Source organism: Sinorhizobium fredii USDA 205, from assembly GCF_001461695.1.
In the GTDB taxonomy this organism is placed as follows: Bacteria; Pseudomonadota; Alphaproteobacteria; order Rhizobiales; family Rhizobiaceae; genus Sinorhizobium; species Sinorhizobium fredii.
Map to the genome: position 1 here is coordinate 1 of NZ_AUTC01000130.1, position 55,075 is coordinate 55,075.

Here is a 55,075-nt window from a genome sequence, read left to right on the forward strand (position 1 = left end):
CCGCTTGAGCCAACAGAATGGTTCAATTTAACCAGGAAAGGCTCTAATGCAACCGGCAGATCACGCCCGCCGGCTGCAGGTTGCGATCAATCCTGCGTTTCGCCCGTCAGCGGTGTAGCGACCATCGAGGGACGCTGCTCGAAGCTGTCGAACCAGCGCGTCAGGCGCGGCCGGTCGCGAAATGACCGAAGAGCGCGAAAAGCCATCCACGAAAGTGTCGTGGCCAGGGCGATCTGGCCGATATCGATGTCTTCCTCAGGAAAAAACGTCGTCTCGAGCCAGTCGTAGGTCGCCTCGATCTTCTCTTCATAGCCTTTGGCGAGCGCCGGGTAGCGCAAGTGTTCCGGCCGGCGGTCCCACTCCCAGCGAAGCCCTATCCCGGTCTGGGCAAGGACCTGTGCCACCGATTGCAGCCGCAATGCCCGCCAACGCGGCTCACCGCTTTCGGGGATGAGCTTGCGCCGCTCATGCAACGTATCGAAATAGGCACAGATGACATCGGAATCGAAGATAGGCTCGGCGTCACTGCGCAGCAGGACCGGAACCTTGCCGAGCGGATTCTCGGCATAGACTTCGTCATTGCGCCGTGTCGGGCTCGTCTCGTGGTGGATGACCTCCAGCCGATCGGCGAGACCGATCTCATGGGCGAACACGAGCGCCTTGCGGGCGAAGGGGGAATGGGTCTGGTAGTAGAGGATCATTTATGCCTCGGGCGCGTTGGCTGTTGACGCTGCGCGAAGAATAGTAAATCGGCCGCAAGAAAAGCGCTCTGTTTCGCCGCCCGCCGCGCAAGTTTGTTTCACGCGCGGCGGCAGCGCATGCCCGCCGGTTGGCTCAGTTGCTCTTCTTCACCGGCGCGACAATGCCCCAGGTGATGCCGAACGGATCGCGGAGCTGGCCGTAATAGTCGCCCCAGAAGGCGATCTCCAGCGGCATTATCACTTCCGCACCGGCCGTCACGGCGCGCTCCCACCAGGACTGGGCGTCGTCGACGATGAGATGCAGCACGAAACCCTCCGGCGGCTTCCACGGAAAGCCGAACTCCGGGAAGGGATCGTTCAGCATCAGCGCGCCGCCATTGATCGTCAGGTGGCAATGGATGAGGCGCTTGCCGTCCTCGGCATATTTGCGGTCCTCCTCCTTGGCGCCGAAGGCACGGCCGTAGAATTTGGCGGTTGCATCCGCATCCTCGACGTTGAGATAGGCGATGACGCCGGCCATCGGCGGATGCGAAGGCGTGTCCCAGTCGACCTTGGACGTCGGGTCGAGATCGATCGCTGCCTTGAAGCTTCCGTCCATGTAGAAGGGGACCGACTCATGCTGGTGGGCGATCTTCCATCCCTTGTCGGTGCGTTCGAGGCCAAGGGTCTGCCGATACCAGAGCGATACTTTCGCGCCATCCTGCTTTTCGCCGGAGAGATGCGCGAGCGCCGTGGCGAAGGCGACGTCCCCGCCGGATGAGATCTCGAGGTCCTGATGCTGGTAGCCGAGCGGTCCCTTCCAGGTGGAAAACCACTGTTCGAGTCCCTCGGCATCGGCGTCCGAGGCCTTCAGCGGCGGCGCCAGCGAAAAGACGAGGCAATCCTGCGTGCCATGCGAAAGGACGCGGCCAGCATCCTTCTGCCGCAGGGCCTCCGCCCAATCCTCGATCGCCGCCCGAATCTCGGCGACATTTGCGGTCCGCTCGGTGGTGGACATGATCTATCCTCCTCTCAGAGTTTCGCGACGAGGGCGGCGAGCTGGTCGGCGCATTGGCCCCAGCCCTCGTGGAAGCCCATCTTCTCGTGCGCCTCGCGGTCCGCGACGCTCCAGTGGCGGGCGCGGGCCGTGTAGCGGGTCTTGCCGCCCTCCTCCTCGAAGGTCAGGATCGCCGTCATGAAGGGCTTTTCGGAAGGCTTCCAGGCTTCCGTGTAGGCGTCGGTCATCACCAGTTTCTCGTTCGGCACGACCTCCAGATAGACGCCCTGGTTGGGGTAAAGCTCGCCCTCCGGCGACCGCATGATGAAGCGGTTGGTACCGCCCGGCCTGACGTCGAGCGCCGCTTCGGTGATCGTCCACGGCAGGGGCGCGAACCATTGCTTCAGGAGCTCGGGATCCGTGAAGGCGCGAAAGACCTTCTCGCGCGGTGCATCGATCAGGCGGATCAGAACCAGTTCGCGTTCGGTGACGGGGTCGATTTCGGTTGCTGCGGTCATTTGCCATTCCTCCTTGGTGGGTTCCAACCTAGGACGACCGGCAAGAGCGGATGCCGACAGCGGCGGAAGATTTTTTATTGCTGGTCTTCGTGAAGGTCGGCGGCGCCCGCCTCCCCCGCAAGGTGGTCGAGCTGCTTGCGGATATAGGCCGCCTCCGCCGCATTGGTGGCGAGCGCGATCGCCCGGTCGAAGGCGACGCGCGCCTCGCGGACCCGGCCCATTTGCTTGAGCAGACCGCCGCGCAGGCCGTGAAAATAGAAATAGCCGGAAAGCCGGTCGGCCAGCGGCTCGACCAGCGACAGCGCCGCCTCCGGCCCGTTGCGCTTCGAGACGGCCACGGCCCGATTGAGCGTGACGACGGGCGACGGCTGCAGGCGCTCGAGCGCCTGGTAGAGCAGGTCGATTTCCTCCCAATCCGTCAATTCCGGCCGATCGGCGCGCGCATGCAGCGCCGCGATCGCGGCCTGGATCTGGTAGGGACCGGGGCGGCGGTGGCGCATAGCCTTGTCGATCATCGCCAGCGCCTCGGTGATCATCGGTCGGCGCCACAGCTGCCGGTCCTGGTCCTCGAGCAGGACGATGGCGCCATGGGAGTCGAAGCGGGCACGGGCACGCGAATGCTGTAGGAGCAGAAGCGCCGTCAGCCCCATGATCTCCGGCTCCGCCGGAAACAGCCGCAGCAGCAGCCGCACCAAACGGATCGCCTCATCACAGAGATCGGCGGAGACCCCTTCCGGGCCGTTCATGGCCGAATAGCCCTCGTTGAAGACGAGGTAGATCATCGTGGCGACCGCCGCGAGCCGCTCGGCCCGGTCGGAGGCGTCCGGCGTTTCGAACGGGATGCCGGCGGCGGCGACACGTCCCTTGGCACGGGTGATGCGCTGCTCCATCGCCGCCTCGCTGACGAGGAAGGCGCGGGCGATCTGCTTGACGGAAAGACCGGACACGATCCGGAGCGCCAGGGCGATCTGCTGGGTCGCCGGCAGGACCGGATTGCTGCAGACGAAGAGCAGCCTCAGGATATCGTCGCGGTAATGCGCCCCGTCGAGGCGGTCCGCAAGCTCGCTTTCCCGGTCATCGAGATCGGAGAGCAGCTCTTCCGGCGGCAGCGCCGTCTCGCGCGATTGCCGCCGCACCTTGTCGATACCGCTGTTCCGGCCGACGAAGATCAGCCAGGCAGCCGCGTCGCGCGGCGGCCCGTTCTTCGGCCAGGTCTTCAAGGCCCGGATGCAAGCCTCCTGGAACGCCTCCTCCGCCAGATCGAGATTGCGGAAATAGCGCAGCAGCGCGCCCATTGCCTGCGGCCGCGCCGAAACGAGGGCAAGGTCGATCCAGGCGGTGTCGGTCATGGGGCAAGCTCACCTGGCTTGTAGAGGGAAAGGGGGCGGATTTCGTAGGAACCTGCAGCCGGATTGGCGGCACTCAGCTCGCGGGCAAAATCGAGCGCCTCGTCGAGCGATGTGCAATCGATCAGGTAGAAGCCGAGCAGCTGCTCCTTGGTTTCGGCGAAAGGGCCATCGATGACAACGGTCTCGCCTGGGCTGTGGCGCAATGTCGTCGCCGCCGTCGTCGGCAGTAGCCGTGCGACGGGGCCGAGCTTGCCGGCCTCGACATATCTGCGCTGGACGGCGGTCAGGTCACGCATGACCTTGTCGTCCTCCTCCTTGGTCCAGGCGCTGGTCACATCTTCCGAATTGTAGCAAAGCACCGCGTAAAGCATCGAGACCTCTCCCGCTTCGATTGAAAAGACGAATGACGAAAGAGATAACCGACAAGCGGGACGACAAAAAGTGCTCGTCGGCGCTGCGCACGAAGAAGAGCCGAGACGGAGCGGCCGCGGTGCGAAAACTGATGGCCGCGACGAGTTGCGTCTCCTAACACGGCAGCCTGTTCCATAACGAAAAAGGCCCGGAAAACCGGGCCAATTCGTAAGTCCTTGCCTACCTATTCGTTTATCAGGCGCTTCAGCAGCTCGATCTCGTGGCTGAGTTTCGTGTCGCCAGAGATCAGTTCCTCGATCTTGCGCACCGCGTGCAGCACCGTGGTGTGGTCGCGACCGCCGAAGCGGCGACCGATTTCCGGGAAGGAGCGCGGCGTCAGAGTCTTCGACAGGTACATGGCGATCTGGCGCGGCTTGACGATGACGCGGGTTCGGCGGTTCGAGACCAGTTCCTGGCGCGACACATTGTAGTGCTTGGCGACTATGCGCTGGATGTCCTCGATACGGACGCGGCGCGGCTCGCCGGCATTGACGAGGTGGCCGAGCAACTCGTCGACGCGCTCGATCGACAGCTGCGGCTCGAAGGAGCGGCGGAACAGGAGTTGGTTGAAGGCTCCTTCCAACTCGCGGCCGCTTGCCGTGACGTTTCGCGCCACATGGGAGAGGATCTCCTGCGGAATGTCGAGCGAAGTATCGTCCTGACGGGCGACATCCAGGCGGCGCTTCAGCATTTCGAGGCGCATATCGTAGTCTGGGCCCTCCATCTCGATCGCCACGCCGCCCTGCAGGCGGGAGCGAACGCGACTGTCGAGCGATTCCAGTTCCCACGGTGCCCGGTCCGCCGCCACGACCACCTGCTTGGCCGAGTCGAGCAGCATGTTCAGGAGATGGCAGAATTCATGCTGGATCGACTTTCCCTGCAGGAACTGCATGTCGTCTATGACGAGAAGATCGATGTTGCGCAGCGACTCCTTCAGCGACAGTGCGTCGTTGTCACGGATCGCCGTGGCGAAACGCCACATGAAATATTCGGCCGTCAGGTAGACGACGCGTGGCGCCCGGGCGCTTTGCAGCGCAGCAAGCGCGATCGCCTGCAGCAGATGCGTCTTGCCGAGCCCGACGCTCGAATGAATGAAGAGCGGATTGAAGCGCACTGCACCGGCGCCGGCCTCGGCGATCGTGCGTGCGGCGGCGAGCGCCACCCGGTTGGACGAGCCCTCGACGAAGCTCTCGAAATTATAGCGCTGGTCAAGCGGCGAGCCGAAAAGCGGCGCCTGTACCGGCCTTGCCGCAGCTGCGACCGTGGCAGCGGCAGCGGCGACGGGCTGGGCCGAGGCTGCGCGGCGGACCGGGGCAGCCGGCGCCGGTTCGGCTGTCGCTGGAACTGCCTCTTCGTGAACCGCCGGGCGCTGGCCGCGGGTCGCGGTGCGCACGAGAATCTCCACCTTGAGGATCTCACCGTCTTCCTGCCGGAAAAGATTGGTGATCAGCTCGAGATAGCGATTGTTGATCCATGACTTCAAGAACGTCGTCGGCACCGACAGGCGTACGACGCTTTTCGATACCGAATGGAGCTTGAGACGTCCGAACCAGCTGGCGAAGACATCCGGACCGACCTGGGCTTTTAGACGCGCACTTACCCGCTCGAAAAGTGCGTCATGCCGCATGTCGTGTTTTTCCCCCGCCGCCTGAGACTGCTTGCTTCCGGCCTGAATTCCTTCAGACGCCGTCGCCAAATTCATCTGCATGTTGCCGCCTTCCAATATCATTTTCCGATGCCGTCATTCCTGCCGGCCTCATCTTTAATGTCCATCGGACACGGCTGCCTTCAAAGCCATGCCGCGCCCGATAGACGCCCTGTCGCTGCGAAACCAGGCTCCTCATATCCCGTCCCGCTGCGCGCTGCGCTCATCCGCTCGCCTCAATCAAGCGAATGTCCCCTCGCGCCTAGTCCTATCGATTCCGTGTGGCCGTTTTCAAGCCATCCGGTCTTACCCTTTGTGACTACGCCGCGCCCTCGTACGAAGCGGGTAGCCGAGGTCTCCTTCGATCTTGAGCACACACCGACACAGTACCGATGGGAACCACATACGCCACAACCATAAGACGAAATGTCCTCGTTCCGCGACGACGGCTCGTCCGGCTTAACCATCTCGACTTGTCTGATTGAACGACGTGGACTTACCCCGCCACAGGGAACAGAAAGCCTCAAGCCATCTCGTTGAAATGACTCCAAACCTCCTTGATGCAGATGTGTTCCGTGTCCCCTGTGAAAGCCATTTAGGCAGGATCGAGGGGCAAGATCAATGGCGATTTTTACCGCTTATTAAACGCTGCCAGTTGACTCTCGTGCCACGTTTTGCATGCGTGTTTGCGAGTCCCGCAAGAATCGCTTTTGAATCAAGGGTTTTGATTTTTGCCGCCGTGTTTAGCTGGCGAAAAAGAAAAAAAATAAAAATCTTCTTGACTCACTTTGCGTCGAAGATGTCGACGCGCCGGGACGACGCGCCTATGACAACCTCGCGCATCTCTTTGAAATTATTGGAACATTTATGTCACGCCACTGACACAACCGCCGTTCGTGCAGACTAGTCATGACCATGGCGAAATTATGAATCCGAAAAGCCCGACGCAAGCGCCGGGCTTTTCAACATTTGCTTATTATTTAGCCGGGTTAGGCCGAAAGGGCCTTCACGCGCTGCGCCAGACGGGACACTTTGCGCGATGCCGTGTTGGCATGCACGACGCCCTTGGTGGCGGCACGCATCAGTTCCGGCTGGGCTGCTTTCAGGGCAGCGGCGGCGAGCGCCTGATCGCCGGAAGCGATCGCCTCTTCAACCTTGCGGACGAAGCTGCGGACGCGCGAACGACGAGCCTTGTTCACTGCGGTACGGCGTGCGATCTTGCGGGTCGCTTTTTTCGCCGAAGTTGTATTGGCCATTGATGCCTCTCTTCGAAAACTGACATGAACTCCGCCTTCGCCGTGCCGGGTCACTGCGACCTGTCATCCAAGCAATTCGGGAGCAGTATCGGAAAAGCCATGCGAGATGGCGTTTCAAACTGAGGGCGGCGTATAGCGGGAAAGCGCCGTCGCGTCAACGCGCATTTTGTGAAAACCGGCGCCTTCCCGATTCATCTGTGTTTGAATTCCGCTTTGCGCTTCGCGACGAAGGCGGCCATCCCCTCCTTCTGGTCTTCGGTAGCGAACAGCGCCTGGAAGAGCCGCCGCTCGAAACGCAGGCCTTCGGCAAGGGTGACTTCCAGCGAGCGGCTGACCGCCTCCTTCGCCATCATCACCGCCGGAAGCGCGAAGGAAGCGATCTTCTCGGCAGCGGCAAGCGCCTCTTCCAGCAACTTGTCGGGCGCGACGATCCGCGCAACGAGGCCGGCCCGCTCGGCTTCGGTCGCGTCCATCATGCGGCCAGTCAGGATGAGGTCCATCGCCTTCGCCTTGCCGACCGCCCGCGTCAGGCGCTGCGACCCGCCCATGCCGGGGATGACGCCCAGAGTAATTTCCGGCTGGCCGAATTTCGCCGTCTCCGATGCGATGATGAAGTCGCACATCATGGCGAGTTCACAGCCACCGCCAAGCGCAAAGCCGGAAACCGCCGCGATCATCGGCTTGCGAGCGCCGGCGACGTGCTCCCAACCGCCGAGAAAATCACCGAGGTAGCTGTCGACGAAATCGAGCGCCTGCATTTCCTTGATATCGGCACCGGCCGCGAATGCCTTTTCCGAGCCTGTGATGACGATCGCACCGACACCCTTGTCCACATCGAAGGCCTTCAACGCTGCATCAAGCTCGCGCATCAGGGTCGAATTCAGCGCATTCAGCGCCTGCGGCCGATTGAGGGTGATCAGGCCGACGCGCCCGCGCGTCTCGACCAGCAGCGTCTCGTAACTCATTGTCGTCTCCTCCAGATTTCGATCTCGATTCCTGCAGGCGCTACACGGGCGGAAACCGCATAGGCGCTCGTGCCTTTATTTCTGGCAGCGCGGGCAATGGAAGGTCGAACGCCCTGCCTGAACGATGCGGGCGACCGTACCGCCGCAATCCGGCTTACGGCAAGCCTCGCCCTCCCGGTCGTAGACGGAAAAGGCATGCTGGAAATAGCCGAGGCTGCCATCCGCCTGGATATGGTCCCTGAGCGACGAGCCGCCGGCAGCGATCGCGTCGGCAATCACCGCGCGGATCGCCTCGACAAGCGCGAACAAGGCCCGTTTCGGACGACCGCGCTTGTCGACCAGCGTTCCGGCGGCCCTGTTCGGCGACAAGCCGGATCGCCACAGCGCCTCGCAAACATAGATATTGCCGAGGCCGGCGATCGTCCTTTGGTCGAGGAGCGCCGTCTTCAGCGGCTGCGATTTTCCGGCAAACCGGGCGGCCAGGTAGACGGCGTCGAGCGCATTGCCGGTCGGCTCCTCGCCGAGATCGCGGAAGAAGGCGTGCTCGGCGATCGTATCGCGCCGCGCCAGATCCATGAAGCCGAAGCGGCGCGGGTCGTTGTAGATCACCCGCGTCTGGCCGGAGCCTCCGTCGAGATGGAAGATCACATGGTCGTGCTTCTCGTCCTTGCCGCGCGGATGGTGGAATCCGCCGGGCGCCACCGGCTGCGTGCCGGCCTCGATGCGGAACGACCCGGACATGCCGAGATGCGCGACGATCACGTCGCCGCCCTCGAGGTCGATCATCAGATATTTTGCCCGCCGCGACAACGCCAGGATGCGGCGGCCCGAAACAGCGGCGGCGAAATTCTCGGGAAAGGGAAAGCGCAGGTCCGGCCGGCGCAATTCGGCGCGCACCAAAAGCGCCCCCTCCATCGTCGGCGCCAATCCGCGTTTGACCGTCTCGACCTCAGGCAATTCCGGCATCGGCCGTCTTCCTTCACTCTTTATTCATTCCATCCGCCCGCATCGCTAGCGCGCCATTCCCATGGCATGATTGATATCCTATAGGGATGCTCTTTGTCGCAGCGACGCCCCGTCGCTGAGATAGCGCGCGCGGGACGATTTCGCTATGGTGCCGGCAAAATTCGTTGGAGTGGAGTTTTCGTATGACGGATGAGCGCGTATCGGCCGATGGCGGAATGGAGACCTCCTTCGGTTTCCGCGACGTCGGAACGGGCGAAAAGCAGCCGCTCGTCAACGACGTCTTCCACAAGGTCGCGAAGCGCTACGACATCATGAACGACGTCATGTCGGCCGGGCTGCACCGCGTCTGGAAGGATGCGATGATCGCCGCGCTCAATCCGCCGCGCCGCGAGGACTACCGGGTCCTCGACGTCGCCGGCGGCACCGGCGATATCGCCTTCCGCATCGTCGATGCCTCCGGGCGGCGGGCGCATGCGACCGTGCTCGACATCAACGGCTCGATGCTCGCCGTCGGCGCTGAACGCGCCAGGAAGAAGGGGCTCCTCGGCAATCTCGAATTCGTCGAGGCGAATGCCGAGGACCTGCCGTTTGCGGCAAACTCCTTCGATGCCTATACGATCGCCTTCGGCATTCGCAACGTGCCGCGCATCGAGGTGGCACTCAAAGAGGCCTATCGTGTGCTGAAGCGCGGCGGGCGGCTCCTGGTGCTCGAATTCTCGGAGGTGGAGATGCCGCTGCTCGACCGGGTCTACGACGCCTGGTCATTCAACGCCATCCCGAAATTCGGCAGGCTCATCACCGGCGACGAGGCGCCCTACCAATATCTGGTCGAATCGATCCGCAAGTTCCCGAACCAGCGCGATTTCGCCGCGATGATCCGCACTGCCGGCTTTGGCCGCGTCTCCTTCACCAACTATACGGGCGGCATCGCGGCCTTGCATTCCGGCTGGAAAATCTGACCGCATGAGCACGCCTGGAGCATATTTCCGTCTCGTGCGGATCGGCTGGGTGCTGGCGCGCGAGGACGCCTTCGCGGCGGTCCCGTCCGAACACCTTCCTCCGCTTGCGCGTTTCGTGCAGAGGCTCGCCGGGCTGCTTGCCCGCCGCCGGGCCCGGTCCGAGGTGCGCAGCGGCCGGCTCGCCCGCGCGGTCGAACGGCTTGGCCCCTCCTATGTCAAGATCGGCCAGTTTCTCGCCACACGCCCGGATGTGGTCGGAGCGGAGCTCGCCGCCGACCTGTCTCTCTTGCAGGACCGCATGGCGACGTTTCCCGAGAGCGAGGCCCGCTCCGCGATAGAAGGTTCCCTCGGCCGCTCCGTCGATGCGCTCTTCGTCGAGTTTTCCGAAGCGATGGCGGCCGCGTCGATCGCCCAGGTCCATCCAGCCGTCGTCCTGCGCGACGGTAGGCGCGAAAGGGTGGCCGTCAAGGTCATCCGCCCGGGCGTGCGCCAGCGCTTCGCCGCCGATATCGAGGCGATGTACCTCGTTTCGCGCATGCAGGAGCGCTTCCTGCCCTATACTCGGCGGTTGAGGCCAGTCGAGGTGACGAAGACGCTCGAACAGACGACCAAGGTCGAAATGGACCTGCGGCTCGAGGCCGCCGCCCTTTCCGAACTCGGCGAGAACACCAAAGAAGATTCCGGTTTCCGCGTCCCCAAGGTCGACTGGGAACGCACCGGACGCGACGTCGTGACGATGGAATGGATCGACGGCGTGAAGATGTCGGACATCGAAGGCTTGAGAGCCGCCGGCCATGACCTCAACACGCTCGCCGAAACGCTGATCCAGTCCTTCCTGCGCCATACCCTGCGCGACGGCTTCTTCCACGCCGACATGCACCAGGGAAACCTGTTCGTCGACGATGCGGGCCATATCGTCGCGGTCGACATGGGGATCGTCGGAAGGCTCGGCAAGAAGGAGCGCCGCTTCCTCGCCGAGATCCTCTTCGGCTTCATCACGCGCGACTACCAGCGCGTCGCCGACGTGCATTTCGAGGCGGGCTACGTGCCTTCGCACCACGACGCGGCGAGCTTCGCCCAGGCGATCCGTGCGATCGGCGAGCCGATCCACGGCCAGCCGGCTGAGACGATCTCGATGGCTAAGCTCTTGACGCTGCTCTTCGAGGTGACCGAGCTCTTCGACATGCAGACGCGCCCCGAGCTCGTCATGCTGCAGAAGACCATGGTCGTCGTCGAGGGCGTGGCCCGCACGCTCAATCCGCGCTTCAACATGTGGAAGGCGTCGGAACCTGTCGTCGGCAAGTGGATCCGCGACAATCTCGGCCCGAAACGCATCGTCACGGATCTGCGCGACGGGCTGCACGCGGCGCTGCGGGTTGCCGAAGCCGTTCCGGAAATCGCCGCCCGCACCGAACGCTTCTCGGCGGAAATCATGGCGATGAGCGAAAACGGCCTGCGCTTCGATGCAGAGACGGCGGAGGCGATCGGCAAGGCGGAGGCACACCATACGCGCTCGGGGCGCCTGGCGCTCTGGGTGATCGCGGCAACGCTCGTTTTCATCGCCTGGCAGCTTGCCTGAGCGCCAGGAAAATCGCTTCCGATTTCCTGCATCCTGGAATAGTATCCGCCCATGGACAGTCGCTTTTCGCTCGTGATGGTGGTGACCACGCAGACCCCAGGGTGTGCGGGAGACCTGTTGCGCTAAGCGAACCGTCTTCAAGCCAACCCTGCCGAGGCGAGCAGGGTTCGGCTCTGTTTCCTCGGCGAGAAGAGAGAGGAAACAATGAGCGCCAGTTCGCCCGCTTTTCATATCCGCGCTGCATCCGTTGCCGACTGGGAGGCACTCGCCGCCCTGCGCGATCTGCCCGGCGTCCGGGCCGGAACGTTGCGCCTGCCCTTCGCGCCGCCGGAGCAGACGCGACGCTGGCTCGAGGGCCTCACGGAAAACGACCTGATCATCGTCGCCGAGTTCGAGGGACGGATCGTCGGACTCGCCGGGTTGCACCGCCACAAGGGGCGGCGGCAGCATGCGGCCGACCTCGGCATGTCGGTCCATGACGACTACCGGCGGCGCGGCATCGGCAAGGCGCTGCTGGAGGCCCTAATCGAGACGGCGGACCGCTGGCTCGGCATCTCCCGCCTCGAGTTGACGGTTTTCACCGACAACGAGGCTGCAATCGGCCTCTACCGTAATGCGGGCTTCGTCAGCGAAGGCGTCCTGAAATCCTATGCGCTGCGTGACGGAACGTACGCCGACGTCTTCGCGATGGCGCGTCTGCGGGCATGATCGGAAGAACGGTGTCCCGGCCTTCTCCGGCGGAGAAGGCCGGCGCCGATTTACGCTCCCGGCGCCTTGCGAGCGACCGTCGAAACTGTCATCCATTGCCAACCGAGAGACCAAGACACATGAAGCACGAAGCCCCACCCGTTCCGGCCGGCGCCGTCATCCGACAGGGTGGAAGGACGTGCTTTCATCGGCTGACGAATACGACGCCCGTCATCATTCATGTGCGCTCCGGAAACAAGGTCGTGGTCACGCGCGACACCCATTTGTTCCTGACAGCCGGCGAATATGGCCTGCTGCCCGACCATCAGCCCATGACCATGGAGAATATTCCCAGGGCGCCGCTCAACTACGAAGCGCGTGTGCTGCCTGTGCCGCGTCCCTTGTTCGAGGAAGCCTACGCCCGTCTGGCTTTCATCACGCCTCCTCGGATGGCCCTTCCCATTAAGGCCTTGGACCTGCCCGGCGAGGCAGCAGGGCTGTTTGATTTCTGCTGTTCCTCGGAAGAGTTCGCGAAACTGCCCACCCCGGTCGCCACGGTCCGTCTGATGGAGCTCATCACCTGGTTCGCGCTGAGCGGAGCCGTCTTAGGCACCCAAGGAAATCCCCTTTTGCAGCATCGCCTGCGCCAGATGATCGAGGCGGATCCCGCCCACAACTGGACCTTGGGCCAAGCCGCCCGCAGCTTCAACATGAGCGAGGCCACGCTTCGGCGGAAGCTGGCGGCCGAGAACACCAGCTTCAGCGAGACATTGAGCGACACGCGCATGACGCGGGCGCTGGCGTTTCTGCAAACCACCACCCTGCCGATCGCCCACGTCGCGCAGGAGGTGGGTTACGACTCGCCGTCGCAGTTCTCGGCCCGATTCAAGGAGCGGTTCGGCATCAATCCGCGCGAAGTGCGGGGAGATTTCGGAATATTTGAGCGGATCGGGACAGAAGTTGAGCACATCAGGAGAGACAGTGTCTCCGTGTAAGGCTACGGTTGCTTTATTAGCTCATTTCACTGTTTCATCGGAACATTGAAATGACCTAACCCTTTGAAACTACGCAATTCCGGACGGAAAAACCGTTACACGCTTTTCCTGGAATTGCTGAAGCAACTGCAGGAAAGACCCATGCGCTTCATCACGACACTTCTCGCCCTGAGCTTCCTCGGCGCCACCGCCGCACAGGCCGAAATGAACCTGACCTCAAGTGACCTGGCGGCCGGAAAGCCCATGGCCGACGCCCAGGTCTTCAACGGTTTCGGCTGCAGCGGCAAGAATATCTCGCCGCAATTGAAGTGGTCCGGCGCGCCATCCGGCACCAAGAGCTTCGCGATCATGGCCTACGATCCCGATGCCCCGACCGGCTCCGGCTGGTGGCACTGGACGGTCTTCAACCTTCCCACCGACGCCACCGAGATTGCCACGGGCGCAAGCGGAAAGCTCCCCGCAGGCGCGATCGAGGGCCGCACCGACTTCGGGTCGTCCGGCTACGGTGGCGCATGCCCGCCGGAAGGCCACGGACCGCACCGCTACCAGTTCACGGTCTACGCGCTGTCTGTCGACAAGCTCCCCCTCGACAAGGACGCCCCGGCCGCCATGGTTGGTTTCTTTGCCCGGGCCAACGCGCTGGACCAGGCGACGATCGAGGTCACATACGAACGCTGACCTACAGCGCCGTGCGTCTTTTTAGACGCACAAGGGTCGCCGTAGCACTTTGATTCGCTGCATGTTTTTATCCTTAAATCGAGTACGATTTAAGGAAACGTGCAGTAGACGCCGGCCAAACTGCTCTGCCAGCGGCGGCATCCCGCCGCTGGCAGTCTGGTCATTGCGCAAGGGGCGAGGTTTGAGCGAGATCGAACACCGTCTCGCCGCAGCGGCGCCCGTTGAAGGAGAGGACGATGCAAGGGGAAGAACGCTTTCTGCGCGAGGCCGTATCGCTCGCACGCGCCAACCTGGAGAAGGGCGGCCGTCCTTTCGGCGCCGTCATCGTCAGGAACGGCGAGGTGATCGGCAGAGGCGTCAACGAAATGCTCGAGACAGGCGACCCGACGTCACACGCCGAGCTCAATGCGTTGCGCGCCGCGACCAAGGCCCTCGGCTCATTGCGGCTGGAGGGCGCAGCCGTCTATGCCAGCGGCCAGCCCTGCCCGATGTGCCTCGCTGCGATGCGCATGGCGGGGATTGCCGATATCGCCTATGCCCATTCGAACGAGGACGGCGAGCCTTACGGACTTTCGACGGCAGCGATCTATGCGGAGCTCGCCAAGCCTCTTGCCGAACAGGCAATGCGGTTTCGCCATGTGACCTTGGAGGACGACGACCGGACGCTTTATGCCGATTGGCAGGCGCGACAAGCGACACAGCAGCGCTCGTGACAGGCGCCAACGTACGGGACCTTGCTCCAATTGCGCACAACCGTTTGCTCGGCTAGGGTCCGGACGTAGGACAAGGAGCGGCGACAAGCCGAAGCGGAATGACACTGTCGGGCAAGCGTATTCTCCTCATCATTTCCGGCGGCATCGCGGCCTATAAGAGCCTCGACCTCATCCGCCGGCTGCGCGAGCGCGGCGCCGCGGTCCGGCCGGTGATGACAGCGGGGGCGCAGCAATTCGTGACGCCGCTTGCCGTCGGCGCGCTTGCCGCCTCTCACGTTTACACCGAGCTCTTTTCACGCGAGGACGAGCAGGATGTCGGCCATATCCGGCTGGCGCGCGAGTGCGACCTCGTCGTCGTGGCCCCGGCAACCGCCGACCTGATGGCCAAGATGGCGAACGGCCACGCGGACGACCTCGCCTCGACGGTGCTGCTGGCGACCGACCGTACCGTGCTCGTCGCGCCGGCGATGAACCCGAAGATGTGGACACATGCTGCGACGCGCCGCAACCGCGCGACGCTCGCCGCCGACGGCATCCGCTTCGTCGGCCCCGCCTCGGGCGAGATGGCCGAGAGCGGCGAGGCCGGCGAAGGCCGGATGGCCGAACCGCTGGAGATCGTCGCGGCGATCGAGGCGCTGCTCACCGGCGCCAAACCGCTTGCCGGCAAGAAGGTGATCGTCACCTCCGGGCCGACGCACGAGCCGATCGACCCGGTCCGCTATATCGCCAACCGCTCCTCCGGCAAGCAGGGTCATGCGATCGCCGCAGCGTTGGGGCGGCTCGGGGCCGACGTCACCCTCGTCTCCGGCCCGGTGACGATCCCGGATCCCGCCGGGGTCCGCGTCGTTCGGGTCGAGCGCGCCGAGGAGATGCGCGATGCGGTCGTCGCCGCCCTGCCGGCCGATGTTGCCGTGATGGTCGCGGCGGTCGCCGACTGGCGCGTGACCTCGGCCGCCGGCAACAAGATCAAGAAGCGGCCGGGCGAAGCGCCGCCGCCGCTGCAGCTTGCCGAGAACCCGGACATCCTGAAGACCATCGGGCATCATGCATCGCGGCCGAAACTCGTGATCGGCTTTGCGGCGGAGACGGAAAACGTCGCCGAGAACGGCCGCGCCAAGCTTGAAAGGAAGGGCGCCGACTACATCCTGGCAAATGACGTCTCCCCGGCGACCGGCATCATGGGCGGCGACCGCAACCGCGTGAAACTGATCGGCCGCGGCGGCACGGAGGAATGGCCGGAAATGGGCAAGGACGAGGTGGCGGACAAGCTCGCAGCACTGATTGCCGCGAAGCTCTCCTGATAGCTCCCGCTTGGGATATCAGGCGACAGGGAGGCCGCTTGCGACCTTCGCGGACGAAGCCGCCGCAACAACGGGCTCCCGGACTGGCGCATTCGCGGCGCCGAAAAGACGAACATCGACACCGTTTTCGCCGACAATGACGGCGGAACCATCCGGAATCTCGGCCCAGGCGTTGTCGTCGTCGTTGAGCGGCTCCGAGACGAGGCAGTAGCCGCCCTGCGGCCCCATCGGGGCGGCGTAGAGGGTCGGCGCCCTGCGGTCGGAGGCGTAGCGGACCGCATAGAGGTCCTCGCCGTTGGAAAACGCCGCGGTGAAGCGGACAAGCACCTTCAGGCTCAGTTGCTCTGCCAGACGCTCCACGAAGCCAAGCGCCTCGGCAACCGCCCCGAGCGGGTCGCGATCGAGACCGAACTGCAGGGCGAGCAGGAAGAGCAGCTCCGAATCCGTCGTGCCGGTGCGCGCCGCATAGAGATCGTCGGCAAGCATGTTTTCCATTGGGCGGCGCAGGTGCTCGAAATGGCCGATCTGGCCGTTGTGCATGAAGGCCCAGCGGCCATGCACGAAGGGGTGGCAGTTGTCGCGTCGCGTGCCGCCGCCGGTCGCCGCGCGCACATGGGCGAGGAACAGGCGCGAGCGGATCTGCCGCGCAATGCTCCTCAGGTTGCAGTCGGACCAGGCGGGCAGGATGTCACGGTAGCGGCCGGGCTCGTCGCGATCGCCATACCAGGCGATGCCGAACCCGTCGCCATTGGTGGCCGTCTTCGCCCGTGTCGCGCAATGGGACTGTTCGATCAGCGAATGGGCCGGCGAGGTCACCAGCTCCTCGAGATACAGCGGCTCTCCACGATAGGCTGCCCAGCGGCACATGCGTCGATCACTCCGGTTCCGGTCTTCTGATAAGAGGCGATTCGTCGACCATCGTCACGGCGATGTTCCAATGGAACATGGTAAAAATGCGTTAATACTTTTCGCATGGCGTGCTTTTCGGCGCTGTCTCCATCGGCACAATGAAAAAGTAATTTCGAATAAACATTCCATATTGACAAAAATCGCACATTTCATTTCATTTCCGCCTGACAGGCGAGGGCTCGACCCAGGAGGAACGACATGAGCGGCAAACGCAGATTGGGAGTGGGCCTGATCGGCACGGGCTTCATGGGCAAGGCCCATGCGCTCGGCTTCACGATCGCAGCGCGGGTCTTCGACCTGCCCTTCGAACTGGATCTGGTGACGGTTGCCGATGTGACCGCCGAAAGCGCCGAGACCGCCCGCGCGCGCCTCGGCTTCCGCAAGGCGACCGCCGACTGGCGCGATCTCCTGACCGATCCGGATATCGACATCATCGACATCACCACACCGAACCTGCTGCACAAGGAGATGGCGCTGGCGGCGATCGCGCATGGCAAGCACGTCTATTGCGAAAAGCCGCTGGCGCCGACAGTTGCCGACTGTGCCGAAATGGTTGCGGCGGCCGAAAAGGCGGGCCTCATCACACAGGTCGGGTTCAACTATCTGAAGAACCCGCTCATCTTCCTCGCCAAGGACATCATCGACAGCGGCGAGATCGGCGAGATCCGGTCGTTCCGCGGCGTCCATGCCGAGGACTTCATGGCCGACGCCACCATCCCATGGGCCTGGCGGCTCGATCCGAGGAGCGGCGGCGGCGCGCTCGCCGACATCGGCAGCCACATCATCGCCTGCATGCGCCACCTCGTCGGGCCGATCAAATCCGTCCTCGCCGAAACCGTCATCCATATACCGGAGCGTCCGGTCTCGCGCGGCGCGGCCGAGACCCGCGCCGTCGAAGTCGACGACATCGCCCGCGCCTTCGTGCGCTTCGAGAACGGCGCCACCGGCAGCTTCGAGGCGAACTGGATCGCCACAGGCCGCAAGATGCAGCACGACTTCGAAATCTACGGCTCCAAGGGCAGCATCGTCTTCACCCAGGAACGGCTGAACGAGATCAAGGTCTACTATGCCGGCGACGACATCAAGAGCCGCGGCTTCCGTACCATCTGGGCCGGGCCGGAGCACCCACCCTACGGCGCCTTTTGCGTGGCGCCCGGACACCAGATCGGCTTCAACGATCTGAAGGCCATCGAGGTCAACGAATTCCTGGAGGCGATCGCCAAGGGCGGCAAGCCTTCGACGGATTTCCGCGAGGGCTACGAGGTCCAGAAGGTGCTTTCGGCGACGTACCGGTCGGCCCGGAGCAACGAATGGGTCGACATCGGCTGATCCCGGATTGCGGGTGGGAAACATCTGCAAAATGGAACGTCCGTTCTATCCCGACGGCGACCAATCGATTAGAATGAGGCAAATAGAACACGAGCAAGCCTGGAGATGCCGAACGATGTCAACGCCGGAGACGACCACGGATGTGCCGCAGGATTTCGAGGCGCTGAAGGCCGTCATCCTGGAACGCAAGGCGCAGTTGCCAAAGCGGCTGAAGCAGGTCGCCGCCTATTCGCTCGACAATCCGGACGAGATCGCCTTCGGCACGGCGGCAAGCATTGCCACCTCGGCCGATGTCCAGCCCTCGACGCTGGTGCGCTTCGCCCAGCATTTCGGCTTCGAAGGCTTTTCGAGCCTGCAGCAGATCTTTCGGGCCCGCCTGCGCGAGCGGACGCCGGGCTACGAGGACCGGTTGAAGGCGTTGCGCGGCAATGACCACAGCCGGCTCGAAAGCGGCTCGATCTTCAACGGCTTCGTTGCGGCCGCGCACCGATCGCTCGACAACATCGCGACATCCGTCGACCCGCAAGCCTTCGAGCAAGCCGTCGACATCCTCGCCAGGGCGGACACGATCTACCTGATCGCCAAGCGCCGCTCCTATCCGATTTCCAGCTACATGGCCTATGCCTTCGGCAAGCTGAAGGTGAAATACCAGCATGTCGGCACGGCCGCCGGCATCGACGACGATATGCTGGCGATGGCGACGAAACAGGATGCCGCCTTCGCCGTCAGCTTTTCGCCCTACGCATCGGAGAGCGCCGCCCAGGCTCGCCTGTTGGCGAACCGAAAGGTTCCGGTCGTGTCGCTGACCGATTCCGCCTTCTCACCGCTGGCCGAGTCGTCGAAAGTGTGGTTCGAACTCGTCGAGGCCGATCACGCCGGCTTCCGCTCGCTTTCGGCCAGCATGGCCTTCGCCATGGCGCTGACCGTGGCGATCGCCGAGAAGCGGCGGCGTGCCGAGGACGCGGCAATATAGAACGGAAATTCCATATTGACGAAATGACGGAATTTATGTTTCATACGCTCATCGCCCATGACACGATCATAACTGTCGGCGCCGTCGCGGCGGCCGCGGGGAGGAAGCAGTGAGCCAGAGTTTATCGGCACAAGTTCCAGCGGGCGGCAAGCCCCTCGACATCATCACGATCGGCAGAGCTTCGGTCGACCTTTACGGTCAGCAGATCGGCACCCGGCTTGAAGACGTGGCGAGCTTTGCCAAATCCGTTGGCGGCTGCCCCTGCAACATTTCGGTCGGCACAGCGCGCCTGGGCCTGAAATCGGCGCTGTTGACGCGCGTCGGCAACGAGCAGATGGGGCGCTTCATCCGCGAACAGCTTCAACGCGAGGGCGTGGAGACGCGTGGCATCGTCACCGATCCGGAGCGTCTGACGGCGCTCGCAATTCTTTCCGTCGAGAACGAAAAATCCTTCCCGCTGCTCTTCTACCGCGACAATTGCGCGGACAACGCCCTCAACGAGGACGATATCGCGGAGGACTTCATTCGCTCTGCCCGCGCGGTCCTCGTTACCGGCACGCATTTTTCGAAGCCCAATACGGATGCCGCCCAGCGCAAGGCGATCCGGATCGCCAAGGAGAGCGGCGCGAAGATCGTCTTCGATATCGATTATCGCCCGAACCTCTGGGGTCTCGCCGGCCACGATGCGGGCGAAAGCCGCTACATCGCGTCCGATCGCGTCTCGGCGCATCTGAAGACCGTGCTCGGCGACTGCGACCTGATCGTCGGCACCGAGGAAGAGGTGCTGATCGCCTCGGGCGAAAGCGACCTGCTCCAGGCACTCAAGACCATCCGTTCCCTGTCCCATGCGACGATCGTGCTGAAGCGCGGGCCGATGGGGTGCATCGTCTATGACGGACCGATCTCCGACGATCTCGAAGACGGTATCGTCGGCAAGGGCTTCCCGATCGAGGTCTACAACGTGCTCGGCGCCGGCGACGCCTTCATGTCCGGCTTCCTGCGCGGTTGGCTGAAGGGCGAGCCGCATGCGACGTCCGCCACCTGGGCCAATGCCTGCGGCGCCTTCGCGGTGTCGCGGCTGCTCTGCGCGCCGGAGATCCCGACCTGGATCGAACTGCGGTTCTTCCTGGAAAACGGCAGCAAGGAAAGGGCGCTGCGCAAGGACGAGGCGATCAACCACGTGCACTGGGCGACGACGCGCCGCCGTGACATCCCGCTTCTGATGGCGCTCGCGATCGACCACCGCAGCCAGTTGGAAGATATCGCCGAAGGCAAGCCGGAACTGCTGGCGCGCATCCCGGCCTTCAAAGCTCTGGCCGTCAAGGCGGCCGCCGAAGTCGCCGCCGGCCGGCCCGGCTTCGGCATGCTGATCGACGACAAATACGGCCGCGATGCGCTCTATGCCGCCGGTGCCCAGCGCGATTTCTGGATCGGCAAACCGATCGAGCTTCCCGGCTCCCGGCCGCTGCAGTTCGAGTTCAGCCAGGATCTCGGCAGCCGCCTCATCGACTGGCCGGTCGACCACTGCATCAAGGTGCTGTCCTTCTACCACCCGGACGATCCGGCCGAGCTCAAGGCCGCCCAGGTCGCCAAGCTGCGCTCGGCCTTCGAGGCGGCCCGCAAGGTCGGCCGCGAGATCCTGATCGAGATCATCGCCGGCAAGCACGGCAAGCTCGATGACGACACGATTCCGCGCGCCCTCAACGAGCTCTATGATGCCGGCCTGAAGCCGGATTGGTGGAAGCTCGAGCCGCAGGCGAGCCGCACCGCCTGGGCCGCCATCGACGCCGTGATCGAGACGCGCGATCCGCTATGCCGGGGTGTCGTCCTGCTCGGCCTCGAGGCCCCCTATGAGGTCCTCAAGGACGGCTTTGCGGCGGCAAGGACCTCGAAGACGGTAAAGGGATTTGCGGTCGGCCGGACGATCTTTGCCGACGCCGCCAAGACCTGGCTCACCGGCTCGATGACCGACGAACAGGCCGTCGCCGACATGGCGGCAAAATTCAAGGCGCTGGTGGATCTGTGGCTCCAATTGGGTGAAACCAAGGCTGCTTAAGCAACACAAGGACAAGTGGGAAGCGCCCGCATCCTGCTCTAACTTATGGAGTGGATCGCCGGCTGGCGGCATCAAACGACAATAGGCGGAGCGGACTTCGCCACCTGGAGGAAATTCAAAATGAGCCAGAAAACCGTGCGCCTGACCATGGCCCAGGCCGTGGCGCGGTTCATGACCCGGCAGATGACCGTCATCGACGGCAAGCGCGTGCCGATCTTCGGCGGCGTCTTCGCGATCTTCGGCCACGGCAACGTCGCCGGCGTCGGCGAAGCGCTCTATGCCATCCGTGAAACCCTGCCGACCTACCGTGCCCAGAACGAGCAGGGCATGGCGAATGCGGCGATCGCCTTCGCCAAGGCGAGCTTCCGCCGCCGCTTCATGGCCTGCACGAGCTCGATCGGCCCGGGAGCGCTCAACATGGTGACTTCGGCGGCACTCGCCCATGTCAACCGCCTGCCGGTGCTCTTCCTGCCCGGCGACGTCTTCGCCAATCGCCGGCCCGACCCGGTGCTGCAGCAGGTCGAAGGCTTCGGCGACGGCACGATCTCGGCCAATGACTGCTTCCGTCCGGTGTCGCGCTATTTCGACCGCATCACCCGGCCAGAGCAGATCATCCCGGCGCTTCGCCGCGCCATGCAGGTGCTGACCGATCCTGCCGATTGCGGCCCGGTGACGCTGTCGCTCTGCCAGGACGTCCAGGCGGAAGCCTATGATTATCCGGAATCCTTCTTCGACGAGAAGGTCTGGGTGCCGCGCCGCGTCGAGCCCGATCTCGACGAGCTGGCATCGGCGATCGAATTGCTCAAATCCGCGAAGAAGCCGATCATCATCGCCGGCGGCGGCGTGCTCTACGCGGAAGCCACCGCAGACCTCGCGAACTTTGCAGAAAAGCACGGCATTCCGGTCGTCGAGACGCAGGCTGGCAAGTCCGCCCTGCCGCACTCGCATCCGCTCAACATGGGCTCCGTCGGCGTCACCGGCACCTCCGCCTCCAACCGGCTTGCCGAGGAGACCGATCTCGTTCTTGCCGTAGGCTCGCGCCTCCAGGATTTCACCACCGGTTCCTGGGCGCTCTTCAAGAACGACGACCTGAAGATCATCGGCCTCAACGTCCAGCCTTTCGACGCCGGCAAGCACAATGGCCTGCCGGTCATCTGCGACGCGCGCGCCGGCCTCAACAGGATGTCGGGCGGCCTCGGCGGCTATAGGGTCGATCCGAGCTGGACCGAGAAGGCGAAAGCCGACAAGGCCGAGTGGCTGGCTGCGGCCGACAAGGCGACGGCGACGACCAATGCGGCGCTTCCCTCCGATGCCCAGGTGATCGGCGCCGTCCAGCGCGCCCGCGGCGGCAGCAAGACGACGCTCATCTGCGCGGCCGGCGGTCTGCCCGGCGAGCTGCACAAGCTCTGGCAGGCGGAAGAGCCCGGCGGCTACCATATGGAATACGGCTTCTCGACCATGGGCTACGAGGTCGCCGGCGGCCTCGGCGTCAAGCTCGCCAGACCCGAGCGCGACGTGATCGTCATGGTCGGCGACGGTAGCTACATGATGCTGAACTCGGAGATCGCCTCGTCGATCATGCTCGGCGCCAAGTTCACCATCGTTCTCTTGGACAATGCCGGTTATGGTTGCATCAACCGACTGCAGATGGAGACCGGCGGCGCCAACTTCAACAACCTCTTGCAGGACACGCACCACGTCGAACTGCCGCAGATCGACTTCGCCGCGCACGCCGCTGCCATGGGCGCCGTCACCCGCAAGGTCGGCTCGATCCCGGAACTCGAAGCAGCGCTCGCTGAAACCGCCAACGAAGCGCGCACCACGGTCATCGTCATCGATACGCATCCGCTGATCACGACGGAGGCCGGCGGCCATTGGTGGGACGTCGCGGTTCCCGAGGTTTCGGAGCGGGCGGAGGTGAAGGCGGCCCGCGAGGGCTACGAGAAGGCGCTCCAGTCGCAGCGCTTCGGTTAAGATTGCCCTTCCGGCGCCTGCGTTTGCTGCGCGGGCGCCGTCAGCAAGCGCCCCTCTCCTCGGGTTTAACCCGAGGACTAACCCTCTCCCGGCAAGCGGGGAGAGGGGACTTCAGAGGGGCGCGGCACATCCCTTCTCCCCGTCCTCACGGGGAGAAGGTGGCGGCAGCCGGATGAGGGGCGCGCCCCGCCCACTATTTCCGCACCAGGGAAACAACAATCTTCCGCCTCCAAGCGGATGCAGTGATAGAAAGCAAGAGACATGATCCGCTACGGAACCAACCCGATCGCCTGGAGCAATGACGACGATCATTCGATCGGCGCGCATCTGACGCTCGAGGATTGCCTGTCCGATTGCCAGAAGATCGGCTTCGACGGTATCGAGAAGGGCCACAAGATGCCGTCCGATCCTGAGGCGCTGAAGCAGAAGCTTGGCTCCTACGACCTCGTATTCGTTTCCGGCTGGCATTCCACCAACTTGCTCACCCATGACGTCGAGGCCGAGAAGAAGGCGATCCAGCCGCATCTCGACCTCCTGAAGCACAATGGCTGCAAAGTGGCGATCGTCTGCGAAACCTCCAACGCCATTCACGGCGACGACTCGACATCGCTGGCGAAGGACAAGCCGGTGCTGCCGGCCGATCAGTGGAAAAAGTTCGGCGCCGATCTCGAAGCGATCGCTCGGTATTGCGCCGACCAGGGCATCGATCTTGTCTATCATCACCACATGGGCACGATCGTCCAGACCGGCGAGGAGATCGACCTTTTGATGCAGAACACCGGCCCGGCGACGAAGCTGCTGCTCGATACCGGCCACGCCTGGTTCGGCGGCTCCGATCCGGCGGAAGTGGCGCGGAAATACATGCACCGCGTCCGCCACATCCATTGCAAGAACGTCCGCCCGGCGGTTCGCAAGATCGTCGAAGGCGAAGGCCTCTCCTTCCTTGAGGGCGTGCGCCGCGGCGTCTTCACGGTTCCTGGCGACTCCGAAGGTGGCGTCGATTTCCTGCCGGTGCTGAAAATCGCGGCCGAACACGGCTATGATGGCTGGCTGGTGATCGAGGCCGAGCAGGATTCGGCGATGCGCAATCCCTTCGAATATCAATCGCTCGGGCTGAAATCGCTGAAGGCGTTTGCGAAGGAAGCCGGGCTCGACCAGTAAAACTTCATCGGCTGTGGCGGCCCCTCATCCGGCTGCCGCCACCTTCTCCCCGCGCGCGGGGAGAAGGGATATGCCGCAGCACCTCCGTGTCCCCTCTCCCTTGAGGGGCGGGAAGAGACAAAAGGCAATCCCCAGAATCCCCTCTCCCCGCGCGCGGGGAGAGGGTTAGGGTGAGGGACCAAGCGCCGCGCCCGATAAGGCTGGGAGCCGGAATTGAACAAACAGGAGACCGTATATGTCCAAACTGCTCGTCAAACCGAAAGCACAATCCGGCCTGATGCAGGAGATCACGCCCGAGAGCGCCGGCTGGACCTATGTCGGTTTCGCGCTCAACCGTCTGAAGCCGGGAGAAACCACGAGCGGCGAAGCCGGCGACAAGGAGCTTTGCCTCGTGCTCGTCAGCGGTAAGGCAAAGGTTTCCGTCGACGGCGAGGACTTCGGCGAACTCGGCGAGCGCATGACGCCCTTCGAGGGGCGGCCCTACGCCGTCTATGTGCCGAAGGGCGGCAAATGGCAGGCCGAGGCGACGACCGATCTCGATCTCGCCGTCTGCTCGGCACCCGGCGGCGAGGGCTTCAAGGCCAAGGTCATCCGCCCCGGCACGCATCCGCAGATGACCCGCGGCAAGGGCACCAACACCCGCTATGTTACCAACATCATGCCGGAGGACGACGGCTCGGCGCAGTCGCTGCTCGTCGTCGAGGTGATCACCCCGGGCGGCCATACCTCTTCCTACCCGCCGCACAAGCACGACCAGGACGACCTGCCGGCCGAAAGCTATCTGGAAGAAACCTACTACCACCGCCTCAACCCGCCGCAGGGCTTTGCCATGCAGCGCGTCTATACGGACGACCGTTCGCTCGACGAGACGATGGCCGTGGAGGACGGGGACGTGACGCTCGTTCCGAAGGGCTACCATCCGGTCGCCGCGATCCACGGCTACGACGCCTATTATCTGAACGTCATGGCCGGGCCGAAGCGGATCTGGAAGTTCCACAATGCCAAGGAACATGAGTGGCTGTTCACCGGCATCTGAGCCGGGATAGCAACACCACTCGACGAAACGGGCGGGCGCCCTATCGTATGTTGCTGACGCAAAGCGACGAGGAGGCCTCCCATGCACATCGACGGCCAGTGCCATTGCGGCTTCGTGACCTATGAGGCGGAGATCGACCCGGAGGACGTGTCGATCTGCCATTGCACCGATTGCCAGCGGCTGACGGGCTCCGCCTATCGGGTGACGGCGGGCGCGCCGCGCGCCTCGTTCCGGCAGACCGGCGGCGAGCCGAAGCTCTACGTCAAGACCGCCGCGAACGGGCGCAAACGCCTGCAATTCTTCTGCCCGCACTGCGGCTCGCCGGTCTATACGACCGGGACGGACGAGGACGCGGAAGAGATCGGCATCCGCGTCGGGACGATCAACCAGCGCCAGGAACTCCCGCCCCGCTCGCAGATCTGGTGCTCCTCCGCCCTGCCGTGGGTGGGCGACATCGGCGCGTTACCGGGGCGGCCACGGGACTGAACACGTAGTTTAGCGCGGGTTGATACCCCCCTCTGCCCTGCCGGGCATCTCCCCCACAAGGGGGGAGATTGGCCAGCAGCAAAGCCGTACCCCACGGTGAGCTCACAAATGCCGAAGTCGTCGAACACACAACGGTGCCCTCTCAGCGTAGTTGATCGAGTCGGACATCGCCGCTCGCCGATCTCCCCCCTTGTGGGGGAGATGCCCGACAGGGCAGAGGGGGGTGCGACGCTGGCCATTCCGCAGCCGCGCAGCGGCATAATCACGCGACCGGATAGGGCCCTTCGGCAAAGACCGTGTCGTGATAGCCCTTCGAGCCGATCTCGCGCGTCAGCGGGCTTCGGAAATCCTCGCCGCGCCGCAGACATCTCAGCACATGGGCAAAATCGTATTTCGGCCTCCAGCCAAGCGACGCCATCGCACTTGCGCTCACATAGACGCGGTCGATGGATGGAAAGAGTTTCCAGCCCCGCTCCGCATAGAGCGCCTCGCAGTCCGGGAAATGACGCAGGACGACACGCGCCGCATCCGTCCTGAGCGCAGCAAGATCGTCCGGCGTGAACGGTGTCGGTGCCGAGATGATATAGCGCCCGAAGCCAAGCTCCTTCGCCTTCTCCAGCGCCGCGAGATGGGCGCTCACCACGTCTTCGATGTCCGCCCGCCGGTAGAGCAGCTCGTTCGCCTGCGTGTTCTCCGTTTCATAGCGGCCGCGGATCTCCGCATCGTCGTCGGCCTCCGGAAAGAAGCGCGAGGTGCGCAGGACGACGACGGGCAGCCGATGCCGCCGGGCGAAGAGCTCGCAGAGCCCTTCGGCTGCGACCTTGCTGACGCCGTAGATATTGCGCGGGATCGGCGTGACGTCCTCGGTGATCCAGGCGGCCGGCGACCCGGGTGCCGGCGTCAGCGCCGAACCGAAGGCGCTCGTCGTGCTGGTGAATACGAAGGCGTCGACGCTCGCATCGGCCGCCGCTTCGAGCAAGTTGAGCGTGCCGGCGATGTTCGTCTCGACGAACTCGGAATAGCCATGGGTGGCGACATGCGGCTTGTGCAGCGTCGCCGCATGTATGACGGCGCGCACGCCGCTGACGGCGTGACGAACGAAGGCGGTGTCGGCGACCGAGCCGACATGATCGGTGAAATCCGAAGTCTTGATGTCGATGCCGCGCACCGGGCGCCCTGCCCCGCGCAACACCCGCATCAGCGCCTCGCCCAGATGGCCGGCGCTTCCCGTCACCAGTATAGTCATCCGTCACTCCTCGTTTTCCTTAAGGCTAACCGCCCCTGGTCGGGAGGAACAACGCATAAATTATGCGTCGCGATCACGTCAGCGTCGTCACCAGGCGACCCATCGCGCCGTCGGCCAGAGGAAGGCGTTCCCAGAGCACCCGGCCCGCGACGATCGGCACGTCGTGGCGGCCGTTCGATCCGGTCTCGACGACGAGCGACGTCGTCTCACCTTCGTGCCAGCCAAGGTCTTGAAGCGTGGCCTCCGCCTGCTGGATACCGTCAGATGCATAACGGAACATCGGCGTGCCGAGCATGTCGCGTCGCCATTCGCGCCGCCGGGCCGGTGAAGCTGCCAGCAGGCGATGCGAGTGATCGCAGATGAGGTGGACGCGAGCCGTCGAGGTTTCGACCAGCCGCTTGATGGCCGCATCCGCGGTCGAGGCCGGACGTCCGAAGAGGTGTTCGAGAGCCGCCTGCTGATCCTCAGCAGGGATCAGGACGCCGGTCTCCCAGCGCGATACGGTCGCCTGGGTGACGTTCAGAAGCTCCGCCACATGGCTCTGCTTGATGCCGCGCATGAGCCGCAAACGCTTCAGCGCCCGCCCTGTGTAAAGCATTGCCACCTCCTTTGAAGTTGAACCGCGTGCCGACTTTGCCGCGAGGCAACGGAAAGGCTATACCAGCATCCGGGCTCAACGACGATCAATGACGGCGACCGGAGCGTGACGAAAGGCCAATTCAGGGTACTGCCGCGCCGAATTGCCGGCGTCGAGGTGGTGGAAGCCGCGACACGCCATGCCTTCGCGCGCCACACGCACGAGCAGTTCGGCATCGGCCTCATTCATCAGGGGGCGCAGACGTCGCTCAGCGGGCGCGGTACCGTCGAAGCCGAAGCGGGTGACGTGATCACCGTCAATCCGGGCGAGGTGCATGACGGAGCCCCGATCGGCGACGACGGTCGTTCCTGGCGGATGCTCTATTTCGAGCCGTCTCTGGTCGAGGCCGCCGTAAGTGACATCAGCGATGGGCGATGGAAGACCTGCGAGTTCGCCGACCCTGTTATCCGCAACGTCGCCCTTGCCGCTCGGTTTCGCGCCATCTTCGCGGTCGCGGCAAGCACAGGCGGCACGGACGCAAAGCTGCGCTGGGACGAGCTCGTAGTGACACTGCTTGCCGAAGCTTTGCCTCTCGTGCCCCGGTCCCCTGCCCGTCTCCAAGTGCCTCCTTCCATCGCGGCCGCGGTCAACCGGATCGACGACGACCCGCTGAAACCCCTCACCCTTGCGGACCTAGCCCAGGCGAGCGGATTGAGCCGGTTCCAGGTCGTGCGCGGCTTTGCCAGAGCGACCGGCCTGACGCCGCACGCCTATCTCATGCAGCGACGTATCGACATCGTCCGCCGGCTCATCGCCAAGGGTACGCCGCTTGCGGAGGCGGCGATTGCCGGCGGCTTCGCCGACCAGAGCCATATGACGCGGGTGTTCGTGCGCAAATACGGCTTTTCGCCCGGTGCCTACGCGCGGGCCGTGAACTGAATTCCGCCCTGCAATTCCGTTCAAGACCTCCGATCGCTGATGCAGTTTTCTGCCGGCCACGATCAAGGGAGTGGCGACGGCATGTCGGAAAAATCTCGAGGATATCTCTATCTGTCGCTCGCGATGGTGCTGGTGGGCAGCACGGTCGTCGCGAGCAAAGTCATCGCCTCCGGCCTGCCGCCTTTCACGGCGACGGCGCTGCGTTTCGCCATTGCCCTCCCGCTCTTCCTCTTCCTCATTCGGTTGACCGCAACGCCGTGGCCGCGGCTCACGAGACGCGACTGGGTCATTGTGCTGCTGCAGGCAGGCGTCGGCAGCGTCGGCTATACGACCCTGCTCATCTCCGGCTTGAAGCTGACACCGGCGGCCGACGCCGGCGTCATCATCGGCACCCTTCCGGTGGTTTCCGCTGCGATCGCCATCGTCGTGCTCGGTGAACGGCCGCAGCGTTCCGTCCTCCTGGCGGTAGCCCTTGCCGCTGCCGGGGTCCTGGCGATCGTTCTCCGGCCCGAGGTCGGCAACCGGCATTCGCTTGCGGGCAGCGTCCTGATCCTCGGCGCGGTCGTCTGCGAAGGCCTGTTCATCCTCCTCAACAAGCGCCTGAGGAGCGAAATCCCACCGCTTGCCCTGTCTTGCCTGATGGCGGGTCTCGGCGGCGCGATCGCCGCGCCGGTTGCGCTGGCGGAACTTCCCTGGACGGAGACGATGAACGCCCGGGCCGTCGCGGCGGTGGTCTACTATGCGCTCGTTCCGACCGTCGGTGGCTTCGTGCTCTGGTATGCGGGCCTGGCAAAAGTGAGCGGTGCGGAGGCTTCGGTTTTCACGGCGCTGGCGCCGGTTTCCGCCGTGCTTCTCGCCGTCGCGACGCTGCGCGAGCCCCTGACCCTCAACCAGTTGCTCGGCATCGGCTGCGTCCTTGCCGCCGTCACCTGTCTTGGCGCCGCTTCGAGGACCCGGAGCGCCCTCAGGCGGCAAGCCAAAGCACTATGAGAAAGAAGGTTCCCATGCACTTTTGTCACTCGAGCGACCTCTGGAGCGAGTTCCCCGAGCTTGCGGCCGGCGTCCTTCATGTGAAGGGCATTCATAGGGACGTATCCGTCGCAAACCATGTCGCGCAGTTCGAGGCCATAGCGCAGGCCCGACTTGCTGATAGTGCGGAGGGCGAACTTCCCGAAATCCAGGCCTGGCGTCGCGCCTTTTCGCGCATGGGGCTGAAGCCCACGCAATATCGCTCAGCCTCCGAGGCACTGCTCAGGCGGTTCAGGAAGGAGGGAACGCTGCCAAGGATCCATCCGCTGATCGATCTTTGCAACGCGGCTTCGCTCGCATTTGCTGTTCCGATCGCAGTCTTCGATCTCGCCAGGGTAGCCGGGCATCTTGAGGTGCGTCAGGCCGCCGGCGACGAGATCTACACGACATTTGCCGGTGAGATCGAGCATCCCGAGCCGCAGGAAGTCATCTTCGCCGATGCGGAAGGGCGTGCCCATGCGCGGCGCTGGACCAATCGTCAGAGCGGCCATTCGGCTGTCCGCGACGAGACTGCGAGCGTGCTGATCGTCGCCGAGGCGCTGCATGCCGGCGCGGCGGCCAACGTGGGACGTCTGGTCGATAGGCTCGACAGTGCCATCCGCGCCATTTGGTCCATCGAGCCCCAAAGCGCGATATTGGGCCGGACGGCGCCGCGTTTTGATTGCTGAGCAGGCCGCCTTATCCGGGCACCGCCTCACTGCTGCCAAAAAGCTTTGAAGGGCTAAACGCGTTCCATGTCATCTGCCCGGAACGGCGAGGACGGCGCATGCTCGATAGAGGCATTCCATCATTCCTGACGCGCGCCAAACGGGCGCTCTTCGATCGCGGCGGCCTCGAAGAGATTTTCCGCCACGCCCGCAACCTGGTGGTCGCGACACTGGTCACGGCGGCGGGAATCCACGCCGTCGAACATCCCGACCTCATCGAAGCCAAGGGACTGCTGAATATCTCGCTCGCTGGCTATATCGTCTTCGCGATCGGGATTGCGCTGTTCCTGATGAACTTCGCTGACGGTCTCTACAGGCTATCGAAAGTCCGGCGGCACGTGGCACTCCAGCTTATCGTCGCCGCAGTCTACGTCATCGTCACGATCCGCGTCGCCCAGCTGATCCTGGCGCTGCGCATGTCGTTCTCGTAGCAAACCCCCACTGCATGTCTCCTTAAATCGTAGCCGATTTAAGGAGAGAAACATGCAGCAATTCAAAGTGCTACAGCGACCTTTGCGCGTCTAATAAGACGCGCGGCGCTGTAGGGGCAATCACGCCGCCTTGGCGACGTGATATTCCTTGATCGCCACCATCTTGATCGCCGGATAGCGCTCCGCCTCGTAGCGCAGCGAGAAGCTATCCTGTGCCAGGAAGACCGGGTCGCCGTCGAGGTCGCGGGCAATGTCGCCCCGGCGCGCCGTGATGAACTTGTCGAGTTCGGCCGGATTGTCGGCGGAGACCCAGCGGCAGACGGAGAAGCGCGACATTTCGAAGGAGACGGGCAGGCCATATTCCGCCTGGAGGCGCTCCTTCAAGACGTCGAGCTGCAGCGCGCCGACGACGCCGACGATGGCCGGTGCGCCATCCTCCGGCGAGAAGAGCTGCACGACGCCCTCTTCCGCCATCTGCTGCAGCGCCTCCTTCAGCTTCTTTGCCTTCATCGCGTCCTCGAGCCGGACGCGGCGGAGGATTTCCGGCGCGAAGTTCGGCACGCCCTGGAAGACGAGTGGCTCGCCTTCGGTCAGCGTATCGCCGATCCTCAGCGTCCCGTGGTTCGGAATGCCGACGACATCGCCGGCAAAGGCGGTATCGGCAAGCTGGCGCTGCGAGGCGAAGAAGAACTGCGGCGCGGTCAGCCCCATCTGCTTGCCGGTGCGCGACAGCCGCGCCTTCATGCCGCGCTCGAGCTTGCCCGAGCAGACGCGCACGAAGGCGATGCGGTCGCGATGGTTCGGGTCCATATTGGCCTGGATCTTGAAGACGAAGGCGGTCATCCTGTCGTCGGTCGCCTCGACGGTGCGGATGTCGGCGACCTGGGCGCGCGGCGGCGGCGCGAAGTCGCCAAGCGCATGGATCAGGTCGCGGACGCCGAAGTTGCGGAGCGCCGAGCCGAAAAACACCGGCGTCAGATGGCCTTCGAGGAAAGCCTTGCGGTCGAACGGCTTGCAGGCCTCGATCGCCAGCATCGTTTCTTCGACGAAGGCGTCGCGCTCGTTTTCCGGCAGGCGATGCGAGGCCGTTTCCGGGTCGTTGACCTTGGTGAGGCGCTCCTGCGTGTCGGCGCCGCGCACCTCGTTGGTGGCGAGATGATAGGTGCCGCAGAAGGTTTTCGCGCGGCCGATCGGCCAGGTGACAGGCGCGCAGTCGAGCGCCAGCTTGTGCTCGACCTCGTCGAGGATCTCGAAGGGGTCGCGGCTCTCGCGGTCCATCTTGTTGACGAAGGTGATGATCGGAATGTCGCGCAGGCGGCAGACCTCGAAGAGTTTCAGCGTCCGCGGCTCGATACCCTTGGCGGCGTCGATCACCATGACGGCCGCGTCCACGGCCGTCAGCGTGCGATAGGTGTCGTCGGCGAAGTCCTCGTGGCCGGGCGTGTCGAGCAGGTTGAAGACCGTGTCGTTGTATTCGAAGGTCATCACCGAGGTGACGACCGAGATGCCGCGCTCGCGCTCGATCTTCATCCAGTCGGAGCGGGTCTGGATACGGTCCTTCTTGGCCTTCACCTCGCCGGCGAGCTGGATCGCACCGCCGAAAAGCAGCAGCTTTTCGGTGAGCGTCGTCTTACCGGCGTCCGGGTGCGAAATGATCGCAAATGTGCGGCGGCGGGAGACCGCCTCGGCAATGCTTTCGGCCATGATCTGAGTATCCTGTGAGTTGCGGCGTCCTTTACAGGCTTGGGCGGCAATATGCAATTGACTGCTGGGGGGCCGACCCTGCTTATGGCGGCATGACCACGTACAATTCCGAAGACCACCCCATTCTCGCCCTGATCCGCCTGCCGCATGGAGAGGATCTCGACCTGCCGGCCTATGAGACGGCCGGGGCCGCGGGCATGGACCTGCGCGCCGCCGTCCCCGGCGACCAGCCGATGACGATCCGGCCGGGCGGCCGGGCATTGGTGCCGACGGGCTTCATCTTCGAGATCCCGGCCGGCTACGAAGGCCAGGTGCGGCCGCGCTCCGGGCTTGCCTTCAAGCACGGCATCACCTGCCTCAACTCGCCGGGCACGATCGACAGCGATTATCGCGGCGAAGTGAAGGTTCTGCTCGCAAATCTTGGCGAGGAGAATTTCACCGTCGAGCGCGGCATGCGCATCGCCCAGATGGTCATTGCGCCGGTGACCCAGGTCACGATCCGAAGGCGGACGGCACGAGCACGACCGCGCGCGGCGCGGGCGGATTCGGCTCGACCGGCGTCTGATCAGATCGAGATTAGGGCACAGCAGCGTCGCGCACCTTCCGCGAAATGCGGTAACGCCTCAGATGGAGGCCGGGGCCTCGCCGTCGCGCGCTTGGTCTCTTGGGTCTGGCGGACGGGGCATGCTTGCCGCTTCCTCAGCAAGCCATTGGCAAAACCGATCGATCTTGGGGGCGGAAGGAAATCGTGGTTTGGCTACATAGCAAAAGCCGCTTTCCACAAAGCCGAAGGGCGCGACCAGCCGGCCGATCTCGATGTCGCCGGCGACGAGATGCCATGGTGCTACGCAGATCCCCAGACCTGCGCTGACCGCTTCCAGCGTGTAGTAGTAATGCTCGAACACGGCGCCAGCCGGCTCCAGCGGAGGAGAGCAAGCTGCGTCGCACCACATCGACCACGCGTTCAGCCGGGTCTTCGTCTGAAGGAGAAGGTCCGCCGGCAGTTCGCCTAACGACTGGACCTGTCTTCTGCTGATCAGATCAGGCGTTGCTACCAGCCCCAGCCATTCCTTGAACAGCACATGCTGCTTCCGCCCATAGGACGACACCCGGGATAGCTCGTCCACCGTGATTACCAGGTCCGCTTGTTCGCTCCGAGAATCGGCGGAGTCTTCCAGAGCGCGAAGGCGAACGTCGATCTCAGGGTGTCGATCGTGAAAGCGATGCAATCGCGGAATGAGCCAGCGCATCAGGAATGTGCTCAGGCATGACACGTCCAGGATTACATCTTTGGCACGCGTGACAGCCTGAACGGCGGCTTCGATCTGATCGAGCGCCGCAGATAGATCGGAAAGGAGCGCTCGCCCGGCCGCTGTCAATTGCGGCTTTGTGCGCGGCCCCGCGAACAAGGCAACGCCGAGCACTTGCTCGAGATGCTGAACCTGCCTGCTGACTGCGCCATGGGTGACGGAAAGCTCCTCGGCAGCTGCGGTCATGCGACCGAGCCGGCCAGCCGCTTCAAAAGCGCGCAGAGCCGTCAAGGGAAGTGATCGCCGTTTCATGTTGTGAGCTTAGCACACATACAGTGAGACAAGATATCGATTTTATCTGGCGCATGCTTCGATCATAAACATCGCTACTATCATCATTTTTGTCAGGAGAGAGCGATGCCATTTGTCCGTACGTCCGTCCGAAAAGGCACAAGCCAAGACCGCAAGTCCCAGATTGTCGCAGGCGTGCACCAGGCACTGATCGCAGCGATCGGCATGCCGGAGGACGAGCTCTTCAACATGGTTGCCGAATACGAGCCCGGTGATTTCTTCTATGACCGCACATTCAACGGCATCGCCAGATCCGACGATTTGGTGGTGTTGGAAATCACTCTGCGCCGCGGGCGGAGCGACGCCATGAAACGCACTCTCTATGCATCGATTGCCAGCCGGCTCGAGGAAGCGGGCATTTCGCCGAAGGACGTGTTCATCTTCATGCACGAGAACGACTATTCCGACTGGTCGGTCGGCAACGGTGCCTTCGCAATGGCGATTGTCCAGCAACGGGGCTCCGACACATGAGCGGCAATCGTGGACGCATTGCGCGTTCGCTCGCCAATCCGTAGCGCCATTCGGGAATGCCGCGCTTGAGACTACAGCGCCGCGCGTCCAATCGGACGCGCTAAGGTCGCTGTAGCACTTTGAAATACTGCATGATCTGTCCTTGAATCGCTTCCGATTCAAGCAATCATTCAGCAGGCGAGCGGCGGCAGGCGCCGCTTGACCGGCGTCGACTTGACGATCGACGTGTTGGTCTGCGCCTTCTCGGCGATCCGGTCGAGGATCGTGTCGAGTTCGCCCATGTCGCGCACGAGCAGCTTGGCGATGAAGCAATCGTCACCGGTGATCTTGTCGCATTCGACGATCTCCGGCGTCTCCTGGATCAGTCTTTCGACGATGTGCAGCATGCCCGGCATCGGCCGAACGCGGACCACCGCCTGCAGCGGATAGCCTAGCCGCGCCGGGTTGACGGAGACGGTGAAGCCGTTGATCACGCCGCGCTCCTCGAGCTTGCGCAGCCTTTCTGCCGCGCTCGGCGAGGAAAGCCCCGCTTCGAGCGCGAGTTCCTTCAGCGACACGCGGGCGTTGGCCGCGAGAATTTCAAGAATGCGTCGGTCAAGCTCGTCCAGCATCGGCAACCTCATAAGCCAATCTTGGTCATCTGCCTTTGATAATTAGTAATTATCCCACCTTCTCCTCTGTAAATCCATATATTCCTTGCGACAGACTCATTACTCTTTCCATAAACGCAGGAATGGAGCGAGCGCGATGGACAGGGATTTGCGGCGCGGAAGCGCGGAGATGACGGCGGCAATGCTGATTTCGGGGACGATCGGCTGGTTCGTGCTGATGTCGGGACAGCCGGTGACGGGCGTCGTTTTCTGGCGCTGCGTCTTCGGGGCCGCGACGCTCGCCATCCTTGCCGCGGCGCTCGGCCTCATCGATCTTCGCCACCTGCGGCCAAGGATCGTCGCCCTCGCGGTGCTCGGCGGCGTGGCGATCGTCGTCAACTGGCTGCTGCTCTTCGAAGCCTATTCGCACGCCTCGATCTCGATCGCGACGATGGTCTACAACACCCAGCCCTTCATGCTGCTCGGACTGGGCGCGCTTTTCCTCGGCGAGAAGATCACCCCCACCAAGCTCTTCTGGCTCACGGTGTCCTTTGCCGGCATGATGGCGATCGTCTCGGCCAAGCCGGCGGGCGGCACGGGGACCGGCCATTATCTCGCAGGCATCGTCCTCTCGCTCGGCGCCGCCTTCTTCTACGCGATTGCGGCAATCGTCACCAAGCTTCTCAAGGGCACGCCGCCGCAGCTCATCGCGCTGATCCAGGTGGTCACCGGCGCGGCGATGCTGGCCCCCTTCGCAATCACGGCGCCACTGCCGCAAACCGCGTTCCAGTGGACTTTGCTGATCACCATCGGCGTCATCCACACCGGTTTCATGTACATCCTGCTCTATGGCGCGATCCAGCGGCTGCCGACCCATGTGACCGGCGCGCTTTCCTTCATCTACCCGATCGCCGCGATCCTGGTCGATCGGATCGCCTTCGGGCACGAATTGCAACCGGTGCAGATCGCCGGTTCGGCCGCGATCCTCATTGCAGCGGCCGGCACCAATCTCGGCTGGACGTTTCGTTCGGTCCCGCTTATCAACCGGCAGACCGAACGGAGCGCCCGATGATCACCTGCTACCTGAAATACGTCATCGACCCTTACAAGCTCAAGGAATTCGAGCATTACGCCAAGCTCTGGATTCCGCTCGTCAATCGGCTCGGCGGCGCGCATCACGGCTATTTCATGCCGCATGAGGGCGCCAACAACATCGCGCTTGCGCTCTTCAGCTTTCCGTCGCTTGCCACTTACGAGAGCTATCGCGAAAAGATGGCCGCCGATCCCGAGTGCCAGGCGGCCTTCGCCTATGCCGAGGAGACGCGCTGCATATTGAGCTACGAACGCAGCTTCATGCGTCCAGTGTTTGAATGAGTACCGCTTAAGGGCGCTGCTCCATGCTGCGCTCGATGCACTCCGCTACGAGCGCTTGCAGGCGCCACAAATTGCGGTCTCGAATGCCCCTGGCCTCGAGATGCGTCACAGTGTTGAGGAGGTACTCCGCGCCCGAGCCGACATGACCGCAGGCTCGGGCCAGGACTTCGGCGACGGCCTCGAGCGGGAGACGTCCGGCATAGGATGGCGAAGCGCGATTCATGACGAAACCCAAAGCGGGAAGAGAACCGCGTGCCGTCTCGACCTTGATCCAGCGGGGCATGCTGTTGGGCGGCTTGTAGGTGAATTCACGCCGGAACAGCCTTGCGAGTTGCCCTTCGAGGTCGTCGTTCGGCAGTTCGTAAAGAACGCCCCGGCACTGCCCTCCCCGATCGAGGGCCATCATGAGCCCCGGCTCTTCGGGTGTTCCGCGAAAACGGAGCATCCGGAAGCAGAAAGACCGATGCCAGCCGCGGGCGATGCCAATCTCTTCTCCGACATGGCCGATCTCCGGCTTCCAGATCAATGATCCATAGGCGAAGAGCAAGGTTGGCGTGCCGGGAGCCGGGTGGCTCTTCGTCATCCGCGCCACCCAGTCGTCATATTCGGCGTCAGTATGCAGTTTCATCCCGGGTCCCGGACCGCTGTCCTCAACCGCTCTGTGCACCTGCGCGACATGGGCCGAGGTCAAGCTGAATGATCTTGATCTGTGAGACATGTCAAAATCTCCGCCACGCCGAAGAGGATCGCGCAACGGTTCCTCGGACGCAAGCTGCCCGCCGTTTGCGCCTGCATTCCTCCTACCGGCGCGCCTCGGCGGCCATGCTGACCGCCAGGCTCGCCAACACCGTGCTCATCATCCAGCGCTGCACCAGCATGAAGAGGGGTCGACCCGCCAGCAAGGCGGCGATCGACCCGGCCGTCACCGCGATCAGCGCATTGACGGTAACGCTGATGACGATCTGCAGGCTGCCGAAGACCAGCGACTGCAGGAGCACGCTTCCGGACTCCGATCGGATGAACTGCGGCAGCAGCGAAAGATAGAGTGCCGCCACTTTCGGATTGAGCAGGCTGGTGACAAGCCCCATGACGAAGAGCTTGCGCGGTCCATCCTTCGGCAGGTCGCGGACCTGGAACGGCGAGCGTCCGCCGGGCTTCACGGCCTGCCAGGCGAGGTAAAGCAGATAGAGGGCGCCCGCGAAGCACAGCGCATTATGGGCGAACGGCACCGCCAGCAGCAGCGCGGTGATGCCGAGCGCGGCAAAAACCATGTAGAAGACGAAGCCGAGCGCCACGCCGCCGAGCGAGACGAGGCCGGCCGCCGGGCCCTGGCAGATCGAGCGGGAGATCAGATAGATCATGTTCGGCCCCGGCGTCAGCACCATGCCGAGGGCGATCAAAGCGAAGCCAATAAGGTTCTGAAATTCCGGCACGATATACATCCCTTCCGCAGTTTTTCGGAAGGTGTACGGCTCCCCGACTCCGGGCAACGTCGTTCTTGTCACCGGATCAATTTTTCCCGCCGAAACCGGCCGGGCGCTCAAGCGAATTCGCTTTCTGCGTCGCGACGGGGGGCGCCTTGGAAAAATGATTTCCCAACCAGCGGTTTTGCTATCGCTTTTTCCTCCGACCGCCCGGATCCACGGCTTTCCTGCTCTGGAATGCACCGTTCATTGTTCCTATTCTCACGACAACTATTTTGAACGACGGGAGAAACGAAATGCCTGAAGCGCGCAAGCCCGGCCGCGGCCGCGTCTTTTCCTCGATCACCGAAACGATCGGCGACACTCCCATCGTGCGGCTCGATAAGCTCGCCCGGGAAAAGGGCGTGAAGGCGAACCTGCTCGCCAAGCTGGAATTCTTCAACCCGATCGCCTCGGTCAAGGACCGCATCGGCGTTGCCATGGTCGAAGCGCTCGAGGCGCAGGGCAAGATCGAACCCGGCCGCACGACGCTTGTCGAACCGACCTCCGGCAACACCGGCATCGCGCTCGCCTTCGTCGCGGCTGCGAAAGGGTACAGGCTGATCCTCACCATGCCCGAGACGATGTCCGTCGAACGGCGCAAGATGCTTGCGCTGCTCGGCGCCGAACTGGTGCTGACCGAGGGCGCCAAGGGCATGAAAGGGGCGATCGCCAAGGCGCAGGAACTCGTCGAGACGCTGCCCGACGCCATCATTCCGCAGCAGTTCGAAAACCCGGCCAATCCGGAGATCCACCGCAGGACGACGGCCGAGGAAATCTGGAACGACACCGAGGGCAGCGTCGATATCCTCGTTTCGGGCATCGGCACCGGCGGCACGATCACCGGCGCCGGCCAGGTGCTGAAGGCCCGCAAGCCGTCGGTCAAGGTGATCGCCGTCGAGCCCGAGGAATCGCCGATTCTCTCCGGCGGCGCGCCCGGACCGCACAAGATCCAGGGGATCGGCGCCGGCTTCGCGCCGCCGATCCTCGACACGGGCGTCTATGACGAGGTGATCACCGTGAATGCGGCAGAGGCCGTGGAAGTGGCGCGTCTCGTCGCCAGGCTTGAAGGCGTGCCGGTCGGCATTTCCTCGGGTGCGGCGCTGCAGGCGGCGATCGAAATCGGCCAACGCGAGGAAAACGCCGGCAAGACAATCGTGGTGATCATTCCCTCCTTTGCGGAGCGCTATCTCTCGACGGTGCTGTTCGAGGGGCTTGGCGCATAGGCCAAGCCTCGCTTTGCTCCAAGCGCCGCCCCGGGCCCCTCGAAACAACAGGGAGATCGCTCCCCCTTCCTCGGCCGTGACCGCCTACGCCGCCGCCGGCAGGCGCTCGCCGGCGACGCGGTAGGAGATCGCCTCGGCGAGATGGATGCGCCCGACGGTCGGCGCCTCGTCCAGATCGGCGAGGGTGCGGGCGACCTTCAGGACGCGATGGTAGCCGCGCGCCGAAAACTTCATCTTCTCCGCCGCATCCCTCAAGAGCTGCAGTCCCGCCGCGTCGGGCGCGGCGATCTTCTCGATCATCGTCGTCGATGCCCGCGCATTGCTCGTCAGCTCCGGATGGCCGAGGGCGGCGAAGCGATCCCTCTGCAGTTCACGAGCGCGGGCAACGCGGCGGGCGACGGCGGCGCTCGCCTCGGCGGTGCCGGGCCGGATCAGGTCGGCGGCACTGACGGCGGGCACGTCGATGCGGATGTCGATGCGGTCCATCAGCGGGCCGGAAATCCGCGCCTGGTAGTCGGCCATGCAGCGCGGGCCGCGGGCGCAGCTGCGGCCCGGCTCGCCGGCCATGCCGCAGCGGCAGGGGTTCATGGCGGCGACGAGCTGGATCGCCGCCGGATAGCTGACGCGGTGATTGGCGCGGGCAATGACGCACTCCGCGGTTTCGAGCGGCTGGCGCAGGGCATCGAGAACCTGCGGCGGGAACTCCGGAAACTCGTCGAGAAATAGCACGCCATTATGGGCGAGCGACGCCTCGCCCGGCTTTGCGCGCAAGCCGCCGCCGATCAACGCCGCCATGGTGGCCGAATGGTGCGGCGCCCGGAATGGCCGGCGGTCGGAAAGCTTGCCGCCCGGCAAGTGCCCGGCGATCGAATGGATCATCGAGACTTCGAGCAGCTCGGCCGGGGAAAGCGGCGGCAGGATGGAGGGCAGACGCGCCGCCAGCATCGACTTGCCGGACCCTGGCGGGCCGACCATCAGTAGATTGTGGTTTCCCGCCGCTGCCACTTCGAGCGCCCGCTTGGCGCTTTCCTGGCCCTTGATGTCGGCGAGATCGGGAAGGTTGGCAGCGGCGGCGCGGATGGCGGGCTCGGGACGCGAGAGCACCTGCGTGCCGCGGAAATGATTGGCGATGGCGATCAGGCTGCGCGGCGCGAGGATATCGATCTCCGACCCGGCCCAGGCCGCTTCCGCACCGCTTTCGGCCGGGCAGATCAGCCCCTTGCCGAGCGCATTTGCGCCGATTGCCGCCGGCAGGGCGCCGGCGACCGGCGCGATCGTGCCGTCGAGATTGAGCTCGCCGATAACGACATAGCCGGAAAGCGCGTCGGCGGGAACGGCGCCAAGCGCCGCCATCAGCCCGAGCGCGATCGCCAGATCGAAATGGCTGCCTTCCTTCGGGAGGTCGGCCGGCGCCAGATTGACGGTCACCTTTTTCGCCGGCAACGCCAGACCGGAGGCGTGCAGCGCCGCCTGGACGCGCTCGCGGCTTTCGGCAACTGCCTTGTCGGGCAGGCCGACGATCTGCATGCCGACCTTTCCCGGCGCCACCATCACCTGGACGTCGACCGGAACGCCGTCGATCCCGTGAAACGCAACCGTGCTGACGCGCGAAACCATGATGCCCCCATCGCTCCGGCCTGCACCGCACAACCGCCGCCGGTAACACGCCAAATCTTGCACGGTACGCGCTTAAAAACAAGAACAATAATAGAACAAACGCGCGATTGACGATGCCGGCGCGCGGACGCATACGGTCGGGCACGTCCGTTTTTTCTCAGCGATGGCGGAAGCGGTTCAGCCGCGCTTCTTCTCGATCGCATCCCAAAGCAGGCTCGCCACATCGGCGCCGCCGAACTTCTTGACCTCGCGGATGCCGGTCGGCGACGTGACGTTGATCTCGGTCATGTAGTCGCCGATCACGTCGATGCCGACGAAGAGGAAGCCGCGCTCTTTCAGCGCCGGGCCGATGCGGGTGCAGATTTCCTGTTCACGCGCGGTAAGCTCGGTCGCCTCGGCGCGCCCGCCGACATGCATATTGGAGCGGGCGTCATGCTCGGCCGGAACCCGGTTGATCGCACCGACCGGCTCGCCGTCGACGAGCAGGATGCGCTTGTCGCCCTTGCGGACGGCCGGCAGGTATTCCTGGGCGATGAAGGGCTCGCGGAACATCTGGCCGAACATTTCGAGCAGCGAGGAGAGGTTGCGGTCGTCGCGCGCCGAATGGAAGACGCCGGCGCCGCCATTGCCGTAGAGCGGCTTCAGGATGATGTCGCCCATTTCCTGGCGGAAGCGGGCGATCTCGCCCGCGTCGCGGGTGATTAGCGTCCGCGGCATCAGGTCGGGGAATTCGGTGACGAAGATCTTCTCCGGGGAATTGCGCACCCAGGCCGGATCGTTGACGACCAGCGTCTTCGGGTGCAGCCGCTCCAAGAGGTGCGTCGAGGTGATATAGGCCATGTCGAAGGGCGGATCCTGGCGAAGCAGGATGACGTCCATGGTCGAAAGGTCGATCCGCTCCGGCTCGTCCAGGGTGAAGTGGTCGCCCTTGACATCGCGCAGCGTCATCTGCTGGGCCGTCGCATAGACCTTGCCGTCGCGCAGCGACAGCCTGTCGGGCGTGTAATGGAACAGGCGGTAGCCGCGCGCCTGCGCCTCGAGGCTCATGGCAAAGGTCGAATCGCCCGCAATGGTGATGCCCGAGACATGGTCCATCTGGACCCCGACATTGACGATTCTTGCCATTTTCCCGTTCCTGTTGGATCCCGGCTGCATAAGCCCGGAGCGAAGACGCTTTCGGCGAAATTATACAGCAATTCAAGGCGCTGCAGCGGCGCTGCCTGTCCGCAAGAACCGGCAGACGCCTCGGCGAAGTCCGCAACATGTAGAATGCGCGCTGCCGTTAGGCAAGGAGACCGAAGCTATTCGAAGCCCTCGACGATGCAGGTGATGAGGTCGTGATCGGAGAGCGGACGGCCGGAGGCGTCGAGCGAGGAAATGATACGGCTTTCGCCGATCTTCAGGCCTCGCGTCAGGAACCAGTCGAGCTTCATCGCCCGCTTCGGCCAACGGGTGATCAGGCTCGGACGGGTAGTCATCCGGTCGATCGGTCCGCCGTGGCGGGTGAAACCGCGTGCGGCGCTCGCCGCAAAGAGGCCCTCTGCCTCGAAATCGCCCCCGACATGGTTGCCCGTGTTGAAATCGCCGCCGATCAGGATGGGCAACCCCGGAAAGGCCGCGTCCAGCGCATCGATAAGCTCCCTGACCTGACGCTCGCGATAGGCGGCCGTCGTGGCGCTTTCCAGATGCGTGGAAATGGCGACGAAGGGGCCGGCCTGCGTGTCGATCACGGCGCCGACGGCGCAACGCTCACCGAGGCGCGGCTGATCGCCGCCATCCATGAACCACAGGCGCTCGCCCCAGAGCCGCAACAGGAAGGGACGCCGGAACGGAGTGGAAGCCATAAGCGCGTTGCCGTGGAAGCCCTTGTCGTTGAAGTCGTCCCTGCAGAATTCGCGCTCGGTATCGGATCCGAGGCCGAGTTCAATGAATTCGACGCCATAGGCGTATTGCATCGCCAGCGCCGCCGCGACCTCGGCGGTCGTGTGGCGCTGACCGGTGCGAGCCATGCCGTTGTCCATCTCCGAAAGCAGAACGAGCTGCGCGCCGGTCGCGCGGAGATGGTCGGCGCTTTCTTCGGGAAAGAGGCAGCGTTCGAGGTTCCAGGCCGCAACGGTGAAGGGAAACGCGAGCGCTCCGGAGGCTGAGCCGCCGAGCTCGATCGTGTTCATCGCCTCGAGCCCCGCCATGACGGCGTCATGGGCGGCAATGCTACGCCGGGCAAATCCCTTGCGATCCTCCTGCGAAGGGACGGCGAGCGTCGCTACGGTCTCTTCAATCACGCTATGGGCTCCAGGTTTACGGCGTGCCGGCCGGCGGGCGCAGCAACTGTCGCCACACCGGTCACCGCATTGGTCGACCCATCCGCCGGCGTTGGGCGATAGAGCCGCTTGCCATTCTCCGCCGAGAAGAAATGCAGCCGATTGGTCGGTATGGCGATGGCAAGCTGATCGGCGAGCGGCGCTTCCGGCGGCAACGAGGCCGTCAGCGGCTGATCGACGGTGCCGTGCACCAGACGTTGCGCCCCGAGTTCCTCGACATAGTCGACCCGGAAGGCCAGTGCCTGCTCGCCGAAGGCCGCCGGACGGAGATCCTCCGCCCTGAGACCGACAGTCACCGGGCCTTCAGCCGGCGTCGGATAGCCGAGGTCGATCGCGTGCGTGCCGATATGCAGGCGGCCGCCCTCCAGCACACCCTTGACGAGGTTCATCGCCGGCGAACCGATGAAGCTGGCGACGAAGGTCGAGGCCGGCGCATGATAGACCTCGAGCGGCCGGCCGATCTGCTCGATCATGCCACCGTTCAGCACCACCAGCCGATCAGCCAGCGTCATCGCCTCGAGCTGGTCGTGGGTGACATAGAGCGACGTGGTGCCGAGCCGTTTCTGCAGCCGCTTGATCTCGCCGCGCATCGAGACCCGCAGCTTGGCGTCAAGGTTCGAGAGCGGCTCGTCGAAGAGGAAGGCGGCCGGCTTACGGACGATCGCCCGGCCCATGGCGACGCGCTGGCGCTGGCCGCCCGAGAGCGCCCGCGGCTTGCGATCGAGATAGGGCTCGATCTCCAGCATGCGCGCGGCTTCCGCGACCCGCGCGTCGATCTCGGCCTTCGGCGTCTTCCGGTTCCTGAGACCGTAGGCGAAGTTGTCGTAGACGGTCATGTGCGGATAGAGCGCATAGTTCTGGAAGACCATGGCGATATCGCGTTCGGCCGGATCGACATCGTTGATGAGGCGCGCACCGATCGTCACGCTGCCCTTCGATATCGTCTCCAGCCCGGCGACCATGCGCAGAAGCGTCGACTTGCCGCAGCCGGACGGGCCGACGAGAACGATGAACTCGCCATCGGCAATGTCGATCGACACGGATTTCACGGCCTCGACGCCGCCGTAATAGATTTTCGAGACCTCGGTGATATCGATCGCGGCCATTGGCTGCCTCCGTTTGCGCGATTGCAAGTCGCGACGCGAACACCAAATCCGCTTCGCCCTCTTCTCGTTCCATTCCAATTTCGGTTCTGGCGCATTTCCGGACGGCGAACCGCTACGCCCTTCGCCTGGAAATGCTTCTATTTGTCGCTTTCTGTGAGCCCCTTGATGAACCAGCGCTGGAAGATGACGACGATCATCACCGGGGGAAGCATGGCGAGGATCGCCAGCGCGAAGGCCTCGTTGTAATCGGGGATGTTGGAGCCGACCCAGACGAGCAGGATCTGCTTGATGCCACGCACCAGCGTGAAGAAGCCCTCGTCGGTCGTCATCAAGGTTGGCCAGAGATACTGGTTCCAGCCGTAGACGAACATGATGATGAAGATCGCCGCCATCATGGTGCGCGACAGCGGCACCAGCACGTCGATGAAGAATTTGAACGGTCCCGCGCCGTCGATGCGCGCCGCCTCCAAGAGTTCGTCCGGCACCGACTTGAAGAATTGGCGGAAATAGAAGGTGCCCGTTGCCGAAGCGAGAAGCGGCACGATCAGCCCGGTATAGGTGTTCGTCAGCTTCAACGCATTCATCACCTCGTAGGAAGGCAGGATGCGGACTTCGAGCGGCAGGAGCAACGTCGTGAAGATCACCCAGAAGAAGAAGGTTGCCAGCGGGAAGCGAAAATAGACGATCGCATAGGCCGCGAGCATCGAGAGGACGATCTTGCCGACCGCGAAGCCGAGGCCGAGGATCATCGAGTTCAGCATCATGTTGAAGCCGGTGACCTTGCCGGTGAAGCCGCCCTCGCGGGTCAGCACAGCCTCGTAGGTCTCGGCGAAATGGCCGCCCCAGGTGAGGCTGAGGCCGTTGCGATGGATGTCGGCCGCCTCATGCGTCGAGGTCATGAAGGCGACCACGACCGGCGCCACCATGATGAAGACGCCGATAAGCAGGATGACGTGGTCGAAGAACCGGGTGCGATGCATCGCCGTCACCTCAACTATAGTGCACGCGCCGCTCGATGAAGCGGAACTGGAAGACGGTGAGCACCAGGACGACCAGCATCAGGATCACCGATTGCGCCGAAGAACCGCCGAGGTCGCTGCCGCGAAAGCCGTCCATATAGACCTTGTAGACGAGCGTGATCGGATTGTTGGCGGCCTTGTCCTTCACCATCACGTCGATGACGCCGAACGTGTCGAAGAGCGCATAGGTGACGTTGATGATCAGCAGGAAGAAGGCGGTCGGCGCCAGCAGCGGCAGGATGACCGTCCAGAAGCGACGGAACTCGGAGCGGCAGTCGAGTGCCGCCGCCTCGCGCACCGAGACCGGAATGCCCTGCAGTCCGGAAAGGAAGAAGATGAAGTTGTATGGGATCTGCTTCCAGACCGATACGACGATCATTGCGAAGGCCGTGTCGGAATAGTCGAGACCGACCTTCATGTCCCAGCCGAACCAACGGGCGAGCTCGACGACCGGGCCGATGTGCTGGTTGAAGAACATCATGCCGATCAGGCCGGCGACCGGTGGTGCGATCGCATAGACCCAGATGAGCAGCGTCTTGTAGGTGGCATTGCCGCGAATGACGCCGTCCGCCTTGACGGCGAGAAGCAGACCGATCGACAGAGCAAAGAAGGTGACGAGGGCGGTGAAAATCGCCGTGAAGCGCGCGATGCCGAGATATTCGGTCGACTTCAGTACGTCGGTGTAGTTGCTCATGCCGACGAAGGTCGCGCCGAAGCCGAACGGATCCTCGAGGTAAAAGGAAGACTGGATCGCCTGCACCGACGGCCAGTAGAAAAACACGAAGATGATCGCGAGCTGCGGCGCAAGAAACAGGTAGGGCAGGAAGGGTGACGAGAACTGCACGCGCTTGGCGGTTGTCTGCTGCCCTTCGAGGCCGGACGCGCCCCTCATCCGGCCTGCCGGCCACCTTCTCCCCGCCATTGCGGGGAGAAGGGACGTCCCGTAGGACGCTGCATTCCCCTCTGCCTGCGCGCGGGGAGAGGGCCAGGGTGAGGGGCTCGTCTGGCTCATCGATCAACCGGCGGTCTTGGCGAAACGGGCGAGCAGCTCGTTGCCCTCCGTCTCGATCGTTTCGAGGGCATCCTTCACGGTCGCTTCACCGGAGAAGATGCGACCGTATTCACGCTCCATGATCTCGCGTATCTGCGGATAGAAGCCAAGGCGGTAACCCTTGGACCATTCGCCGGCCGGCAGCAGGAGCTGCTTGATGCCGACTTCGGCGACCGGCTTCTCCTTGTAGTAGCCGTCCTTTTGGGCGAGCTCATAGGCCGCCTTGGTGATCGCCACATAGCCGGTGGACTTATGGTAGAAGTACTGGATTTCCGGCGAGGTCAGAAACTCAAAGAAGTCGGCGACGCACTTGTTTTCCTCGTCCGACTTGCCGGACATGGCAAAGAGCGCCGCGCCGCCGATGAAGGAGTTGGTGCCGGCGCCCTTGATCGAGCCCCAATAGGGCAGGAAGGTTGCCGAAAACGGCATGGTCGCGGTCTTCTGCAGGCCGCCGAAGGAACCGGAGGAGCCGATCCAAAGCGCTGCCTTGCCTTCTTCGAAGACCTTCTGGTTGTCGTTCCAGCCGGCGCCGTAGAAGGCGAAGTAGCCCTGGTCCTTCCAGGCCTTCAGCTTGTCGAACATCATTTCGAGGTTCGGGTCGGTGACCTTGAGCTTGGTGTCGACGACGCTGTCGTAGCCGTTGTTGTTGGTGGCGAACTGGATGTTGTTGCGCGAGAAGAAGTTCTCGGTGAACTGCCAGGTGAGCTGCGACTGGACCAGCGGGATGAAGCCTGCCTCTTTGAGCTTCGGCGCGATCGTCTCGAATTCTTCCCAAGTCTTCGGCGCCTCGACGCCGGCCTTCTTCAGGGCCTCGTCGTTGATGTACATGATCGGCGCAGAGGAATTGAACGGCATGCCGACGAATTTGCCGTCGGCGTCAGCGTAGAAGTAGCGCACGCCGTCGATGAAGGCATTGCGATCGAAGCTGTAGCCCGCCTTGGTGATCAGGTCTTCCGCCGGAATGACGGCGCCCTTGGCGTTGATGATCGTCGCCGCGCCGGCGTCGAAGACCTGCAGGATGTTCGGCTGCTCGCCGGCGCGGAAGGCGGCGACGCCGGAGGCGAGCGCTTCCTCATAGGTGCCCTTGCTGACGGGGGTCAGCGCGCAAGCGCTTTGGGACGCGTTGAATTTCTGGGCGACCTCGTTGATCACCTCGCCGTTGCGGCCGGCCATGCCGTGCCACCAGGTGATGTTGGTCGCGGCGAGCGACGTCGTCGTGGAAAATGCAAGTGCAATGGCTGTGAGCGAAATCGTTTTGAACATCTCTGGGGTCCCTCTCCACCGTGGTTGCGGTTGGCAGTGGACTAGTGATCTTCGATGACAGGCCCGTAATGCTTTTGTGTCGGAACGGTTACAAATTTGCCTGTTTGGTCAAAAAAGGACCTGACATCAAAATGCGTCCGGCAAGTGCCGCGGCCAGCGCCAGGGCATGACGGCGACGATGTCGTAGCGGACCGAGAGACGGTGAAAATCTGCCTGGCGCGACAGCCAGATGTCGCTTGCCGCCCGGATCCGCCGTTGCGCCGTATCGGAGACGGCGAAGACCGCCCCGTCGAAGCTCGCCCGGGCCTTCACTTCGACGCAGGCGATCACGTCGCCGCGCCGGGCGATGATGTCGATCTCGCCAAGCTTGGTGCGATAGCGCATCGCGACGATGCGGTAGCCCTTGACGATCAGGCAGAGCGCGGCGCGGTATTCGGCGAGATGGCCGCGTTTCAGCGCCCGAAGCTTGCGGCCATCCGGACGCTCAGCCTTCATCGCCGTCCTTGAGGCTCAAAAGCCGGTCGTAGAGCTCCTTGCGCGGCAGGCCGGTGCGGCGCGCCGCCTCGGTGGCCGCCTTGCCCATCGGCATGTCGCGGGCCAGTTCCCTCAGGAGCGCGTCCACATCCGCGGCCGCGGGGGCTGGCTTTGCGTCCGGCGGACCGATTACCAGGACGATCTCGCCCTTGACGCTCGCGCCTTCATCATAAAAAGCCTTGAGCTCGCCGAGCGTGCCGCGGCGAAACTCTTCGAAGGTCTTGGTCAGTTCGCGGCAGACGGCCGCTTTCCGTTCCTCGCCGAAAACATCGGCGGCAGCGGCGACGGTCGCAGCAATGCGATGCGGCGACTCGAAGAAGAGCAGCGTCGCCGGCACGGCGGCGAATTCCCTGAGCCGGTCGCGCTTCGCCTTGTCCTTGGTGGGTAGAAAGCCGGCAAACAGGAAGGCGTCGCTTGGAAGGCCCGATCCAACGAGCGCCGCGAGCGGCGCCGACGGCCCGGGAATGGGCACGACCCGCTGACCGGCATCGATGGCAAGCTGCGCCAGGCGATAGCCGGGATCGGAGACGAGCGGTGTGCCTGCATCGGAGACGAGTGCCACGGATTTCCCATCGGCGAGCGCCGCAAGCAGCCGCGGCCCGGCCTCGGCCGCGTTGTGTTCATGATAGGCAACCGGCCGATTGACGATGCCGTAGCGGTCGAGCAGCACCCGCGTCACCCGCGTATCCTCGCAGGCGAGCAGGTCGGCGCCAGCGATCGTCTCCAGCGCCCTCAAGGTGATGTCGGCGAGATTGCCGATCGGCGTGGCCACCAGATAGAGAGCGGGCTCCAGAGGGCGCGCCGGAATGCTTGCATTGTGCAGGCGAAAGCTGCGGTGCCTTTCCTTCTCCGCCGCCTCGGTCGATTGCTGCTTGTCCAATGCCATGTTCCCGCTCATGCCCGGCTTGCCGGTTCGTGCCCTTTATGAGTGAGCGGCCCGCGCAGGGCAAGGGCGCCGGCCCCGGCAGGCGCCTGCATTTGGGAAAAGCCCGCGAAACCGCTTGCTTTCGCGGCAATTTTTCTGCCATTTTGCCCGTCCACATCGCTCCGGCCGACCGGCCGGGACACACGCAGTTTGACGCTGCGGCGGGCGGCTCGCCCGTCCGGCTATGGTTGAAAGCGGTAGCATCCCATGCGCATTACTCTCGAGCGGTCCAACCTTTTGAAATCGCTGAACCATGTCCATCGCGTGGTCGAACGGCGCAACACCATACCGATCCTCTCGAACGTGCTCCTGCGCTCCGACGGCGCCAGCCTCGAAATGAAGGCGACGGACCTCGACCTGGAAATCACCGAGGCCACGCCGGCGCAGGTCGAACAGGCCGGCGCGACGACCGTTCCGGCCCATCTGCTCTACGACATCGTCCGCAAGCTGCCGGACGGTTCGGAGGTGCTGCTCGCCACCAATGCCGAGGGCACCGCCATGACGGTTGCCTCGGGCCGCTCGAAGTTCTCGCTGCAATGCCTGCCGCAATCGGATTTTCCGGACCTGACGGCCGGCAGCTTCTCGCACTCCTTCCGAGTCAAGGCGACGGATCTGAAGATGCTGATCGACAGGACGCAGTTCGCGATCTCGACCGAGGAGACGCGCTACTACCTCAACGGCATCTTCGTCCACACCGTGGAAAACAAGGGTGAGCTCAAGCTGCGTGCGGTGGCGACCGACGGCCATCGCCTTGCGCGTGCCGACATCGAGGCGCCGGCCGGCTCCGAGGGCATGCCCGGCATCATCATTCCGCGCAAGACGGTCAGCGAATTGCAGAAGCTGCTCGACACTCCGGACGTGATCGTCACCGTCGAAGTCTCGGACGCGAAGATCCGCCTGACGATCGGCTCGATCGTGATGACATCCAAGCTGATCGACGGCACCTTCCCGGACTATCAGCGGGTGATTCCGGCCGGCAACGACAAGGAGCTGCGGGTCGATTGCCAGTCCTTCGCGCAAGCCGTCGACCGCGTCTCGACGATTTCCTCCGAACGCGGCCGCGCCGTCAAGCTGGCGCTCGCCGACGGACAGATGACGCTGACCGTCAACAACCCGGATTCCGGTAGCGCAACGGAAGAATTGCCGGTCGGCTATGAGAACGATCCGCTCGAAATCGGCTTCAACGCCAAGTATCTGCTCGACATCACCGCGCAGCTGACCGGCAATGAAGCGGTCTTCATGCTGGCGGACCCGGGTTCGCCGACGCTGGTGCGTGACCTCGCGGCGGACGACGCGCTTTACGTGCTCATGCCGATGCGCGTCTGAGACTGAACCGCGCTGCTTAATGAGACTTGCATGTTCTATCGCTGGATCGGCGGCGATTTAGGGATAAAACAGCAGAACGATTTCGGATTGGAACCCGCCATGCGCCCGCTTGGCGGGTTTTTCACAGGCCCGACGTCGCTCTCTGTTGATAAAGTGTCGCTTTCAGACGCGGGCCGACTTGTTTTCGCCGCAGATGCGAGCACATTATGAGAAGAAGTTCACGCGGGCCGCCGACTAGCGGCGACGCGTGCGTTGTCATGGAACGATGAAGCCGAGGGGATTCAATGAGTCTGCGCCTGAAGGTGAAGGAAAAGTTCGGTCAGAAGTTCGACGAAGAGATTCGCTTCTTCAAGGGCTGGATGAGCAACACCCGGGCCGTCGGCGCGATCCTGCCCACGTCCTCGATAACGGCGCGACGCATGGCGAGCGTCGTCAACCCGCGTTCCGGCCTGCCGGTTCTCGAGCTCGGCCCGGGCACGGGCGTGATCACCAAGGCGATCCTGGAGCGCGGCATCTCCCCTGATAGGCTAGTATCGGTCGAATACTCGACCGAATTCTTCAATCAGCTGAAGGCGGATTTCGCCGGCGTCAACTTCATCAACGGCGACGCCTTCGACCTTTCGCGCACGCTCGGCGCGCTGAACTGTCAGCAGTTCGACAGCGTCATCTCCGCCGTCCCGCTTCTGAACTTCCCGATGCACCGCCGCGTCGAGTTGATCGAGGACCTGCTGTCGCGCATCCCCTTCGGTCGTCCCGTCGTTCAGATCTCCTACGGGCCGATGTCGCCGGTCGTCGCCATGCCGGATCGCTATCGCATCCAGCATTACGATTTCGTCGTGCGCAACATCCCGCCAGCTCAGCTCTGGGTCTACAGCAAGGCCCACTAGACGCCGGCCCGCCCGTGTTCGGCGTCTATCTCACGCACCCGCAAGTCAAGATCGATCCTGCCGTCGCGGTGCCGGAATGGGGCCTGTCCGATCTCGGGCGGGAACGGGCGCGCATGACCTCCGGACAGCCGTGGGTCCGATTGCTTGGCCGCGTCATATCGAGCGCTGAGAGGAAGGCTCTGGAAACCGCGACGTTCCTCGCCGAGGCTGCAGGCGTTCCGGTCGAGACGGCCGAGGAGACGGGCGAGAACGACCGTTCCGCGACGGGATTCCTGCCGCCAGAGGACTTCGAAAAGGCAGCGGACCGGTTCTTCGCCCATCCCGAGGAGAGCTATTCGGGCTGGGAGCGGGCGATCGACGCCCAGGCGCGCATCGCAAGGGCCGTGTTCTACATCCTCGACCGCCACGATCCGGCGATCCCGATCGCCTTTGTCGGCCATGGCGGCGTCGGCACGCTGCTCAAGTGCCGGATGACCGGCACGGCGATCGCCCGCAGCGCCGACCAGCTGCCGGGCGGCGGCAATCTCTTTGCCTTCCGTCTTGCGGATCGTGCCGTCACATGCGACTGGACGCCGATGGAAATCTGGCAGGGGTGATCTCGACATGAGCACAAGCGCGCGCGACCGGCTGATCGTCGGCCTCGACCTTCCGACGATCGCCGAGGCGGAAAGGATCGTCTCGACGCTTGGCGACGATGTCGCCTTCTACAAGATCGGCTATCAGCTCGCCTTCGCCGGCGGTCTGGAATTCGCCCGCGATCTGGCGGCGAGCGGCAAGAAGGTCTTCCTCGACATGAAGCTGCTCGACATCGACAATACGGTGGCGAAGGGCGTCGAGAACATCGTCAGGATGGGCATGTCGATGCTGACGCTGCACGCCTATCCGAAGGCGATGAAGGCGGCCGTCGACGCGGCGAAGGGCTCCGATCTCTGCCTGCTCGGCGTCACGGTGCTGACCTCGATGGACGCGCAGGACGTCATCGATGCCGGCTACGGCTCCGATCCGCATACTCTGGTGCTGCGCAGGGCCGAACAGGCGCGCGCGGCCGGCATGGGCGGCATCGTCTGCTCGGCCGAGGAAGCCACCGCCGTGCGCCGCATCATCGGCGCGGAGATGGCGGTGGTGACGCCCGGCATTCGCGCCACCGGTGCGGAGAAAGGCGACCAGAAACGGGTGATGACGCCGGCCGAGGCGATCCGTGCCGGATCGAGCCACCTCGTCGTCGCCCGGCCGATCGTCAAGGCGGCCGATCCGCTTAGTGCCAGCCGCGCCATCCTGGCGGAGATGGAGGGCGTCCTCTCAGCCTGATCCGCCAGGGCCGCAGCCGGCCTGCCGCGCCGCGCTTCTTAGCGGGCGCACAAGGGTCGCCGTAGAACATGCTTCGGTCTGGGAAACCATTTCGTTAACTTACTCAGAAAACCGTGGAGTGGCTTTTCGACTTCTCGTGAGCCCACGCGCTTGACCGCGACCAAGAATTGCCGGAAGTAACGATCCCGTCTGTATTTTTCGGAAAAGACGAGGAACTCGCAATGGCCAAGGGATACTGGATTGCTCGGGTCGATATCAGAGACCCCGAACGCTACAAGGACTATGTGGCGGCCGCAAAGCCCGCTTTCGAGAAGTATGGTGCAAACTTCCTTGCCCGCGGCGGAGCGTTCCAACGGCTGGAAGGCGCCGTCCGCGCCCGCAATGTGGTGATCGAATTCCCCTCGCTGCAGGCGGCGGTCGACTGCTACAATTCCCCGGAATATCAGATCGCCGCGGCGATCCGCCAGGAGGTGGCCGACGCCGAGATGGTCGTGGTGGAGGGCGTCTGAGGACGCCGCTATCGGGACCGGCAAGGGCGCCGATGCGCGGCACGCGCGCATGCGCGGAATGGCCTTCACCTTGCCCGCCGCTTCGGCTATGTAGCAAGCAATCCTTGCCAACGACTTCAGGAGTGCGCTTCCCATGACCTTGTCCAACCTTCCGCCGCTGGTGACGATTTTCGGCGGATCCGGATTTGTCGGCCGTCATGTGGTGCGCGCGCTTGCAAAGCGGGGCTATCGCATTCGCGTCGCGGTGCGCCGGCCCGATTTGGCTGGTCATCTCCAGCCACTCGGCAGCATGGGGCAGATTTCCTTTGTTCAAGCCAATCTGCGCTATCGCAAGTCCGTCGACCGCGCCGTCGAGGGCGCCGACCACGTGATCAACTGCGTCGGCGTGCTCTTCGAGAGCGGCCGCAACACCTTTGACGCGGTCCAGGACTTCGGAGCCCGCGCGGTCGCGGAAGCCGCTCGTGCGGCCGGCGCGACCCTGACGCATATCTCGGCGATCGGCGCCGATACGCAATCGGCATCGAGCTATGCCCGCACCAAGGGCCGCGCCGAGATCGCCATCCTCGAAACGGTTCCCGAGGCGGTCATCCTGCGTCCGTCGATCATCTTCGGGCCGGAGGACGACTTCTTCAACAAGTTCGCCAGCATGGCGCGCTTTGCGCCTGCGCTGCCGCTGATCGGCGGCGGCCAGACGAAGTTCCAGCCGGTCTATGTGACGGATGTCGCCGAAGCCGTCGCCCGCACGGTCGACGGCAAGCTCAAGGGCGGGACGATCTATGAACTCGGCGGCGCGCAGGTCCTGTCGTTTCGCGAATGTCTCGAGATCACGCTCAAGACGATCGATCGCAAGCGTTCCTTCGTGTCGATCCCCTTCGGCATCGCATCGCTTCTCGGCAGCGTCGCATCGCTCGTTCCCTTCATCGCGCCGCCGATTACCGCCGACCAGGTGGTGTTGCTGAAATCCGACAATGTCGTTTCCGCGGCGGCCGAAGCGGAGGGCCGGACGCTCGCCGGCATCGGCATCGAGCCGACATTGCTCGATTCGATCCTGCCGACCTATCTGGTACGTTTTCGCCCGCAAGGACAGTATACGCGCGGCGGCGGCGCGGCCTGATTGCCCTGCAACCCGAGACGGTTCGACTCCAGTTGCCGGCCCACCGGCGGCCTTCGCTTGTGGCCATGATGCAACAGCGTTGCAGTTCTGCCGCAGTCGAAAACGGGAATGGTGTTTACCGCAGATTCAGCATGTCCTGATATTGATCATGACACGCCCGGCGAATAAACACCGCTCGCACCCACTGCGCGGCGAGCGCTGGCGGTGACAACATCATAGTCGAAAGGCATAACGTCTCATGGGCAAGTCGATCGCAATCTTTTTTGCGTCTGCGGCACTGATCATTCTGGCTGGCTCATTCATCGCACCGGGCACCGTGGCGAGCAGCAGCAAGGGCTGCGCGCCTGCCTATGGCGTCGACCCTTGCACGACAGCGGCGATCGGGGCTTCCGGCTGGTAAGCCGGTCAACTGCCCTTAACGCCTGAGAAGATCGGCATCGGGGCGGAAATCAGTTTTTGGCGGGGGCCAGGGGCCGCATGCGTTTCGCAAGAAACGTATGCGGCTTTTTTTGTAGCGAGATCCTGAGCTGTCACGATCCTGCTTTCGTGGACATTTATCCCAGCAGCCACAGGCCGACTAGCCCGGCCGTACCGACGATGATGCGCCAGATGGCGAAGGGCGTGAAGCCGCGATGCGAGACGAAATCGAGCAGCGAGCGCACGACGAAGATCCCCGCAACGAAGGCGGCGATGAAGCCGATGGCGATGACGCCGACGTCGTCGAAGGAGAGCGCGTCACGGTTCTTGTAGAGATCGAGGGTGAAGGCGCCGACCATGGTCGGCATGGCAAGGAAGAAGGAGAACTCGGCCGCCGAACGCTTGTCGGTTCCCATCAGCAGGGCGCCGGCGATCGTCGCGCCGGAGCGCGACGTCCCCGGGATCATCGCAAGGCACTGGAAGAGGCCGATCTTCAGCGCCAAGGAGGGCGGGTAGTCGAAGACGTCGGTATAGCGCGGCTGAAGCGGCAGGCGGTCGATTGCGTAGAGAATGACGCCGCCGACGATCAGCACGACGCAGATCAGCATCGGCGTCTCGAACAGCACCGACTTGATGAAGTCATGCGCCGCCGCGCCGATCAGCGCCGCCGGCAGGAAGGCGAGCAGCACCGACGACA

General features: G+C 63.8%; 58 protein-coding genes and 1 pseudogene (1 of these 59 cut by a window edge). 32 read left to right on the top strand and 27 right to left on the bottom strand.

Features of this window, described 5'->3' with window-relative positions:
* Positions 1-86 precede the first annotated feature (86 nt).
* From N181_RS13245 to dnaA, 6 genes are all read right to left on the bottom strand, one after another.
* A complete protein-coding gene (locus tag N181_RS13245) occupies positions 87-701 on the bottom strand; it encodes a glutathione S-transferase family protein (protein ID WP_014327037.1) in 615 nt (204 codons plus the stop codon).
* 133 nt (positions 702-834) lie between these two features.
* Positions 835-1,698, bottom strand: coding sequence for a nuclear transport factor 2 family protein (locus tag N181_RS13250; protein ID WP_014327036.1), 864 nt, complete (start codon positions 1,696-1,698; stop codon positions 835-837).
* A 14-nt stretch (positions 1,699-1,712) separates the two neighbouring features.
* Positions 1,713-2,195 (bottom strand): SRPBCC family protein, encoded by a 483-nt coding sequence (locus N181_RS13255; RefSeq protein ID WP_014327035.1) that lies wholly within the window; start codon positions 2,193-2,195, stop codon positions 1,713-1,715.
* A gap of 74 nt (positions 2,196-2,269) precedes the next feature.
* On the bottom strand, positions 2,270-3,544 hold the full coding sequence (locus N181_RS13260; RefSeq protein ID WP_037397495.1) for an RNA polymerase sigma factor: 1,275 nt from the start codon (positions 3,542-3,544) through the stop codon (positions 2,270-2,272).
* Positions 3,541-3,915 (bottom strand): YciI family protein, encoded by a 375-nt coding sequence (locus N181_RS13265; RefSeq protein ID WP_014327033.1) that lies wholly within the window; start codon positions 3,913-3,915, stop codon positions 3,541-3,543. Before N181_RS13265 ends, N181_RS13260 begins: the two co-directional genes overlap by 4 nt.
* A gap of 224 nt (positions 3,916-4,139) precedes the next feature.
* The gene (gene dnaA, locus N181_RS13270) at positions 4,140-5,582 is read right to left on the bottom strand and encodes a chromosomal replication initiator protein DnaA (protein ID WP_037397512.1); all 1,443 of its coding nucleotides are present in this window, start codon (positions 5,580-5,582) and stop codon (positions 4,140-4,142) included.
* A 499-nt stretch (positions 5,583-6,081) separates the two neighbouring features.
* Between dnaA and N181_RS33095 the strand changes: the two genes are divergently transcribed.
* Positions 6,082-6,507, top strand: a complete 426-nt coding sequence (locus N181_RS33095; protein WP_141322322.1) for a hypothetical protein — start codon at positions 6,082-6,084, stop codon at positions 6,505-6,507.
* A gap of 82 nt (positions 6,508-6,589) precedes the next feature.
* Here N181_RS33095 and rpsT read toward each other — a convergent pair whose 3' ends face one another.
* The 3 genes from rpsT to mutM all read right to left on the bottom strand — a co-directional run bounded on the left by rpsT (position 6,590) and on the right by mutM (position 8,787).
* Complete coding sequence (rpsT, locus tag N181_RS13275) at positions 6,590-6,856, bottom strand: 30S ribosomal protein S20 (RefSeq protein ID WP_014330823.1); 267 nt, start codon at positions 6,854-6,856, stop codon at positions 6,590-6,592.
* A gap of 191 nt (positions 6,857-7,047) precedes the next feature.
* On the bottom strand, positions 7,048-7,821 hold the full coding sequence (locus tag N181_RS13280; RefSeq protein WP_014330822.1) for an enoyl-CoA hydratase: 774 nt from the start codon (positions 7,819-7,821) through the stop codon (positions 7,048-7,050).
* 75 nt (positions 7,822-7,896) lie between these two features.
* Entirely contained in the window at positions 7,897-8,787 is an 891-nt protein-coding gene (gene mutM / locus N181_RS13285; RefSeq protein WP_014330821.1) for a bifunctional DNA-formamidopyrimidine glycosylase/DNA-(apurinic or apyrimidinic site) lyase, read from the bottom strand.
* A gap of 182 nt (positions 8,788-8,969) precedes the next feature.
* Between mutM and ubiE the strand changes: the two genes are divergently transcribed.
* The 7 genes from ubiE to coaBC all read left to right on the top strand — a co-directional run bounded on the left by ubiE (position 8,970) and on the right by coaBC (position 15,699).
* A complete protein-coding gene (gene ubiE / locus N181_RS13290) occupies positions 8,970-9,746 on the top strand; it encodes a bifunctional demethylmenaquinone methyltransferase/2-methoxy-6-polyprenyl-1,4-benzoquinol methylase UbiE (protein ID WP_014330820.1) in 777 nt (258 codons plus the stop codon).
* A 4-nt stretch (positions 9,747-9,750) separates the two neighbouring features.
* A complete protein-coding gene (gene ubiB / locus N181_RS13295) occupies positions 9,751-11,325 on the top strand; it encodes a 2-polyprenylphenol 6-hydroxylase (protein WP_037397492.1) in 1,575 nt (524 codons plus the stop codon).
* A 204-nt stretch (positions 11,326-11,529) separates the two neighbouring features.
* The gene (locus N181_RS13300; protein WP_037397489.1) at positions 11,530-12,033 is read left to right on the top strand and encodes a GNAT family N-acetyltransferase; all 504 of its coding nucleotides are present in this window, start codon (positions 11,530-11,532) and stop codon (positions 12,031-12,033) included.
* 119 nt (positions 12,034-12,152) lie between these two features.
* Positions 12,153-13,007, top strand: a complete 855-nt coding sequence (locus N181_RS13305; RefSeq protein ID WP_014330817.1) for a helix-turn-helix transcriptional regulator — start codon at positions 12,153-12,155, stop codon at positions 13,005-13,007.
* 141 nt (positions 13,008-13,148) lie between these two features.
* Positions 13,149-13,685, top strand: coding sequence for a YbhB/YbcL family Raf kinase inhibitor-like protein (locus N181_RS13310; protein ID WP_014330816.1), 537 nt, complete (start codon positions 13,149-13,151; stop codon positions 13,683-13,685).
* Between the two features lie 236 nt (positions 13,686-13,921).
* Positions 13,922-14,398, top strand: a complete 477-nt coding sequence (locus N181_RS13315) for a nucleoside deaminase (protein WP_014330815.1) — start codon at positions 13,922-13,924, stop codon at positions 14,396-14,398.
* A gap of 98 nt (positions 14,399-14,496) precedes the next feature.
* Positions 14,497-15,699 carry a bifunctional phosphopantothenoylcysteine decarboxylase/phosphopantothenate--cysteine ligase CoaBC gene (gene coaBC, locus N181_RS13320; protein ID WP_014330814.1) on the top strand — a complete coding sequence of 401 codons (1,203 nt, stop codon included), beginning with the start codon at positions 14,497-14,499 and terminating at the stop codon, positions 15,697-15,699.
* A gap of 18 nt (positions 15,700-15,717) precedes the next feature.
* Here coaBC and N181_RS13325 read toward each other — a convergent pair whose 3' ends face one another.
* Positions 15,718-16,566, bottom strand: coding sequence for a class II glutamine amidotransferase (locus N181_RS13325; RefSeq protein WP_014330813.1), 849 nt, complete (start codon positions 16,564-16,566; stop codon positions 15,718-15,720).
* Between the two features lie 240 nt (positions 16,567-16,806).
* On the opposite strand from N181_RS13325, the gene N181_RS13330 reads away from it, so the two are divergent.
* From N181_RS13330 to N181_RS13360, 7 genes are all read left to right on the top strand, one after another.
* Complete coding sequence (locus N181_RS13330) at positions 16,807-17,937, top strand: Gfo/Idh/MocA family protein (RefSeq protein WP_014330812.1); 1,131 nt, start codon at positions 16,807-16,809, stop codon at positions 17,935-17,937.
* Positions 17,938-18,052: 115 nt separating this feature from the next.
* Positions 18,053-18,910 (top strand): MurR/RpiR family transcriptional regulator, encoded by an 858-nt coding sequence (locus N181_RS13335; RefSeq protein WP_037397484.1) that lies wholly within the window; start codon positions 18,053-18,055, stop codon positions 18,908-18,910.
* A gap of 109 nt (positions 18,911-19,019) precedes the next feature.
* A complete protein-coding gene (locus N181_RS13340; RefSeq protein ID WP_014330810.1) occupies positions 19,020-20,966 on the top strand; it encodes a bifunctional 5-dehydro-2-deoxygluconokinase/5-dehydro-2-deoxyphosphogluconate aldolase in 1,947 nt (648 codons plus the stop codon).
* Between the two features lie 120 nt (positions 20,967-21,086).
* Positions 21,087-22,940: a 3D-(3,5/4)-trihydroxycyclohexane-1,2-dione acylhydrolase (decyclizing) gene (gene iolD, locus N181_RS13345; RefSeq protein WP_037397509.1), complete on the top strand. Its 1,854-nt coding sequence runs from the start codon at positions 21,087-21,089 to the stop codon at positions 22,938-22,940.
* 261 nt (positions 22,941-23,201) lie between these two features.
* Complete coding sequence (gene iolE, locus N181_RS13350; protein WP_037397481.1) at positions 23,202-24,101, top strand: myo-inosose-2 dehydratase; 900 nt, start codon at positions 23,202-23,204, stop codon at positions 24,099-24,101.
* 235 nt (positions 24,102-24,336) lie between these two features.
* Positions 24,337-25,137, top strand: a complete 801-nt coding sequence (gene iolB / locus N181_RS13355) for a 5-deoxy-glucuronate isomerase (RefSeq protein WP_037397477.1) — start codon at positions 24,337-24,339, stop codon at positions 25,135-25,137.
* Positions 25,138-25,218: 81 nt separating this feature from the next.
* A complete protein-coding gene (locus N181_RS13360) occupies positions 25,219-25,623 on the top strand; it encodes a GFA family protein (protein WP_037397473.1) in 405 nt (134 codons plus the stop codon).
* A gap of 262 nt (positions 25,624-25,885) precedes the next feature.
* Here N181_RS13360 and N181_RS13365 read toward each other — a convergent pair whose 3' ends face one another.
* Positions 25,886-26,869 (bottom strand): NAD-dependent epimerase/dehydratase family protein, encoded by a 984-nt coding sequence (locus N181_RS13365; protein ID WP_037397470.1) that lies wholly within the window; start codon positions 26,867-26,869, stop codon positions 25,886-25,888.
* Positions 26,870-26,942: 73 nt separating this feature from the next.
* Positions 26,943-27,467: a helix-turn-helix transcriptional regulator gene (locus tag N181_RS13370; protein WP_037397467.1), complete on the bottom strand. Its 525-nt coding sequence runs from the start codon at positions 27,465-27,467 to the stop codon at positions 26,943-26,945.
* A gap of 105 nt (positions 27,468-27,572) precedes the next feature.
* On the opposite strand from N181_RS13370, the gene N181_RS13375 reads away from it, so the two are divergent.
* The 4 genes from N181_RS13375 to N181_RS13390 all read left to right on the top strand — a co-directional run bounded on the left by N181_RS13375 (position 27,573) and on the right by N181_RS13390 (position 30,552).
* Entirely contained in the window at positions 27,573-28,385 is an 813-nt protein-coding gene (locus tag N181_RS13375) for an AraC family transcriptional regulator (protein ID WP_037397463.1), read from the top strand.
* 81 nt (positions 28,386-28,466) lie between these two features.
* Entirely contained in the window at positions 28,467-29,375 is a 909-nt protein-coding gene (locus N181_RS13380) for a DMT family transporter (protein ID WP_037397461.1), read from the top strand.
* Between the two features lie 14 nt (positions 29,376-29,389).
* Entirely contained in the window at positions 29,390-30,082 is a 693-nt protein-coding gene (locus tag N181_RS13385) for a B3/B4 domain-containing protein (RefSeq protein WP_037397506.1), read from the top strand.
* 98 nt (positions 30,083-30,180) lie between these two features.
* Positions 30,181-30,552, top strand: coding sequence for a hypothetical protein (locus N181_RS13390; protein ID WP_014330800.1), 372 nt, complete (start codon positions 30,181-30,183; stop codon positions 30,550-30,552).
* Positions 30,553-30,672: 120 nt separating this feature from the next.
* Here N181_RS13390 and N181_RS13395 read toward each other — a convergent pair whose 3' ends face one another.
* The gene (locus N181_RS13395) at positions 30,673-32,256 is read right to left on the bottom strand and encodes a peptide chain release factor 3 (RefSeq protein WP_014330799.1); all 1,584 of its coding nucleotides are present in this window, start codon (positions 32,254-32,256) and stop codon (positions 30,673-30,675) included.
* A gap of 92 nt (positions 32,257-32,348) precedes the next feature.
* On the opposite strand from N181_RS13395, the pseudogene dut reads away from it, so the two are divergent.
* Positions 32,349-32,821, top strand: a pseudogene (gene dut / locus N181_RS13400) (dUTP diphosphatase).
* A gap of 58 nt (positions 32,822-32,879) precedes the next feature.
* Here dut and N181_RS13405 read toward each other — a convergent pair.
* A complete protein-coding gene (locus N181_RS13405) occupies positions 32,880-33,818 on the bottom strand; it encodes a LysR substrate-binding domain-containing protein (protein ID WP_037397457.1) in 939 nt (312 codons plus the stop codon).
* A gap of 105 nt (positions 33,819-33,923) precedes the next feature.
* On the opposite strand from N181_RS13405, the gene N181_RS13410 reads away from it, so the two are divergent.
* A complete protein-coding gene (locus N181_RS13410; protein ID WP_037397454.1) occupies positions 33,924-34,328 on the top strand; it encodes a tautomerase family protein in 405 nt (134 codons plus the stop codon).
* Positions 34,329-34,498: 170 nt separating this feature from the next.
* Here N181_RS13410 and N181_RS13415 read toward each other — a convergent pair whose 3' ends face one another.
* Positions 34,499-34,939, bottom strand: coding sequence for an Lrp/AsnC family transcriptional regulator (locus tag N181_RS13415; RefSeq protein WP_014330795.1), 441 nt, complete (start codon positions 34,937-34,939; stop codon positions 34,499-34,501).
* 136 nt (positions 34,940-35,075) lie between these two features.
* Here N181_RS13415 and N181_RS13420 point away from each other — a divergent pair, with 136 nt between their 5' ends.
* Both N181_RS13420 and N181_RS13425 read left to right on the top strand, forming a co-directional pair.
* On the top strand, positions 35,076-35,990 hold the full coding sequence (locus N181_RS13420) for a DMT family transporter (RefSeq protein WP_014330794.1): 915 nt from the start codon (positions 35,076-35,078) through the stop codon (positions 35,988-35,990).
* Positions 35,987-36,292 carry an NIPSNAP family protein gene (locus N181_RS13425; RefSeq protein WP_014330793.1) on the top strand — a complete coding sequence of 102 codons (306 nt, stop codon included), beginning with the start codon at positions 35,987-35,989 and terminating at the stop codon, positions 36,290-36,292. Before N181_RS13420 ends, N181_RS13425 begins: the two co-directional genes overlap by 4 nt.
* A gap of 7 nt (positions 36,293-36,299) precedes the next feature.
* Here the strand turns inward: N181_RS13425 and N181_RS13430 are convergent, their stop codons facing one another.
* Both N181_RS13430 and N181_RS13435 read right to left on the bottom strand, forming a co-directional pair.
* The gene (locus N181_RS13430) at positions 36,300-37,010 is read right to left on the bottom strand and encodes a gamma-glutamylcyclotransferase (protein ID WP_037397451.1); all 711 of its coding nucleotides are present in this window, start codon (positions 37,008-37,010) and stop codon (positions 36,300-36,302) included.
* Positions 37,011-37,092: 82 nt separating this feature from the next.
* The gene (locus N181_RS13435; protein ID WP_037397503.1) at positions 37,093-37,725 is read right to left on the bottom strand and encodes a LysE family translocator; all 633 of its coding nucleotides are present in this window, start codon (positions 37,723-37,725) and stop codon (positions 37,093-37,095) included.
* A gap of 287 nt (positions 37,726-38,012) precedes the next feature.
* Here N181_RS13435 and cysK point away from each other — a divergent pair, with 287 nt between their 5' ends.
* Positions 38,013-38,981 (top strand): cysteine synthase A, encoded by a 969-nt coding sequence (gene cysK / locus N181_RS13440; RefSeq protein WP_037397448.1) that lies wholly within the window; start codon positions 38,013-38,015, stop codon positions 38,979-38,981.
* 84 nt (positions 38,982-39,065) lie between these two features.
* On the opposite strand, the gene N181_RS13445 is transcribed toward cysK, so the two are convergent.
* The 9 genes from N181_RS13445 to rsmI form a co-directional block, all read right to left on the bottom strand.
* A complete protein-coding gene (locus N181_RS13445) occupies positions 39,066-40,598 on the bottom strand; it encodes a YifB family Mg chelatase-like AAA ATPase (protein WP_060563427.1) in 1,533 nt (510 codons plus the stop codon).
* 177 nt (positions 40,599-40,775) lie between these two features.
* Positions 40,776-41,723, bottom strand: coding sequence for a glutathione synthase (gene gshB / locus N181_RS13450; protein ID WP_014330771.1), 948 nt, complete (start codon positions 41,721-41,723; stop codon positions 40,776-40,778).
* A gap of 176 nt (positions 41,724-41,899) precedes the next feature.
* A complete protein-coding gene (locus N181_RS13455; protein ID WP_037397428.1) occupies positions 41,900-42,880 on the bottom strand; it encodes an endonuclease/exonuclease/phosphatase family protein in 981 nt (326 codons plus the stop codon).
* Complete coding sequence (locus tag N181_RS13460) at positions 42,877-44,025, bottom strand: sn-glycerol-3-phosphate import ATP-binding protein UgpC (RefSeq protein ID WP_060563430.1); 1,149 nt, start codon at positions 44,023-44,025, stop codon at positions 42,877-42,879. The genes N181_RS13455 and N181_RS13460 overlap by 4 nt, the downstream gene beginning before the upstream one ends.
* Positions 44,026-44,162: 137 nt before the next feature.
* Entirely contained in the window at positions 44,163-45,005 is an 843-nt protein-coding gene (ugpE, locus tag N181_RS13465) for a sn-glycerol-3-phosphate ABC transporter permease UgpE (protein ID WP_037397422.1), read from the bottom strand.
* A 10-nt stretch (positions 45,006-45,015) separates the two neighbouring features.
* Positions 45,016-45,936, bottom strand: coding sequence for an ABC transporter permease subunit (locus N181_RS13470; RefSeq protein ID WP_050984086.1), 921 nt, complete (start codon positions 45,934-45,936; stop codon positions 45,016-45,018).
* A 123-nt stretch (positions 45,937-46,059) separates the two neighbouring features.
* Positions 46,060-47,358 carry an extracellular solute-binding protein gene (locus N181_RS13475; protein ID WP_037397418.1) on the bottom strand — a complete coding sequence of 433 codons (1,299 nt, stop codon included), beginning with the start codon at positions 47,356-47,358 and terminating at the stop codon, positions 46,060-46,062.
* Positions 47,359-47,484: 126 nt separating this feature from the next.
* A complete protein-coding gene (locus tag N181_RS13480) occupies positions 47,485-47,853 on the bottom strand; it encodes a YraN family protein (protein WP_014330765.1) in 369 nt (122 codons plus the stop codon).
* The gene (gene rsmI / locus N181_RS13485) at positions 47,843-48,790 is read right to left on the bottom strand and encodes a 16S rRNA (cytidine(1402)-2'-O)-methyltransferase (protein ID WP_014330764.1); all 948 of its coding nucleotides are present in this window, start codon (positions 48,788-48,790) and stop codon (positions 47,843-47,845) included. The genes N181_RS13480 and rsmI overlap by 11 nt, the downstream gene beginning before the upstream one ends.
* Before the next feature lie 234 nt (positions 48,791-49,024).
* Between rsmI and dnaN the strand changes: the two genes are divergently transcribed.
* The 8 genes from dnaN (at position 49,025) to N181_RS34030 (ending at position 54,361) form a co-directional block, all read left to right on the top strand.
* A complete protein-coding gene (gene dnaN, locus N181_RS13490; RefSeq protein WP_014330763.1) occupies positions 49,025-50,143 on the top strand; it encodes a DNA polymerase III subunit beta in 1,119 nt (372 codons plus the stop codon).
* A 30-nt stretch (positions 50,144-50,173) separates the two neighbouring features.
* Positions 50,174-50,353, top strand: a complete 180-nt coding sequence (locus tag N181_RS33105; RefSeq protein WP_037450858.1) for a hypothetical protein — start codon at positions 50,174-50,176, stop codon at positions 50,351-50,353.
* Between the two features lie 74 nt (positions 50,354-50,427).
* Entirely contained in the window at positions 50,428-51,030 is a 603-nt protein-coding gene (pmtA, locus tag N181_RS13495; protein WP_080577619.1) for a phospholipid N-methyltransferase PmtA, read from the top strand.
* Between the two features lie 14 nt (positions 51,031-51,044).
* Positions 51,045-51,626 (top strand): histidine phosphatase family protein, encoded by a 582-nt coding sequence (locus tag N181_RS13500; RefSeq protein WP_037397413.1) that lies wholly within the window; start codon positions 51,045-51,047, stop codon positions 51,624-51,626.
* 7 nt (positions 51,627-51,633) lie between these two features.
* Complete coding sequence (pyrF, locus tag N181_RS13505; RefSeq protein WP_037397410.1) at positions 51,634-52,338, top strand: orotidine-5'-phosphate decarboxylase; 705 nt, start codon at positions 51,634-51,636, stop codon at positions 52,336-52,338.
* Between the two features lie 221 nt (positions 52,339-52,559).
* On the top strand, positions 52,560-52,847 hold the full coding sequence (locus tag N181_RS13510; RefSeq protein WP_037397407.1) for a DUF1330 domain-containing protein: 288 nt from the start codon (positions 52,560-52,562) through the stop codon (positions 52,845-52,847).
* Between the two features lie 133 nt (positions 52,848-52,980).
* On the top strand, positions 52,981-53,961 hold the full coding sequence (locus N181_RS13515; protein ID WP_037431314.1) for a complex I NDUFA9 subunit family protein: 981 nt from the start codon (positions 52,981-52,983) through the stop codon (positions 53,959-53,961).
* A 238-nt stretch (positions 53,962-54,199) separates the two neighbouring features.
* The gene (locus tag N181_RS34030; protein ID WP_014330757.1) at positions 54,200-54,361 is read left to right on the top strand and encodes a hypothetical protein; all 162 of its coding nucleotides are present in this window, start codon (positions 54,200-54,202) and stop codon (positions 54,359-54,361) included.
* A gap of 154 nt (positions 54,362-54,515) precedes the next feature.
* Here the strand turns inward: N181_RS34030 and N181_RS13520 are convergent, their stop codons facing one another.
* On the bottom strand, positions 54,516-55,075 hold the 3' portion of the coding sequence (locus N181_RS13520) for an undecaprenyl-diphosphate phosphatase (protein WP_037397388.1). The gene runs 247 nt beyond the window's last position; 560 of the gene's 807 nt are visible here — the last part of the coding sequence; its start codon lies beyond the right edge, outside the window; its stop codon occupies positions 54,516-54,518.

Excerpts from the sequence above, each read along its gene's own strand:
- pyrF (WP_037397410.1), top strand. The coding sequence starts at position 51,634 with ATGAGCACAAGCGCGCGCGACCGGCTGATCGTCGGCCTCGACCTTCCG.
- N181_RS34030 (WP_014330757.1), top strand. The coding sequence starts at position 54,200 with ATGGGCAAGTCGATCGCAATCTTTTTTGCGTCTGCGGCACTGATCATT.
- N181_RS13385 (WP_037397506.1), top strand. The coding sequence starts at position 29,390 with ATGCACTTTTGTCACTCGAGCGACCTCTGGAGCGAGTTCCCCGAGCTT.
- N181_RS13395 (WP_014330799.1), bottom strand. The coding sequence starts at position 32,256 with ATGGCCGAAAGCATTGCCGAGGCGGTCTCCCGCCGCCGCACATTTGCG.
- ubiE (WP_014330820.1), top strand. The coding sequence starts at position 8,970 with ATGACGGATGAGCGCGTATCGGCCGATGGCGGAATGGAGACCTCCTTC.
- N181_RS13445 (WP_060563427.1), bottom strand. The coding sequence starts at position 40,598 with ATGGTTTCGCGCGTCAGCACGGTTGCGTTTCACGGGATCGACGGCGTT.
- N181_RS13460 (WP_060563430.1), bottom strand. The coding sequence starts at position 44,025 with ATGGCCGCGATCGATATCACCGAGGTCTCGAAAATCTATTACGGCGGC.
- N181_RS13250 (WP_014327036.1), bottom strand. The coding sequence starts at position 1,698 with ATGTCCACCACCGAGCGGACCGCAAATGTCGCCGAGATTCGGGCGGCG.
- N181_RS13420 (WP_014330794.1), top strand. The coding sequence starts at position 35,076 with ATGGACAGGGATTTGCGGCGCGGAAGCGCGGAGATGACGGCGGCAATG.
- N181_RS13280 (WP_014330822.1), bottom strand. The coding sequence starts at position 7,821 with ATGAGTTACGAGACGCTGCTGGTCGAGACGCGCGGGCGCGTCGGCCTG.
- N181_RS13470 (WP_050984086.1), bottom strand. The coding sequence starts at position 45,936 with ATGAGGGGCGCGTCCGGCCTCGAAGGGCAGCAGACAACCGCCAAGCGC.
- N181_RS13415 (WP_014330795.1), bottom strand. The coding sequence starts at position 34,939 with ATGCTGGACGAGCTTGACCGACGCATTCTTGAAATTCTCGCGGCCAAC.
- dnaN (WP_014330763.1), top strand. The coding sequence starts at position 49,025 with ATGCGCATTACTCTCGAGCGGTCCAACCTTTTGAAATCGCTGAACCAT.
- cysK (WP_037397448.1), top strand. The coding sequence starts at position 38,013 with ATGCCTGAAGCGCGCAAGCCCGGCCGCGGCCGCGTCTTTTCCTCGATC.
- ubiB (WP_037397492.1), top strand. The coding sequence starts at position 9,751 with ATGAGCACGCCTGGAGCATATTTCCGTCTCGTGCGGATCGGCTGGGTG.
- N181_RS13475 (WP_037397418.1), bottom strand. The coding sequence starts at position 47,358 with ATGTTCAAAACGATTTCGCTCACAGCCATTGCACTTGCATTTTCCACG.
- N181_RS13335 (WP_037397484.1), top strand. The coding sequence starts at position 18,053 with ATGTCAACGCCGGAGACGACCACGGATGTGCCGCAGGATTTCGAGGCG.
- N181_RS13480 (WP_014330765.1), bottom strand. The coding sequence starts at position 47,853 with ATGAAGGCTGAGCGTCCGGATGGCCGCAAGCTTCGGGCGCTGAAACGC.
- N181_RS13410 (WP_037397454.1), top strand. The coding sequence starts at position 33,924 with ATGCCATTTGTCCGTACGTCCGTCCGAAAAGGCACAAGCCAAGACCGC.
- N181_RS13430 (WP_037397451.1), bottom strand. The coding sequence starts at position 37,010 with ATGTCTCACAGATCAAGATCATTCAGCTTGACCTCGGCCCATGTCGCG.
- N181_RS13310 (WP_014330816.1), top strand. The coding sequence starts at position 13,149 with ATGCGCTTCATCACGACACTTCTCGCCCTGAGCTTCCTCGGCGCCACC.
- N181_RS13255 (WP_014327035.1), bottom strand. The coding sequence starts at position 2,195 with ATGACCGCAGCAACCGAAATCGACCCCGTCACCGAACGCGAACTGGTT.
- coaBC (WP_014330814.1), top strand. The coding sequence starts at position 14,497 with ATGACACTGTCGGGCAAGCGTATTCTCCTCATCATTTCCGGCGGCATC.
- ugpE (WP_037397422.1), bottom strand. The coding sequence starts at position 45,005 with ATGCATCGCACCCGGTTCTTCGACCACGTCATCCTGCTTATCGGCGTC.
- N181_RS13380 (WP_037397461.1), top strand. The coding sequence starts at position 28,467 with ATGTCGGAAAAATCTCGAGGATATCTCTATCTGTCGCTCGCGATGGTG.
- rpsT (WP_014330823.1), bottom strand. The coding sequence starts at position 6,856 with ATGGCCAATACAACTTCGGCGAAAAAAGCGACCCGCAAGATCGCACGC.
- N181_RS13510 (WP_037397407.1), top strand. The coding sequence starts at position 52,560 with ATGGCCAAGGGATACTGGATTGCTCGGGTCGATATCAGAGACCCCGAA.
- N181_RS13425 (WP_014330793.1), top strand. The coding sequence starts at position 35,987 with ATGATCACCTGCTACCTGAAATACGTCATCGACCCTTACAAGCTCAAG.
- N181_RS13360 (WP_037397473.1), top strand. The coding sequence starts at position 25,219 with ATGCACATCGACGGCCAGTGCCATTGCGGCTTCGTGACCTATGAGGCG.
- N181_RS13245 (WP_014327037.1), bottom strand. The coding sequence starts at position 701 with ATGATCCTCTACTACCAGACCCATTCCCCCTTCGCCCGCAAGGCGCTC.
- pmtA (WP_080577619.1), top strand. The coding sequence starts at position 50,428 with ATGAGTCTGCGCCTGAAGGTGAAGGAAAAGTTCGGTCAGAAGTTCGAC.
- mutM (WP_014330821.1), bottom strand. The coding sequence starts at position 8,787 with ATGCCGGAATTGCCTGAGGTCGAGACGGTCAAACGCGGATTGGCGCCG.
- N181_RS13365 (WP_037397470.1), bottom strand. The coding sequence starts at position 26,869 with ATGACTATACTGGTGACGGGAAGCGCCGGCCATCTGGGCGAGGCGCTG.
- N181_RS13305 (WP_014330817.1), top strand. The coding sequence starts at position 12,153 with ATGAAGCACGAAGCCCCACCCGTTCCGGCCGGCGCCGTCATCCGACAG.
- N181_RS13315 (WP_014330815.1), top strand. The coding sequence starts at position 13,922 with ATGCAAGGGGAAGAACGCTTTCTGCGCGAGGCCGTATCGCTCGCACGC.
- N181_RS13330 (WP_014330812.1), top strand. The coding sequence starts at position 16,807 with ATGAGCGGCAAACGCAGATTGGGAGTGGGCCTGATCGGCACGGGCTTC.
- gshB (WP_014330771.1), bottom strand. The coding sequence starts at position 41,723 with ATGGCAAGAATCGTCAATGTCGGGGTCCAGATGGACCATGTCTCGGGC.
- N181_RS13325 (WP_014330813.1), bottom strand. The coding sequence starts at position 16,566 with ATGTGCCGCTGGGCAGCCTATCGTGGAGAGCCGCTGTATCTCGAGGAG.
- N181_RS13405 (WP_037397457.1), bottom strand. The coding sequence starts at position 33,818 with ATGAAACGGCGATCACTTCCCTTGACGGCTCTGCGCGCTTTTGAAGCG.
- iolD (WP_037397509.1), top strand. The coding sequence starts at position 21,087 with ATGAGCCAGAAAACCGTGCGCCTGACCATGGCCCAGGCCGTGGCGCGG.
- dnaA (WP_037397512.1), bottom strand. The coding sequence starts at position 5,582 with ATGCGGCATGACGCACTTTTCGAGCGGGTAAGTGCGCGTCTAAAAGCC.
- N181_RS13515 (WP_037431314.1), top strand. The coding sequence starts at position 52,981 with ATGACCTTGTCCAACCTTCCGCCGCTGGTGACGATTTTCGGCGGATCC.
- N181_RS13300 (WP_037397489.1), top strand. The coding sequence starts at position 11,530 with ATGAGCGCCAGTTCGCCCGCTTTTCATATCCGCGCTGCATCCGTTGCC.
- N181_RS13260 (WP_037397495.1), bottom strand. The coding sequence starts at position 3,544 with ATGACCGACACCGCCTGGATCGACCTTGCCCTCGTTTCGGCGCGGCCG.
- N181_RS13390 (WP_014330800.1), top strand. The coding sequence starts at position 30,181 with ATGCTCGATAGAGGCATTCCATCATTCCTGACGCGCGCCAAACGGGCG.
- iolE (WP_037397481.1), top strand. The coding sequence starts at position 23,202 with ATGATCCGCTACGGAACCAACCCGATCGCCTGGAGCAATGACGACGAT.
- rsmI (WP_014330764.1), bottom strand. The coding sequence starts at position 48,790 with ATGAGCGGGAACATGGCATTGGACAAGCAGCAATCGACCGAGGCGGCG.
- iolB (WP_037397477.1), top strand. The coding sequence starts at position 24,337 with ATGTCCAAACTGCTCGTCAAACCGAAAGCACAATCCGGCCTGATGCAG.
- N181_RS33105 (WP_037450858.1), top strand. The coding sequence starts at position 50,174 with ATGTTCTATCGCTGGATCGGCGGCGATTTAGGGATAAAACAGCAGAAC.
- N181_RS13265 (WP_014327033.1), bottom strand. The coding sequence starts at position 3,915 with ATGCTTTACGCGGTGCTTTGCTACAATTCGGAAGATGTGACCAGCGCC.
- N181_RS13370 (WP_037397467.1), bottom strand. The coding sequence starts at position 27,467 with ATGCTTTACACAGGGCGGGCGCTGAAGCGTTTGCGGCTCATGCGCGGC.